We start from the raw sequence: 57,671 nt of genomic DNA on the forward strand, positions 1-57,671 counted from the left end.
TGTTGCCAGTCAACCGGTTTGGCAGTTTGCTGAATAAAGCCCAGCGGACCGCTGCCCATCGAGTCGGAATAAATAAACTCGCTGGCAATGTCCTGGGAATAATACTCGGGGAAATAACCGATGTAGCGACTCTGACTGTCTTGGGCCAGAGATACGGCCCGGCTCCAGGGGAAAAAATCCACTTTTAACTGATAACCCATGGCGGCGAAGGCGGCCCGGGCGACAGCGACAGAAGCTCCCTGTTGAGCCAGTTTCTGACCCGAATAGGGCGGCCACTCAAGGGATGTCAGGCGGATGACGTTATCCTCGCTGGTCGCGGATAACGTTGTCATCAGAAGTAAGATCAGCAATATGCTGCGCATGGAAGTGCCTTTCGGGTCGCTGTTTATGCCTAGCTTAGCCGAGAGCCGGCGGGAAAAAACCCGTTTTACCTGTCTTTTCCGACCGATCGTGATTTTTTACAGTCTCTGTGGTACAAACGTACAAAAATAATAACCACTGCCAAGCAGACATTCTTATGAAAACGCTCCTTCCCCTGATGCTGGCCATGCTGTTATCAGCCTGTGCCGCCACAACCGACATCGTTGTACAACAGCCGGATGTCACACCTACGGTCGCCAGCGGTCAGGCCAGCGCCTGGGCGCTGTCCGTTGATATTACGCCACCACCGGGGATGCCGATGGGCGGCTATTCGGTGATGGCCAACAAAGGTATGGGCTTCCGTACCCGGCTGAAAGCGCGGGTGGTGTATCTTAACGACGGCAACGGCAATGCGACGGCGCTGGTGCAAACCGATTTATCCGGCAGCTCGTTACTGGTTCACCATATGGTGTCAGAGCGGGTTGCGGCACAAACCGGGCTGATGCCAAAAGATATCGTGATCACGGCTTCTCACAGTCATTCGGCGCCGGTCAATTTTTACGATAACGATTTCTATAACAAACACATGTCCAGCGGTCAGTGGCTGGAGCAGGACTTCCTGGCGTTTGTGACCGAGCGCATCAGTGATGGCATTGTGCGCGCCCAGCGGCAACAGAGACCGGCCCGTATCGCTACCGGTAAGCGTGATATCTATGGCTTTAACCGCAATCGTTCGCTTGATTCTTATGTGTTGAATGAGAATGCCGGTGATATCGACCTGGAGGACCCGCAGGCTAAGTTCCGGGCGGTAAATCCGTCTTTGTATATGGTGCGGGTGGACGTTGCCGATGATCAGGGGCGTTTTATGCCACTGGCGGCATTCTCCAGTTTTTCCGTCCATGCCACGGCATTGTCGGTGCCGGTTGAGGTGTACAACGCTGATTTGTTTGCCTATGCCCAGAAAGATCTGGAGTGGGGCATTGCGCGTGAGAACAAAACGCCGTGGCCTGTGGTTCATGCATTAACCACAGGTACCCAGGGGGATATGGCGCCGGCGTTACCGGAGCATGGCGATAACACCTTTGGTCATCATGAGGTGAACTGGAAAAATGCCCGGATTCTGGGGCAGGGAATTGGCCGCGAGGCGATGCGTCTGTTCCGTGAACTGGGGCAACAGCTGACCGCTGATATCAGCCTGACGACCGCGGCGCGGGAAATTAATATCCGCAACCACAATGTCATTGGTGATATTGAGCTGTGTGACGAGGGCGCGGTAGGTAATACCGTGGCGGCTGGTGCTTACGAACGCCGTACTCCCTGGCTGGCTGCCATCCCGTTCTTTAAGGGAGGCAATCTTATGTCTCGTCGCTGGTGGTTCTTTAAAGACGGCTGTCAGGGAAACAAGCGCCATCTGGGTTTTTCGTTCCTGCAGCCGTTAATTGAGCCGAAAGACAGTTTCCCGGATACCGTGTTGTTCCAGATTATCCGTATCAATGATATGGCGGTGCTGCCATTGCCGTTTGAGGTGACCACTGAATCCGGGCGACGTATGTCTGCTGCCGTAAAACAGGCCTTTGCTGCCAGTGATCAGCCGCTGAATTATGCCTGGGTCTCGAGTATCAGTAATGGTTATTTTGGTTACACCACCACGCCGGAAGAATACCGCCGCCAGAATTATGAAGGTGGCCACACTCTGTATGGACAATATTCGACTCCTTATCTGACCGCCCGCCTGGCTGAACTGGCACAGGACATAAATGAGCAGGGCGGGTTACAGGAGTTGTTGCCGCAATGGCGCTATCAGCTGAAAACCAATCATTTTCTGCCGCCGGCCAGTGCAAGCCAGGGGCGACGTCAGTGGCTGCAGCAGGCCAGCCTGCAGCTGGCGCAGGAAGACAACGAAGAAGACTATTACCGGGTGCGCTGGCAGGATGTCGGGGCGGACAAAATCGACTGGCATCAGCCACTGGTGCGGATAGAAATTCAGCAGCAGGGTCAGTGGTATCCGCTGCAGGTCGATGGCGTGCCGGTGAACGACGATGGTTATGATCTGGAAGTCCGTTATCTGGACGAACGGGACCAGGGGATGGGGGAATATGAAAGCCGCTGGTACAACCCATTGCCACAGGGTACCTACCGTTTTGTCATTGAAGCCCGCCATGGCCAGGCGCGGCTGATATCAGAGCCCTTCGGCTCAGCACAACAGATTAGCGCACGGCGCTCATAATAAAGATGCAAAGCTGTACGATGTTACAGCAGGCCCGGTTGTCCTCAGGGGGCGAATCGGGCCTTTTTTACAGGACTGTCATATTCCCCCATTACACTTTGCCGCCCTGTTCAGTAGAATGCTCCGCTCACATTGAAACGGATAATCATTAATCACCATGTTAAAGGCCATTTGGGCAGCCCGCTGGTACGTGTTATTGGGCTTTCTCGTTTTCATCGTCACTCTGGCGGCCACTACCCCTCTACACTTTGTCTGGAAGTATGCTGAGCCATACAGCCGCTCTTTGCCGGTTAACATTCAGCGTGTGTCCGGCACTTTGTGGCACGGTCAGGCACAGTTACAGGCACCTCAGATCGGAGCACTGGAACTCGACTGGCAGCTGAGTCCGCTGGCACTGCTGGCCGCGCAGGCGGATCTGCAGCTGCAGGTGCGTGGTAACGGGCTGGACTTGCAGACCAACGCCGTGCTCACCGCGTCACAGCAACTGACATTAACTAATACCCGCGGTTCTGTGTCGTCTGCCTTGTTGGAACCGATGTTACGCCGCGGCCGTGCCAGCCTGGCGGGGGAGTTTGAGATCAATGCACTCGCAGCCCGTATTCAGCTGGCGGAAAAACGCATTGATGAGCTGGATGGGCAGATTATTTTCAGTGGTGGTGATGTCGGTTTTCCGGTGGATGGCAAACCGATTCAGGCGCAGTTGCCGCTGTTGGTCGGGCAGCTGCAGAATGAACAGGATAAATCGCTGGTGAACATCGAGACCCAGGAAGGTTTGCCGATCGGTCAGGCATTTTTACAGCAGGACGGTTGGGGAGGCGTGGCGATTCGCCGTCGCTTCCTCGATATTCTGGGACAGCGCTGGCCGGCTGAGGCCACCGAAGAAACGGTAATTTTTGAAGTGTCCCAGAAGATTCTATAACCTTGGGCGCTTTACAACGGAGTGACAGAAAGTTGGCGACAGCTGGGCAAATATCAACACCGCAGGCCGTACCTCTGGCCCCCTGGCAAAAATGGCTGCTGGTGGCCGGTAAACTGACATTAACTGTGCTGATTGCGGTTCAGTTGGCGGTATTAGTGTGGATGACTATTGCGCCACAACCGCTGTATCTGAAAGCACCGAGCCAGGGAGGCGTTAAGCTGTCAGAATCAGAAACTGGCGTGCGCGGTACGGCACAATATCACTTATTTGGTGAAGCGAAAGATGAACCCGTGGCGGTGGTTAAGGAAGAGGTGGATGCTCCGGAGACCCGTCTGCGCCTGACGTTGCTGGGGATTAATAAAGCATCGGTGGCGGAAGACTCCAGCGCCATTATTGCACCGCAGAATGGTCGTGGTGACTTTTATAAAGTTGGCGATACCGTGCAGGGGCGTACCAAGCTGGCCGGGGTGCAACATGACAAAGTGGTACTGGACACCAATGGTAAGCTGGAAACTCTGAAATTCGATGAAAAGGTCAGCCGTGGTATCTCCGCCCGTTCGGTGGCCGCGCCTAAACCCCGGGCGAACAAAGGTACGATTCGCCAGCGCTTCAGCAAAGTCCGCTCTGCATCCGAGTTTATGGAAATGGCGAATGAGGAGATGGCGCAGAACCCTGAAGCGGCGCTGAATGAACTGGGGCTGGAATCGGCGGGCGCCGGACAGGGCTATCGGGTTCAGCCCGGTTCTATTCTAACATCGCTGAAACTGGTGCCCGGCGATATTGTGTTATCGGTAAATGGTCAGCGTCTGGGTGATCTGGAAACCGATAAAGCCATCCTGGAGCAGGTGGGTACAAGCGGCAATGCGCGTATTGAAGTGCAGCGTGGTAATAATCGTTTTGTGGTTAACCACAAACTATAAAGAAAGGACATAAGTGTGTTAAAGCGTTTTTCAATCGCTGTGTTAATGCTGGTAGCCGTGTGTAATCCGGCGCTGGCACAGGAAAACTGGCAGATTAACCTTAAGGATGCGGATATCGGTGCATTTATCAGCCAGGTTGCTGATATTACCGGTAAAAGTTTTGTTATCGATCCGCGGGTAAAAGGCAAGGTCAACGTCCTCAGCAGTGGGGCTGTGGATCAGGCCGGTGTCTATGAGCTGTTTTTATCCGTGCTACAGGTACATGGTTATGCGGCCGTCCCGGCCGGTGATGTGGTACTGGTGGTTCAGCAGAACGAAATCAAGCAGCAAGGGCGTGATCTGGAAGCCAAGATCGGTGATGAAAGCCAGGAAATGCTGACCAAAGTCATCGCGATTAAAAACACGCCGGCGCTGGATCTGGTGCCAATCTTACGGCCGCTGGTGGCTAAATACGGTCATCTGGCCGGGGTAAAATCGGCCAATGCGTTAATCATTTCCGATCACTCAACCAATATTCGCCGGATTGAACAGATCATCGAACGACTGGATAAATCCGGCGTTGAAGAGCTGGAAGTGATTCAGCTGAAAGAAGCCTGGGTCGGCAATGTGGTGACCATGTTACAGAACCTTGACCCGGCGAAAGTAGCCCAGGGAAATAGCTCCAACTCAGGTAATACCTCAGGGAGTATTCGGGTGGTTGCCGATGAGCGCAGTAACCGGCTGATTATTAAAGGTGAAAAAAGTGCCCGTGAACGGGTACGTAAATTAATCCAGGAGCTGGATCAGCCATCGTATTTCAGTGGCAGTGCTCAGGTGATCCGGTTGCAATATGCCGATGCGAAAAAACTGGCCGAGCTGCTGAAAGGTCTGCTGTCGGAGGCACCGTCGTCCGGTAAAGATGCCAACCAGGCCAAAGGTAAAGCTGGGATTCACGCCGATGAAGAACTGAACGCACTGGTGGTACGTGCTGAACCTTCGCTGATGAAAGAAGTGAAGGAACTGGTGGCGTCGCTGGATGTGCGCCGGGCACAGGTATTGATTGAATCAGCCATTGTTGAAGTAACCGGCAACGTGAATGATGCTTTGGGGGTCCAATGGGGTGTTGGTGACCTGGATAATCCGGTCGGTGGTACCAATTTCGATAATGCAGGTCCGTCGTTGTCAGCCATCGCCGGCTCCATCGCCACCGGTAATCCGGCGGCGGCGATTGGTTCTGGTTTGACGTTAGGCGCCTATCAGGAAGTGGACGGTGAAGTATCCTTTGGTGCTGTTATTCAGGCGCTGCAGAGTGATACCAACACCAACTTGCTGTCGACGCCCAGTATTATGACGCTGGACAACCAGGAAGCAGAAATTATCGTCGGTCAGAACGTGCCTTTCCGCACCGGTTCGACGGCCTCTAATAACAATACCAACCCGTTTACCACTATTACCCGGGAAGATATTGGTATCACGCTGAAGGTGAAACCTCATATTCATGACGGAGAAGCTATTCGCCTGGAAGTGGAAGCGACGGCAGAATCAGTATCCACCACCAGTGTGAATGGCAGTGCTGACCTGATTACCAATAAACGCTCGCTGAAAACCATGATTTTGTCGGAAAACGAAGAAACCATCGTATTAGGTGGCCTGATTCGTGATGATGTACGTGAAGTGCAGAGCAAGGTGCCGTTGCTGGGGGATATTCCGTTATTAGGCTGGTTATTCCGTTCTACCTCAACCGAGCAGGTGAAGAGTAACCTGATGGTGTTCTTACGCCCGACCATCGTGACTGAGGCGACCAAGGCCAAGCAGCTGACCGAAGAAAAATTTGATGGTATCTGGGAATTCACCCTGTCGGATGAGCTGGCAGTCGACGATGTTGATGCGCGGATGGAAAAATTATTCCGCGGTTTACGCTAAGCGCACAAAGGGCTGGCCTGCTGTTATCAGCGGGCCAGTTGCAGTGGATTTAAACCCGCCTGGCGCATCAGCTCCAGTAAACCAATTAACGGCAGGCCTATCAGGCTGTTTTCGTCCCGTCCTTCCAGCCGTTGAAATAAATTGATCCCCAGCCCTTCCACCATAAAGCTGCCTGCACAGTGCAGCGGCTGTTCCAGGTCGATGTAACGTTCGATATCGCTGAGTGACAGCTGGCGGAAATGCACATTAAAGGGTTCGACCAGGCTATAGCACTCGTGGCTTGCGGCATTCAGTAAACACAATCCGGTAACAAACTGTACTTTCTGGCCACTTGAGCGCTGCAGCTGAGCGATGGCGTTGCTGCGGTTCAGCGGTTTGCCACAGATTTCACCGTTAATAACAGCGGCCTGGTCGCTGCCGATAATCCAGTGTTGTGGGTAATGCCCGGCCAGAGCCCGGGCTTTTAAACGCGCCAGGCGCTCAACGTAGGTGTCCGGGCTTTCGTTTGGCTGCGGTGTTTCGTCGATATCCGGAGACGCGCAGTCAAACGGTATGCGCAGCTTTTGCAGAATGGTCTGGCGATAGACTGAGCTGGACGCCAGTAATAATTTAAAGTCCGACATAAGTCATCCTGATCATAACCATGAGGCAATAAAAAAGGAGCCGAAGCTCCTTTTTTATGGATATTTAACGCAGGATTATTTAGCGAAATTTTCGTTCGCGAAGTCCCAGTTAACCAGTGCCCAGAAGCCATTCAGATAGTCTGGACGAACGTTACGGTAATCAATGTAATACGCGTGTTCCCACAGGTCGACAGTGATCAGTGGTGTTACACCGTCTTCAGTGATCGGAGTCGCTGCATTAGAGGTATTAACGATGTCCAGAGAACCGTCGGCCTTTTTCACCAGCCAGGTCCAGCTGGAACCAAAGTTGTTGACTGCCATGTCGTTGAACTTGGCTTTGAATTCTTCGAAAGAACCAAAAGCGGCATTGATTGCATCAGCAACGGCGCCAGTTGGTTCGCCACCGCCGTTCGGGCTCAGGCTGTTCCAGTAGAAGGTGTGGTTCCAGATTTGTGCTGCGTTGTTGAAAACACCGCCGGAAGACGTTTTGATGATGTCTTCCAGGCTTTTGCCTTCAAATTCAGTACCGCCGATCAGACCGTTCAGCTTAACCACGTAGGTGTTGTGGTGTTTGCCGTGGTGAAATTCCAGAGTTTCCTGAGAGATGTGTGGCTCAAGAGCGGTTTTTTCGTACGGCAGTGCTGGTAATTCAAATGCCATGATGAGTCTCCATTTTTGCTAAGTCGGTCATTGCTGAGTCAGTTGCATTCCCGCCTTCATCGTGGAGCGGGTAATGTTGGTAATCAGTAATCTGGGGACGAAGCTCGGGTATTTCAAGCCGTCCCTGTTGTGCGCTGAAATAATAGCACCGCCGAATCGGCCACGCTACGCATGTAAAATGTGTGGATTTAGTCGCGAGTAGTGCGAAAAACGACTGTTCTGTGGGGGCCGGAGTTCCCCCGGGTGGCGCTCTGCGGTACTATTTCGGGCAAAAATCACCGACCAGTTTTAGCTGGCATGACACAGAGTGTGACCTATGGATAAGCAAAAAGAACCCATTGTTCCGGATATGAAACCGTCACCGGAAGATATCGAATTACGTAAACGTCAAATGGCAGCGCGGCGTCAGGCAGCGCAGCGTGCGGCAGCGGCTAAGGCTCCGGCAGCAGCAACAGCGGCACAACCGGCGAAACAAACTCTGGCAGTGGTGGCACTGGTTGTAGCGCTGGTGATGGCCGGCGCGGCTGCATTTCTGTTTATGCAGCTACAAACTCTGCAACAGCAATTCAATCAGGCTCAGGGAATTATTGCCGATCAGGGAAAAAACCTGCAGAAGCTGAATGATCAGCTATCAGCCACTGGCGAAAACGCCAACTTATCGGTGGATGCTCTGAAGATACTGGTGAAAGAAAACAATTCGGAAATCCGCAAGTTATGGGATGTCTCGAATAAACGTAATAAATCCAGCATCAATACGAATGCCCAGTCGATCAAAAGCCTGAAATCTTCCGTTGCTGCGGTGAAAAAAGCACAAAGTACGGCTGAAAAAGCGCAGAACAGTGCCCTGGCTGCAACGAAAAAAGATATCACTCAAACCGTCGACAACAAGCTGGCGGGCCTGACCAGCCGGGTGAAAACTGTTGAGGCAGCGGCAGCCGATGTCGCCACTGCGCAGTTGGGAATCAGCCAGAACAGCGAAGCGTTACAAGCGCTGGAAGCGAAAGTGGCGAAAATTAAAACCGGTGGCGATGTGGGCGATATGAAGCTGGAAATTGAAGATATTCAGATCCGCCTCGATCGCATTCAGAACGCGCTGGGTGGTGCGCAGTAATGTCGTCTGCGGACGGGTTATGGCACATTACAGCAGGCGCAGCAGATTTTAATCAGCTGCGCCTTGTTGTTTCTGAGGCGCTGGCAACAGACGACGCTGCCAGCGCTGCTTTCCAGCTGGGGTATGCCAGCGCTACCCCGTCGGTGGCGTTCTTTTTTGCTTATCAGCTGGCGGTTCGTCAGCTCGATTCTGAGCTGGCAAATGATCAGTTTGCCGCGTTTGCTGCCTCCGAAAAAGGTGTGCGCAGTTCTCGTGACTTCAGTACCGCGGCGCAACAGCGGGAGGATGGCAGTTGGCGCATTTGTGGCCAAAAATCGCATGTGATGTTACTGCCGCAGCAGGCGCTCGATTTTATTTATGTGCTGGCCAATGATGCGCAGCAGCACCTGTGTTGTTTTAAGGTGGCTGCGTCTGCCGCGGGGGTTGAAGCCATTGAGGCAAACAAGCCCCAGTCATTTGTGGTCGATATTCCTCACACACCAGTAGTGTTTAATAACGTGTCGTGTGAAACCGGTTATGTCCGCGACCGGGCGCACCAGACGTGTTTCAAGCCGTTCCGTTATTGGGAAGACGTGATGGTGGGGCTGGCAATGAGTGGCTGGATGACGCGCCATAGTGGTCATGAGCAGATGGCTGAAGTTGTGGCCTCGCTGCAGCAATGTTATCGCCGGCAACCTGACTACTATTGTGCTGAGGTGTTTGGTTTGCTGGATAAGCTGCTGGCACAGCTGGATGAGGTAGCGGCGTTGCTGCCGGCAGAACAGCGACAGGTATGGCAACGCGACCGCTTGTTATTGCAGCTGGGCTCCGCTGCACGTCAGGCAGCGGCTGCTAAATTCACGGTCTGACGCTGGCTGAAACCGAGACGTTGGAGCGGATATTACGTGCTGCGCCGTCAAAGTCGGCGCCACGATAACGGATTTCTCGGATAACGGTTGGCCCGCTGCTGGCATTGAAACGGGGAGTATTCTGTTCGCTGTCAGGCTGTTTAGTATCGTCTTTTTTGATATTGCGCCCCAGATTGGCCTGGGTCAGGGTTTCTTCTACCCCGGGTGTCTGTGGTTGACCAGCAGCGGTCGCTTCCATCACACCGGTGACCACGTGGGTATCCATTTCTTTATTGAGCAGGCGGGGAATCTGAATGCTCTGGGAGGTGGTGCGGTTGTAGCGTTTGGCGCGGCTGTAGTTGTAGTGGTGTGTGCGGTGGCGGGCTTCCTGGATGGCTGTGAAAATGTCGTCGGAATAATAATCATCGTGTTGTGGCGAAACCGCCAGAACCGCAGAGCTGGCTAATAAACAGGCGCTGAAGAAGAAACTGAATCGCAACATAACCTATCCTGTTATTGAATAATTATGGTCTGACCCGGGCTGTAATCGAGACGTTGGCACGGATCCGGCGTGAAGCACCGCTGAAGTCTTTACCGCTATATTTAATTTCTTCGATATAGGTTTCGGTTTCCGACTGTTCGACCTTTTGTGGACTGCTTTCTTCTTCCTGATCCGGGCTGGCTTCATCCAGTTCGTCGGTTTTGTTGGTTCTGCCCAGGCTGGCCTGGCGTACCGGAGCCTGCACTGCTGTGGCCTGTTCACCGGCGGCTGTGGCGCCAACAGCACCTTCGATCATCTGCTGATCCATTTCGGTGTTTAATAACTTAGGCAGGTCGAAACTGCGGGAGGTGGTGCGGTTATACCAGCGCGCTCCCACGTAGCGATTATCCACCGGGTTGCGCTTAGCGTGTGCGACGGCATCGTCGATTTCCGTCGAATAATAGGCCTCGTTCCCTGGCTGGGAATAGAGCAATGGGCTGGCCGTTACCAGGCAAGCCAGTGCTGAGATGAGAATCAGCTTTTTCCTTTTGCCATCCATACAAATGACCCTATCGCTTTTTGTTATTTTTTGTAATTATGTCATGATAGCAAGGCGTACTTTTTATGTACAATGCTGAAAGCATTTTCACAAGACTAAAAACCGAACGCCATGTCGACTTTCGCCAAAATGCTGCGCTTTGCGGCGCACGGCGTCTGGTTTCCATGGCAGGATGATAATAATGATAAAAAACCTCTATGTAAGTGTGTGTTTACTGGCGATGGCAGCGCTGAACGGCTGTACCGTTCACCAGTCGATCGGCGACAACTTTGGTTCTTATGTGTCCTCCCCCGATGGCCAGGAATTTAAGCCGGTGGGTTATCGCTGGGATTATGAAAACACAGCTTTACTGTATGTTTACCGTCCGGCCAGTGAATGGTCGATGGATGAACTCGAATCTCCCAGCTTTAACGTCAACGGCGAGCGTTTGTTTAATATCAAAGGCGGCGGTTACACCTGGTATGAAATGGAACCGGGTGAACACAATATTGTGATTCGTCGTGGCATTTTTGGTTTCGAAGGCATTGAGTGGTTCGAAATCAAGCGGGTTGCCGAAATCGATCTGGATGCCAAAGCCGGCAAAGTCTATTACCTGCGTTATTCCGAAATTGATCCTCCGGTCATTGATCCGGACCTGGAAGAAATTCCGCTGGGTGATGGTCCGTTACAGCTGGTTGCTCCCAGCCGGGCACTGGCTGAGCTGAATGTGACTCAGATGATTCATCACGGTCGTGGCTTAGTCGCCGCTCAGGAAGTGGTGGCGGATGATGATCTGCAAAAAGTGTTTGAGGCGGACATGGACGGGCAAGACGCACAGCCCGCGGATTCCGGCGCCGGCATCAAGGCACGTCCTCGGACTAAAGAAGAAGAGTGGTGGCCGTTTTAGGTCTGACCGCAATGCGTTACAATACGGCCAGCATTCAAACGCCCGCTTTTCAGTGGGCGTTTTTACAACCGTAGAACCTGAGCCGGTGGCCTGCTGAGTTCAGGGCGAAACCAGAGAGAGCCCCTCCATGACTGTGATCAAGCAAGAAGACCTGATCCAAAGCGTGGCTGACGCGCTGCAGTACATTTCTTATTACCATCCAAAAGATTTTATCGACGCCGTTCACGAAGCCTACCAGCGTGAAGAATCAAAAGCCGCTAAGGATGCCATGGCGCAGATTCTGATCAACTCGCGTATGTGTGCCATGGGCAAACGTCCGATTTGTCAGGATACCGGTATCGTAACCGTGTTCCTGACCATTGGTATGGACGTCAGATTCGAAGGCGATATGAGTGTTGAAGACATGGCCAACGAAGGTGTGCGCCGTGCTTATACTCACCCGGATAATGTATTGCGTGCCTCGGTTCTGGCTGATCCGGATGGCAAACGTGCCAACACCAAAGACAATACCCCGGCTGTTATTCATATGAAACTGGTGCCGGGGAATACGGTTGATGTTCATGTGGCTGCCAAAGGTGGTGGTTCGGAAGCGAAAACCAAGTTTGCCATGCTGAACCCGTCCGATTCTATCGTTGACTGGGTGCTGGAGCAGGTGCCCAAGATGGGCGCTGGCTGGTGTCCGCCAGGCATGCTGGGTATTGGTATCGGTGGTACGGCAGAGAAAGCGATGCAAATCGCGAAAGAGTCACTGCTGGATCCGATTGATATTCACGAATTGCAGGCCCGTGGTGCTGCTAACCGCGCTGAAGAACTGCGTTTAGAGCTGTTCGAAAAAGTGAACAAGCTGGGTATTGGTGCTCAGGGCCTGGGTGGTTTAACCACAGTGCTGGACGTTAAAGTAGCGGACTACCCAACGCATGCGGCGAACAAGCCGGTAGCCATCATTCCGAACTGTGCCGCGACCCGTCACACCCACTTTACTCTGGATGGCAGCGGCCCGGCCAAACTGGCAGCGCCGAAGCTGGAAGACTGGCCGGAAATCAGCTGGGAAGTGGGTGATAACGTCCGCCGCGTCAATCTGAATGAGGTGACTCCGGAAGACGTTAAAGACTGGCAGCCAGGTGAAACCATTTTGCTGTCGGGCAAAATGCTGACGGGTCGCGACGCAGCGCACAAGCGTATGGTCGATATGATCAGTCGTGGTGAAGAACTGCCGGTGGATCTGAAAGGCCGCTTTATTTATTACGTGGGCCCGGTTGATCCGGTACGTGAAGAAGTGGTGGGTCCGGCAGGCCCAACCACCGCCACCCGAATGGATAAATTCACCCGCACTGTACTGGAAGAAACCGGCCTGCTGGGTATGATCGGTAAAGCTGAGCGTGGTCCGCTGGCGATTGAAGCCATTAAGGACAACGAAGCTGTGTATCTGATGGCTGTCGGTGGCGCCGCCTACCTGGTGTCTCAGGCGATCAAAGAAGCCAAAGTGGTTGGTTTCGAAGATCTGGGGATGGAAGCCATTTACGAGTTTGACCTGGAAGATATGCCGGTAACGGTAGCGGTCGACAGTAAAGGTGAATCGGTTCACCAGACTGGTCCGCAGGAATGGTTCCAACGGATTAACGCGACAGAAGTCTGATCCGTTTCTGTTTATCAAAGAGGCCGCAGTTGCGGCCTTTTTTGTGGCTGTTCCAACCGCATGACCACATTTGAGCGTTTATATTACTTTCAGAAAAATAACTGAGACATTTTTGTCATCTCGATGTCGCTTTATTGTCACTTCTATCTTTTAGCCTTCAGGTTCCTGATTTAAGCCTGATTGCTAAAGAGAGAACACTATGGAAACGATGCATAAAAGCAGCCTCTATAAGGCTGTGATGCTGGCACTGACAACCACGGCACTGGTTGCTTGTGGCAGTGATGACGACAATGACAAAAAGTCGGCTGATACGGCAAAAAATCCATCCAGCATCAGCAAAGTTGCTGCTCTGACTGCTAACACCAGTTGTACTAATGGCGGTCATTTAGTGCATTCCGGTATCGATGATAACGGTAATGGTGTGCTGGACGATAATGAAATCGATGACACGGTTGAAGTGTGTGACGGCCAGGATGGTAGTGACGGGAAAGATGCTTATACTCCGCTGGTTTCATTCGCCGAAGTAGCGTTGCCAACCGATGATTCGGCCAAACGTGATCTGCAAACGACAACTTCAGTGACTATTGATGGTGTTGCTCAAACGGTAAGTTACACTCGCTTGATGGCGACGGGCGATAAGGGGAATGGTGAAACCTTTGGCTTGTCTAAAGACGTCAGTGGTGCGGTTATTCAGTTTGAAGACGCCTCTGACTATCTGTGCAATGGCACCAATGATGGTGTGGGTTCAGGCCTGGATTACGTATCTATTCTGCAAAAGCACGACAAATTATGGATGGTTGCTCAATTTGAATGTCAGGTTGGCTCTATGTATAGCGCGGAGCTGGAACAAACAGCTGAAGGTGTGTTGAGCGTTAAGGCAGACAGCCTGAAATTTGTTGATCAATCTAACGACTTCGGTGGTTTTGTTCACTGTGCTGGCCAGACAACACCATGGCAGTCGCACCTGGGATCAGAAGAATATGAACCGGATGCAAACGAGTTTGAAACTGCACTAATTACCGATGGTCAGCCTCTGACAGGTAATAAGTATACCGATGAAACAGCTCTTTACTGGTCTACAACTGCTGAGCGTGCGACAGGATTTAACGCTGCGAAAGAAGCGGGCATTCAGCGTATGAGTCCTTATTTCTACGGCTGGACGCCAGAAGTAACGGTCGAAGATGCAGCGGGCAATACGACGTATACCAAGCATTACGCTATGGGCCGTTTTTCTCACGAGCTGGCTTATGTAATGCCAGATCAGCGCACCGTATATATGTCTGACGATGGTACAAACGTTGGTCTGTTTATGTTTGTTGCTGACGCTGCGATGGATCTTTCTGCCGGTACTTTGTATGCGGCTAAATGGATCCAAACTTCTGATGCTAAAGGTGGTCGTGCAGAAATTGACTGGGTGAACCTGGGTCACACTGATAACGCAACGGTTCGTAATGTCATCAATAAAGACCTGAATTTCAGCGATGTTTTTGACACAGAATCACCAAGTACGGATCACACTTGCCCGACGGCTGGTTTTCATTATTACAAGTATGCAAATGAGTGCCTGAAGGTCGCGGATGTTGATGGTAGCGGTGCTGTTGATGCCGTTGACGAAGTAATTGCCTCTCGCCTGGAAGCTCGTCGCTATGCTGCTATCAAAGGCGCCACGCTTGAATTCCGTAAGGAAGAAGGCATTACCTTTGATGCGGACCACAGCAAACTGTATGTGGCGATGTCTTCAATCGAATATGGTATGGAAAGCTATGCCAAGCGTGGCGATACCAGCAAAACTTATTATGATGATGGCGGTCCCGATGATATTCGTCTGCCTTACAATGCCTGTGGTGCGGTTTATGCCATGGATGTTACGCCTGGCATGAAAGATACCAGTAATACTGCAATTAACAGCCGCATGGTTGTTAGCAACATGAATGCTGTTATTACCGGTACCCCTGATTCAAGCGTTACTGGTAATAGTTGTGATGTGAACGGTATTTCTAACCCCGATAACGTCGCTTACTTACAAGGCTCGGACACTCTTGTGATCGGTGAAGACACAGGTCAGCACGAAAACAACATGGTTTGGGCTTATAACGTGGTAAATGGCGAGCTGACACGTATCGCCACTACCCCGCTGGATGCCGAAACGACTTCTCCGTTCTGGCACGATATTAACGGCTTTGGCTATATGACTCTGGTATCCCAGCATCCGCTGGATGGTGTTGACGGCGTCAGTGAAGCTGATAAGCAGTCCAATGTTGGTGTGATTGGCCCAATGGACCTGTCTGCCCTCAAAAAGTAATAAAGTAAGTATATAAAGGGGGCTCCGGCCCCCTTTTGTTGTTTGAGTGATAGTTATGAAATATTTTCTGGTGATATTGTTTTCCGGTTTTTTATCTGCCTGTTTTAATGATCAGAGCAGTAGTGATCAGCGTGAAATCAATAATGATGAAGCAACAGAAATAAATAAGAACGGCTTCAGAATCGCAGCTGTTGACTTGATCAGTGGAGTCAATAATTCGGAGAGTGCATATATTCCGCCGCAGTGTTACACCAATGTCACACAGGAAAATAAAAAAGTCAGTAATCCCTGTTATTCTTGTCACGTAAATGGTACGCGCCCGAATTATCTCCATGATGATGGTGATCTTCAGATTGAATACGACTTTACGGACTATAGTTCATTTAACCGATACTCCAATTTATTTAAAGACCGAAGTGAAGAGGTATCGGTCATCTCTGACGAATTGATTGATAAATATGTGGAAGAGAGTAACTACTTTGATTTGTCCGGAGAAATTATTTTATCTGAAATACTAAAGGACGTTCCGAAAACCTGGGATGTTAACCAGGATGGTCAGTGGGGTGGATACATTCCGGATGCATATTTTAACTTCGATCTTTATGGTATGGATGTCGATCCACAAGGTTTGCCAACGGGTTGGGTTGTATTTGCTTATTATCCAATGATGGGAGAGTTTTTTCCAACTAATGGCTCAACCGATGATGTATTGATTCGTCTGCCCAATATCTTTCGTCAGGATTCACAGAGTAATTATAGTAAAGATGTTTACCGTTTAAATCTGGCAATTATTGAAGCTATGATTCGTGAACGAGATGTTGCTATTGATGAAACAGATGAAACGCTATATGGCGTTGATCTTGATCGTAACGGAGTCTTGTCAACAGCCACAAGTGTTGTCTATCAGTGGTCTCCGCTGAATAACATCTATATGTCTTACGTCGGAAAAGCGAAACAAGTCTATGAGTATAACCTGGCAGAAATGGCGGCAGGCCTATACCCTAAAGGAACAGAATTTTTGCACAGCGTCAGATACCTGGCAGTCGATGGTAGTCATGTCCGTATGGCTCCACGAATGAAAGAGCTTAGATACTCTCAGAAGATTACCTGGAACAACTATTCTCAACTGAGTAACTCGGTTTCTTCAGAAGTAAAGGAAAGGGATGATTTTCCTGAGCGGCTGAGTCAATACAACTCAAGCAAAAAACATGGTATGGAAAAAGGTTTGTATAATGGGCGAGGCTGGATATATCAGGGATTCATTGAATCTGAAAGTGGTGACTTACGACCTCAGACATATGAAGAAACATTGTTTTGTATGGGCTGCCACACCGGCGTTGGCGTGACCACTGATAGTTCGTTTGCCTATCCTAGAAAATTAGGTCATGAATCATTCCGGAACGGATTTTATCATTGGTTGGAGAAAGGACTTTCTGGTCTTCCGGACCCAATGCGTAACGATGGAAAAGGTGAATACCTGACTTATTTACAACTTAACCCAACCGGAAATGAATTCGGGACTAACAGTGAAGTTAAAAATAAATTTTATTCAAATGGCGAACTGATACCGGAAATGGTTGAAAAGTTAAACTCTGATATTTCAGAGCTGCTTATTCCGAGCCCGGCAAGAGCAAGGGAGTTGAATAAAAGCTATAAAGTTATCGTTGATGAGCAGTCCTACATTTACGGCCGTACCGGACATGTTCTGCCAATTGAAAATATTCACCGGAACATTCCGGTTGGCGAAGGAACCGGTATATCAACGGCTGTTTCAGCCAGCAGGATCTAATTACCTGCTGGAAGTAGCATACCGGCCATGATGCTTAAATCCCCGGCGGCTTTACGCCGGGGACCTCTGCATAAAGCCTAATCAGCTTTTGACTATTTCATAGCAGGGGGTGTAATCCCCCTGTATCTTCATACGGCCATGGCTGACCATCGCTGTCAGTAATTTATCCATACCTGCCAGTATGTCTGGATCGCCATGAATCTGATAAGGACCTTGTTTTTGTACCCGGTGGATGCCACTGGCTTTGACGTTACCGGCGACGATGCCGGAAAACACCCGTCGCAGATTGGCGGCCAGCTTATGCTGTGGCAGTGTTTTGGTCAGCTCGGTTTTCGCCATATTATCGTGTGTCGGGTCAAATGGCCGCTGGAAATCATCGGCAATCGTTAACGACCAGTTAAAGAAAAATGCGTCTTCTATCAGGCTGCGGTATTCCCGCACTTTGTGGGTACCCGTCTTCATCACCTGGGCGACCGCCTTGGCGTCGTCAATAATCAGCTGATAACGTTGCTGCGCCTGAGGACCAAGGGTGTCGCCAATGAAGCGGTCGATATCGCGCAGGTAGGGTTCTGCTTCGGCAGGGCCGGTAATTACAATCGGGAAGGGAATATTCTGATTAGCCGGGTGAGACAACACACCTAATAAATACAGAATTTCTTCCGCGGTACCAGGGCCACCAGGGAAAATCACAATGCCATGGGCCAGGCGAATAAAAGCCTCCAGCCGTTTTTCAATATCCGGCAGGATCACCAGCTCGTTAACGATTGGATTAGGCGCTTCGGTAGCGATGATGCCGGGTTCGGTAATGCCGATGTAACGGCCATCGCAGATATGTTGTTTGGCGTGGCCAATGGTGGCGCCTTTCATCGGTCCTTTCATTGCCCCCGGACCACAGCCGGTACCAACATCCAGGCCACGTAAGCCGAGCTGGTAGCCTACGTCTTTGGTGTACTGGTATTCATGCCGTGGTATAGAGTGGCCGCCCCAGCAAATAACCAGGTCGGATTCGCGGTCGGGCTTCAGTACATCGGCATTGCGTAATAAGTGAAAAATAGCATTGCTGATGTCTTCGCTGTTTTCCAGATCAAAGCGGTGAGCAGCAATGATGGAATCCTGTGCGTATAACACGTCTCTCAGGACGGCAAATAACTGTTCTCTGACACCACGAATAATCTGCTCGTCAACAAACGCACTGGCCGGAGGTGCGGTTAGTTTTAAAACGATACCGCGTTCTTCCTGGGCGACTTCGATATTAAAGTCACGGAATTCATTTTCAAGGTCGAGGTAGTTATCATTCTGGCTGCCTGCACTTAATACTGCATAACAGCAGCGACGCAATAACTCATGGGTTGGCCCGGAAAAATCTTTTAATTGTTGAATTTCGTAGCGTGACAATACCCGAAGATGGGTTTTGGGATGAATAACTTCTACTTTTTTCTGCATAAACAATCCTTCGAATCAGGCCCAGAGTTCCATCGGGCCATAGTGACTGATCACTCGTAAAATATCGGTGCGGGTAATCATGCCGGATAGAATATTGTCGTCGTTAATAACCGGCAGTGCACCAATCTGGTATTCCAGCATTGTACGTGCACACTGGCGTATATCGGCCTGCTCCAGAATACACAGTACCGGATGGCTGGCAAAATCGAGCACCGGTTGTTGCCAGTTAATGCTGGCGGTTAACGCTTGTTGCAATAAATCACGATCGGAAAGCAGGGCGTAAACCGATAAGTCTTCGGCAACCACCGGAATATGATGGTAGCCGGTTTGCTGCATCAGTTCCCAGGCTTGCAACACTGATGCATCACTATGAATATAGCGCACCGGGCGATGCATAATATCACTGACATAGGCAACCGCCTGGGGTTGATGCTCCGCATGCTGCTGGTTGTCATACGCCGACTGACTGCGTGTATAAGCGTCGGCTGCATTCGCAACCGGTGAGATGGCCTGGCTGGGTTGGGTCGGATTGATGCGGGTTTTCTCTGGCCGGACCGGAGTTTCGACACGTCTGCCCATGTCAAACACAATCAGCGACATAACGCACTCCCTGAAAAATGTGCATGTGTTCAAAACTATAACACTAATAAAAAACGGCTGTATCCGTCTGGCTGCATTTTAGTGCCGGGTCGTGCGGCATCTTTGGGCGAAGGAGCTTTTTTGGTGCAGTTCCTGTCAGGCACATTAAAACAACTCCCGGAGTATGGCCTGAATCTGTCGTTAGTATCATTTGGCATATGGCTTGCTGTTGTTTCAGCCACACGATGCAATCACAGGCAGGGCAGAATATGGCGAAGTGGATTCATAGGTTTTTAACAGCTGGAAGTGTACTGCTCGGTACGCTGATACCTTTACCTGCGATGGCTGCAGATCCGGCGCTTATGCAGGTGCTTGAACTGAATCTTAATACGCTCTGGGTCGCGCTGGCTGCGGCGCTGGTGTTTTTTATGCAAGCCGGCTTTGCATTATTAGAAAGCGGTATGTCCCGGGCTAAAAATGCCGTTAATGTGATGATGAAAAATTACATGGATGTATGCCTTGGCAGTTTAATTTATTGGTTGCTGGGTTACGGCATTATGTTTGGTGAAAATTTATCCGGCTTTATTGGCCTGAGCCATTTTGCTTTAACGGATGTGGCCGCCTGGGATTATTCGCTGCTGTTATTCCAGATGATGTTTGCGGCAACAGCGGTAACTATTTGCAGTGGCGCTATGGCTGAGCGCACTAAATACGATGCTTATTTGTTAGCAGCCTGTGGTATCACTGCTTTTATTTATCCGGTGTTTGGCAGCTGGGCCTGGGGAGGTCTTTACGGGGGCCATGGCTGGTTAGCTGAGCTTGGATTTATTGATTTTGCCGGATCGACGGTGGTGCATTCTGTTGGTGCCTGGTGTGCGCTGGCCGGGGTTATTATTCTTGGTCCCCGTACCGGGCGTTTTTCCCGGGAAGATGGCAGTGCACGGGAAATTCCCGGGCATAACTTATCTCTGGTGGCATTGGGTGGTTTTATTTTATGGCTCGGCTGGTTTGGTTTTAACGGCGGCAGTACGCTGGCGGCCAGTGCCGATATCGGCCTGATTCTGCTGAATACTCAGCTGGCCGCGGCAGCGGGTGCTGTGGGAGCCTTGCTGTTCTGTCGTGCAACACGTCAACCGGTGTTATTAACCTCAACGATTAACGGCAGTCTGGCTGGTCTGGTGGGCGTCACCGCAGGCTGCGCCACAATGACCCCGGAATTTGCTGCTTTAACGGGTTTGATTGCGGGCGCGATTGCGGTTTATGGCAGCCGCTGGTTACAGCGCCGCAGACTGGATGATGTGGTTGGTGCTATTCCGGTTCATGGTTTTGCCGGAGCCTGGGGAACATTGGCTGCGGGCGTTTTTGTGCGGGATGATTTGTTCAACTGGGGACAGCTGACGGTTCAGATGGTGGGTGTGTTATCCGCTTTTTTATGGGCTTTCCCTACGGCATTGTTGTTATTTTTCCTGATTGACCGGCTGCTGGGATTGCGTGCTTCAACGCAACACGAACAGCAGGGGCTGGATTATACCGAACATGATGAAGTGGGTTATCCGGAGTTTCATCAGCACGTAACGTTTCATAAAGAATCCTGATACAAGCGAGATAAGTTATGACTGTCGAACGTAAACGCCGGGCCGTTTATACCGTGTTATCGGATGTCGCAGAAGGAGCTGAGCTGTGGCAGGCGATGTGGTGCTGGCAGGACAGGTATGCCCAGAAATCTCAGTTTGAACTGAATGGTTTTTTATCCGACTGTCAGCACCTGCCGGCAATTGCCCGCGACCGGTCGGGGTTATACCGCCGGCTGATCAGCAGCATGATGTTGGCAGAAAGCTCGCTCAAACCCGATCCGTTCGATGAGATGCAGGCCTTTGCCGAAAAAACCTTACCACCAGTACAATCGCCTACCGCTGCTGCCGGGGATGACTGGTCGTTGGTTGTGTCGCACACACTTACCGGAATTTTTGGTGCGTTGCGCAGTGATACCGCCAGTGCGGTGGGACGTTATGCGATGGAACAGGCTAACCGGCACCGGTTACAGCCTGAACTGAATTATGCGTTTACGTTATGGCTTGGCAACCGGCAACCTCTGGAGCTGGCCGGGGTTGCTTTGGCTCCCATCCGTCAGTTGCTGAATTATATCTACATCGCGCTGTGCGAAACCCTTGGGCCGGTGGAGGCTGACAGGGTTTTATCAGCCGCTGTTGGTGCTGTGCCTGCCGAGGGATCGCTGGATGCCAGACGTCTGTTGTAGTGCCGGATCAGCTGGCCAGCTGATCCAGCCGGCTGAGGATGTTGTCGGTGTAGCGCATGACCAGATACGGCACCATTCGCGCCTGTTGATTCCGTGCTGAGCGGGCAATAAATAACCACTGGCTGCGCACCTTATTCAGTTGCTGACGGGCTTGTGCTGAGGCGCTGGCTTCAGGATAGGCCTGCAGTCCTTGCTCGAAGGTTTGCAGCAGTTGTGGTAAGTCGGGGCCATCAACACTTAATGGTGCGCCCATTGAGGAGGCTGCACGTTCGATATAACGTTCCACCACCTGCAGTAATACGCGTTGTTGCTGACGTGACCAGTTGCGGGAAGCACTGATAGTCAGGCCTTCCTGTTGCTGTAATAATTGTCCCAGCTTATCCAGTTCGGTCACCATATCGTTGGCGGCGTTACGCATCAGGGTAACGACCTGCAGTTCGGGGAAGGCATTTTCCTGGATTTCCTGCAGGTTGACGTGCAAATGTTGGTTGAAGCGTTGCCAGTGCTGGGCAATATTGTGTGATTGTGTCAGGTAGCGGGCACTCAGTTGCTGCTGAATTGCCTGGTGTTGCTGTTCGCTCTGGCGGACACCCTGTTGCAGCGTCATTACCAGCTCGCCGTTACCTTCATCGGCCTGTACGTGATAATACTTCAGCAACAAAAGCCTGACCGATGTGCCAAGCTGGAAAACATCATTTTCCAGGCTGAGCGTATCTGCCTGGCTTGGCAGACAAATAAAGCACATGAGAAAAATTGACCGAAGGGTTACCATAAGCGCCCCCTGAAAGTGTTTTAGTTATTATTCTTACTGCGTATATCAGCTAACCATCAAAGCAGCTATTCTGCAACCCGGGTGTGTTATACACGCAGTTGTCATTATTTGGATCGATATGGAACGAGTATACCGTTTAACCATTTCCTGCCCTGACCGGGTGGGCATTGTCGCAAAAGTTGGCCAGTTTTTTTCCGCTCATGGTGGCTGGATCGTGGAAGCAAACCACTATTCGGATCCGGTTAGCGGGCGCTTTTTTATGCGCCACTGTATTCGCGCAGATTCTTTACCCTTTGGTCTGGAACAGCTGAAAACCGAGTTTGCAGCGATTGCTGATGAATTCGATATGGACTGGCAGGTGAATGATTCGGCGGCGCCGAAAAAAGTCATTCTGATGGCCAGCAAAGAAAGCCACTGCCTGGTTGACTTGTTACACCGCTGGCACAGTAAAGAATTACACTGTGATATACCTTGTGTGATCTCGAATCATGATGATCTGCGTTCTCTGGTGGAGTGGCATGGCATTCCGTTTTTCCATGTACCGGTGGATAAAAGCAATAAAGCGGAGCACTTTGCCCGGGTAAATGCCATCGTTGAAGAACATAATGCCGACACCATTGTGTTAGCGCGTTATATGCAGATTATTCCGCCGGAACTGTGTGAGCGTTATCAGGGACAGCTGATTAATATTCATCACAGTTTCCTGCCGTCGTTTGTTGGCGCCAAACCGTATCATCAGGCCGCTGAGCGTGGGGTGAAGCTGATTGGTGCCACTTGTCATTACGTGACTCAGGAGCTGGATGCCGGACCCATTATCGACCAGGATGTGATTCGTATCAGCCACACCAATACGGTGGAAGATATGGTGCGTCTGGGTAAAGACGTTGAAAAAATGGTGCTGGCGCGCGGGGTGCGCAACCATCTGGAAGACCGGGTGTTATTGCACGGCAATAAGACGATCGTGTTCTGAGTGTAGTTTTCTGGAATAGGTTACCTTTTCAGTCGCCGGATCGAAAATACATCCCTGTACCACGATCCTTGCGCGGTCCTTCCGCTGCTTTGAAAAAGCAACCTATCCCGGGAATACGACAACTTATTTCAGGTTTGAAGAGTAAAGGCTGGCTTGTTTTTCGAGGCAAGCAACAGGATGTTGCGTTAGCATCGTGATCACAGGGATGTGGCTTCGATGCGGCGAGAGAAAAACAAGCCAGATTTTGCGAAAACCTATAAAAAACGGGCAATGTCAGCGACATTGCCCGTTTTTTTGTTTACCCGATATGCGGCGAATCAGATCAGCTCAATCGCAATCGCAGTCGCTTCACCACCGCCGATACACAGTGCGGCAACACCTTTTTTACCACCAGTGTTCTTCAGGGCGTTCATCAGAGTGACAACCAGACGTGAACCGGTTGAACCTACCGGGTGGCCCTGAGCACAGGCACCGCCGTAGATGTTTACTTTTTCCGCATCCAGAGCCAGCTCATCAATCGGCATCATGGCAACCATCGCGAACGCTTCGTTGATTTCAAACAGATCAACGTCGTCTTTGTTCCAGCCTGCTTTAGCCAGTACTTTTTCGATGGCACCAACAGGCGCAATGGTGAACTCAGAAGGATGCTGAGACTGAGTGCTGTGTGCCACGATACGCGCCAGCGGCTGCACGCCTTTTTCTTCAGCAGTGCTTTCACGCATCAGTACCAGTGCAGATGCACCGTCGGAGATTGAGGAAGCATTGGCTGCTGTGATGGTACCGTCTTTGGCGAATGCCGGACGCAGCGTCGGAATTTTTTCGATGTTGGCGTTAAACGGCTGTTCATCGTTATCAACAACGGTGTCGCCTTTGCGGCTTTTAACCGTTACCGGTACGATTTCTGCGTTGTTCAGGCCAGCTTCAATCGCGGCTTTGGCGCGGGTCAGGGAGCGGATGGCGTAATCATCCATTTGCTCACGGGTGTAGCCTTTCTGATCAGCCACTTCCTGAGCGAAAGCACCCATCAGTTTGCCGGTTTCAGCATCCTGTAAGCCGTCCAGGAACATGTGATCCTGAGGGGCTGAACCTGCCCCCATACGGTATCCGGAGCGGGCACCTTCCAGTACATATGGCGCGTTGGACATAGATTCCATACCGCCGGCAACGGCGATATCCACACTGCCGGCTTTAATCGCATCATGAACAAACATGGTGGCCTTCATACCGGAACCACACAGCTTGTTGATGGTGGTGGCGCCGGTAGCATCCGGCAGACCTGCTTTACGCATTGCCTGACGGGCCGGGCCTTGTTTCAGGCCAGCCGGAAGAACACAGCCCATAGTGACGTCTTCAACGTCGGCTTTGTCGATACCGGCACGTTTTACCGCTTCTTCAATCGCAATTGCACCCAGATCAGTCGCAGAGACTGAGCTCAGGCTTCCCATAAAACCGCCCATGGGTGTGCGGGCGCCGCCCACGATAACGACAGAATCTTGCTTGGACATGGATTTTCTCCTGGCTTTGACCTCAAGTTGGGCGCACATATTAGTGGATGGTGGTAATAATTCACAGCCCGTTCGGTTTTTTCACAGATCTGATGGGGTGGCGTAAACCGTCCTGATGGATATGCCTAAGGTAAAACCGGCCATTTCCCGCAAACGTCAGTTCCTGATAAATTTCTCCGTAAACCTCCGGACAGCACAAAACCGTGGGCTTATCCGGGGTTATAGGACGAAAGTGGTGTTACGAACAGATACAAAATGACGGGTGTCATCCTGCCGAATCATACTTTCGAGCGATGAGGGTGTTCAGGGGCCACATTATAGTCATCGCATATCTTCGGGATGTCCTATGTCCTGACAGGTGCACCAATAACCATAAAAACACAGAACAGGTAGCAATATGGTGAAGAAATCGCTTCTCAGCCTTGCAATTGCAGCGTCCGTCGCCGGACTGACAGGCTGTCAAATCAGTAGTGTCGAAAATAATAATCAGGTCGACTCGAACCCGGTAACGGCAGGCCAGCCAGGGTCTACTCCGGCCCGTGTGGCGCCGATTTTCTCTGCGGGTAGTAAAAACCTGCCGCTTTTTAATGATTTATTGTTTGCTGATGCCTCTGTGACAGATGGTACTGCCAGCGCGGACGATACTCAGGCCCCGGTGACTACCGCACTTAACTCTATTGATGGTGCGCCAGTTTCAGCCCCGATTGATATTGAATTTAATGCACCCATCGATGCAGATAGTCTGGCCAAACCTTTTACTGCCGTTCTGATTAAGTTGCGTAACTCCTCGAATGATCCCGCAATTGATGCGCTGGATATTGAGAGCATTGCCGCAAACTCTCCGCTTGTTGGTGATCAGCCTAATGTGCTGGCTGATGTCGATCAGCCAGTATTCGGCGAGGATTATACCGTCTCCTTCCTTGGTCTTGATGATGGTAATACACCGACTCTGCGTATTAATTTACTTAAACCACTTGAGGAGCGGACCAAGTATATCGTAGCTCTAACATCTCATATTAAAGCCGGTGGCGAAGCCATTGGGCCTTCTGCAGAATATGAGTTACTTGCCGGGAATGCGGGGTTGCCTTCATCGGCACTAGCGCGGGTTCGCAAAGCGGTGCAGGGCTGGGAAGGTGTGGCTAATGCGTATCTTGCCGGTGCTGCGGCAAAACTTCAGCAGGATGCAGCAACAGCCGCCGAAAACGATATGACAGAGGCCGCTGCTCAAGCAACAGCCGCTGCTCAATTGGCCAGCAGCGCTGATGTTGTGCTGAGTTATGCCTTCACTACCGGTGGTACCACATCCACGCTGAAAATGATTGCAGCGCCTGAAATGTATGTGCGTGCGTTGGCCGCCAAGCCTGATACCGCCAAAAAACTCTATCAGGCGGTTTTGTTGAAACAGAATTTAGGTGATGAGGCGGCAACAGCGGCAGCCTATGTTTCGACCGCTATCGTACCTGCTGCAACTACAGAATCTATTGCACTGGATAACCCTCCAACGGCAGAGCAGATCGCTGCAGTAGAGGCAACCGATACCTTTAAAGCCAGTATCGTAGCCACAGCAAGCTCAGCTACTGTTATTGGTGGCGTAACGGCGGGACTTCATACACCAGGAGCGCAGGCTTATGAGGATATCCCCGGTGCTGCCTTAACCCCAGCACAGGTTTTTGCTGGTACGCCTCTGGCGGTTGACTCAGTTACTCAATACGTTCAGGGCTCATTAGCTCTGCCTGTTGGTCTGAGTGCGCCGGTTAAAACCAATGCACAGGCTCTACAATCTACGGATCCGATGTTGAAGGCTAAGGCGGTGCAGCTGAGCATGGCGTCAGATGCGCCTTGGTCTGCTGATCCTACGCTGAACCCGCCGCTGGATAATAAGAAGTTTGATCCTGCTAAAGGTATTCTTGTGTCAGCGGTTAATCCGGCCACCGGTGAGATTGAAGGCGGTATGACCAACGTAACCTACCGTTACCCTCTGGTGAATCTGGATAAAAAAGAAAATGTACCGGTATTGGTCACATTGCCGGGGGATTATTCTTTACTTGGCGGAGATGATTGCCCTACAGATTATGCCACCGCCGGTTATCCGGTAATCGTCTATCTGCATGGTATTACATCTGATCGTACGTCCAGCTTAGCTATGGCGCAGGCTGCTGCATCTAAAGGTTGCTACGCTACTGTGGCCATGGATTTGCCATTACACGGTGTTGCACCGCTGGCGTCAGATCGTGATGGTAAGTCAATATTAAACTCGTCAATGGTGTTCAACGTTGAGCAAACCAATGCCGACCCAACTAAAGCGCCTTTTGCCAATACGGCTGATGCATTGGATATTGAAGTGGCTGAGCGTCACTACAATATTGCCTCTTCCAGCAATGCCCGCGTTGATATGGTGTTTGGTAATACGGTTGGAGCCTCTCTGGGTAAATCCGGTGAGCTGTTCATCAACCTGGCGAACATGAATCGTCTGCGTGACAACATGCGTCAGGCCGTTGTTGATAATATTCATCTGCTTGCATCGCTGGAAGACATCGCTACGGCACATGGTGTTACTTTTGACACGGATAAGGTTTATGTTGCTGGCCTTTCTCTGGGTGCAATTATCGGTACAACGCTGACTACGGTAGTGAATGATGCCAACGTTCAGGCTCTGAATACTGCTTTGCCTGAAATTAAGGGTACTTTGCTGGCCAGTCCGGGTGCTTCTTTACCGAAAATGCTGGAAAACTCGCCAGCCTTTGCTCCTACCGTTTTGCCTGGTCTGAATCTGGCACAAGACAGTTCATCCCTGCAAAAGTATGAAGGTATGCTGCAGGCGGCACTGAATAGTGTTGACCCGATTGGCTTTGCCGCTGAATTGGGCGAGCAGACTACGCCGGTACTGATGTACAACGTTGTTGGTGGTGGTGACTGTCCGAGCTTCATGCCTTTCGATCAGAATGGTGCGCCGACTGCAAATGTGTCTGAAATGGTGGGTGCAGATTGTTCTGATGGCTCTACTCAGCGTCTGCCAAGCAAAATGGCTCTGGCATTCCAGGGGAAATACCCGGCTGATCATGTGGTGCCTAACTTCGACTATTTTGCCGATGCTGACAACAACCCGTTCGCTCCGATTATGTCAGGCTTGACCTTCGAACTTGGCGATCTGGGCTCCAAAGTGACCACTCCGATTGAAGCAATGGCATCATCTGCGTCTGCTCTGGCCGGTACTAATCCTCTTGCTGAACTTGCCGGCTTGAAGGTGCTGGATGAAACACTGGATATGGATGGTTCTGGTGGTCAGGCAGTTATTCCTTTCGACAAAGCGACTCACGTCACTTTTGCTGCCGCGGATGATACTGATACCTTTACCACTATGATTACCCAGATGCTGACTTTCTTCGGCTCTGATGGTGCAATATTGGATCCGGCCGAAAACGCCGGTGTGAAACCAGCGGAATAACAGGGCGGAGTAATAACAATGACAAACAAAGCCAAAATGAATGTATTTAAAAAAGCCCCTCTGGCGCTGGCATTAGCCGGCACCATGAGCGGCGCTCAGGCCGTTGAATTTAACTTCGGTGATGTTACCGCTCAGTGGGATAACACCATCAGTTATGGTGTTGGCTGGCGCGTAGAAGACCGTGATAAAGGTCAGATCATGACCTCTAATGGCTCTTATATCGGTGAAACAACGTCCGGCTCGTCGTACAACTACGACGACGGTACGCTCAATTACGATAAAGGTGATATTTACACCAATGTTGTGAAGTGGAGCTCCGATCTGGAAATTAACTACGGCGATTTCGGTGGTTTCTTTCGCGCACGTGCTTACTATGACGCGGCTATCATGGATGATGATCCTGAAGTAGCACCGTTCAACGACGCGACAAAAGATGCGGCTGGTAAAGGCGCAGAATTACTGGATGCTTTCGTCTGGATGGATCACTACTTCGGTGATGTGCCGGTTAGCTTCCGAGTAGGTCGTCAGGTAGTGAGCTGGGGTGAGTCCACCTTTATTCAGGGTGGTATTAACAGCATTAACCCTGTGGATGCATCAGCGTTCCGTAAGCCGGGTGCAGAAATCAAAGAAGGTTTATTGCCGGTTAATATGGCCTACACCTCGATTGGTCTGACGGCTGATGTGACGTTAGAAGCTTTCTATCAGCTCGAATGGGAAAAAACACGTACTGATCCATGTGGTACCTTTTTCTCCACGGTTGATTTTGTAGCGGACGGTTGTGGCCCGGTTATCCTGGGTGGTGAATCCACTCAGGAGGAAATCCTGGCGTTACGTGATGCTGAAATTACAGCCGGCGTGCCATTGTCTCAGCGTGTTGCTCCGGTAACTGAGCGTCTGGCTGACGACGAAGCGAAAGACTCTGGTCAGTATGGTCTGGCAGTGCGTTGGTACTCTGAAGCGCTGGGTGATACCGAGTTTGGCTTCTACCATATGAATATCCATAGCCGTGTACCATTTATTAACGGTGTTGTGACCAACCAGGATCGGCTGGGTGTTATCGATGGAACTTTAGGTGGTGGCAGTAACGCACCGGTCAATGCTGATGCAACCTACGATACCTATCGCCCTCTGTACCAGATCGCATACCCCGAAGATATCCAGATTTCCGGTATCTCGTTTGCGACCAGTACTGAAGGTGGTGCATCAATATCCGGTGAAATCAGTTACAAGCCTGATGCGCCGGTTCAGTGGAATGCATTCGAACTGATTCTTGCCGGTAATGGTGCCCCTTGGAGCCGCTTATATCAGCAGCGTGCTGAAGAAATTGGTGGTGATGAAGCGGCTCGTCGATCTCTCTATGGTGAGTTGGCTGAAGGCTTTGATACGTTCGATATCTGGCAGGCCCAGATGACGTATATCAAGTTCTTCGACCGGGTGCTGGGCTCCGACCGTCTGGCGCTGGTGGGTGAAGTGGGTATGACCTACGTCGATGGCTTACCGGATACCGATGACGCGCGTTATGGTCGTTCAGGCGCTTATGGTATTGGTGACAATGCAGGCGTATTCGCTGGGGTTCCTGCGTCTTACGATGCCTGTTCATCTGACTACCTGCCAGATGGCACTACCGCGAACACTTCGAAGAACGTGAACACCGACTACTGTAACGATGAAGGTTATGTCACCGAGTTGTCGGGTGGTATTCGCCTGCGTGCGGCGATGGATTTCAACAACGCATTTGCGGGTGTCAATGTAACGCCTAAGCTGTCTGTAGCGTATGACAAAGGGAATGGTCCTGAGCCGGGTGCTCAGTTTATCAACGATCGTCTGACCACGGGTCTGAGTGTCACCTTTGTGTATCAGAACCAGACGTCGGTTGATATTGGCTACACGAACTTCAGTGGTGGTGATTACAACCAGCTGAAAGATCGCGACAACGTTACGTTATCTGCCAAGTATTCATTCTAAACATAATAAGATCAGGATTTTTGAGGTCTAACAACCATGTTTAAACAACACTATAAGACCTGGGGCGGCGCTATCGCGCTGTCCCTGATGGTATCCGCAGCAAACGCCGCTGTGGCACCTGAAAAAGCCGCCGAACTGGGTAAGTCACTGACTCCTATTGGTGCGGAAATGGCCGGAAATGGCGGTGCCATTCCAGCCTGGAGTGGTGGCATTACTGAACCGCCAGCAGGTTACACGGTTGGTAAAAAACACGTGAATCCTTACAAAGGTGAAAAGCCTGAGTTTGAGATTACTGCAGCGAACTACAAAGAATATGCCGATAAACTGACCGATGGTCAGAAAGCGATGTTTGAAAAATATCCGGAAACCTATCGTATGCCGGTTTACAAAACACATCGCTCTGCGGCTTACCCACAATTTGTTTACGACGCGACCAAGAAAAACGCCACTGCTACCAAAATGATCTCTGGTGGTAACGGTATGGAAAACTATCAGGAAGGTGTTCCTTTCCCGATTCCGGCTGATGGCCTGGAAGTGATCTGGAACCACATTTCACGGTACCGTGGCGGCTCAGTTTCCCGCGTTGTTGGTCAGGCAACTCCGCAGGCGAACGGTGATTACACTCTGGTGCGGTTTAAAGACGAGTTTACTTTCCGTAATAAACTGACGGATTACGATCCGGAAGCGGATAAAAACGTATTGTTCTACTTCAAACAGGACGTTATTTCACCGGCTCGTCTGGCAGGTAACGTATTGCTGGTTCACGAAACACTGGATCAGGTGAAAGAGCCGCGTAAAGCCTGGGTTTATAATGCCGGTCAGCGTCGTGTACGCCGGGCACCGCAGGTTTCCTACGATGGTCCGGGTACTGCGTCAGATGGTCTGCGTACCTCGGATAACCTGGATATGTACAATGGCGCACCGGATCGTTACAACTGGAAACTGGTTGGCAAGCAGGAGCTGTATGTACCGTACAACTCTTACGAGCTGAACAGTGGTGATCTGAAATATGATGACATTGTAAAAGCCGGCCATATTAATCAGGAGCTGACCCGCTATGAACTGCACCGCGTGTGGAAAGTGGAAGCAACGCTGAAAGATGGCATGCGTCATATTTACAGCAAGCGTACTTTCTACATCGATGAAGATACCTGGCAGGCAACTGAGATCGATCACTATGATGGTCGCGGTGAACTGTGGCGTGTTGCGGAAGCACACAACATGATGTTCTACGATACGCTGGTGCCATGGTACGCGGTTGAAACCCTGTACGATCTGAACTCTGGCCGTTACTTAGTGCTGGGTCTGGATAACGAAGAAGATGGTTCTTATGAGTTCGGCTTCGAACGTTCTCAGAAAGACTATACACCTGCTGCTCTGCGTCGCTCAGGCCGTCGTTAAGCGACAGACTGATCAGACGATACAAAAAACGGATGCCCTGGCATCCGTTTTTTTATGGCTGGTTCTGACTGACAGTTAAAAACTCAGTACAGCACTGAGCTGATAGACAGTGGTCGCATCTTTATTAATGTATTCCGCCCGTAACGCAACCGGTTTGGCCAGTTGCAGTTGTGCCCCTAATCCCATAAATACGCCATCGTCATCACCCAGGTCGATACCAAAACGCGCCAGTGCAGACAGACGTGGGTTGATTTCCGGTAATTGTTTAACGGCGACGGTGGATAACCACAAGCCACGGATATCTTCATTGGCGAAGAAATCCTGAGTCTGGGCGTATCCGACTTCTGCGTAGGTGGAAAACTGTGGCAGGTCGTTTTCCAGTTCATAGCCGGCAAACACTGAAAAACCATTGGCATCGACGTCTCCGCCAAAAGGTGAATCCAGGTTGTTGTGAGTCAGACCGGCGCCGATATGTATTTTATCCAGCGATATATTTTGGGCGGGCTGGCGGGGTTGTTCAGCCTGGGCTGACAAGGCCATAAACAGTACGCTGGTGGTTATTAAATGTTTCATCAAAACTCCTTATCAGAAATTAAAGGTGGGTAATTCCAGAGCGGGCTCGCGCAGAGCGGCCAATTGCTCGCGTAAAGATAAGATATGTTGTGACCAGAACTGATGGCCGGTAAACCACGGAAAGGCGGCAGGAAAGGCCGGATCCTGCCAGCGTTGGCTTAACCAGGCGGCGTAACGGGCGATACGTAACGTACGCAGTGATTCGACCAGTGGCAGTTCATCGGCCGGAAAGCGACGGAACATCTCATAACCTTCAGCGATGGCCATTAACTGTTGCTGTTGTTCCTGACGTCCGCCGCTGAGTAACATCCAGATATCCTGCATGGCAGGACCCAGCAGGCAGTCGTCGAAGTCGACCAGAAACAGGGTTTCATCACGCAATAATAAGTTACCCGGATGCAGATCGCCGTGTAGTCGGATGTTCCTGGTTGTTGCCGGATAGTGCTGTTGCAGCTCCGTCACCAGATCAGGCACCAGACTGCGATACACGGCCTGGTAATCGGGTGGCATCAGGCCACTTTGTAACACCTGTTCGGCAGCCTGTTCTAAGTCTGCGGCTCCCTGAATACGGGGGCGGGCCTGAAACGTTTTGCTTTCTCCGATGGTGTGTAATCTGCCCAGCCAGCGGCCGAGTAACTCGAGTTCATCTTCGTCGCTGATTTCCGGTGCCTGGCCGCCTTTGCGTGGAAATACAGCGAACAAAAACTCATCGTATGAAAACAATGTTTGTTGCTGATATTCCAGTGGTGCGACCACCGGAAGTTCCTGCTGTTGTAATTCCAGCAGGAATTCATGTTCTTCCAGTATGCAGGCCCGGCTCCAGCGGCCAGGGCGGTAAAACTTCACAATGACAGGCGGCTGATCTTCAATGCCGACCTGATAAACACGGTTTTCATAGCTGTTCAGTGCGAAGATCCTGGCGTCACAGAAAAAGCCAAGGGATTCTACTGCATCCATTACCCGTTCCGGGGTCAGGTTGCTGTATGGGTGGTTGGACATACAATCAGATTGCCGATGATGGAAATGGCTTCCAGTATGCCTGAAAGCCGGATTTTTCGCTAAAAGCGAAAGTCCGGAGCCGGAGTACGCGCCAGAATCCAGCCACCCACCATCGCAGCACCTTGTTGCTTCAGTGCCTGAGCGGCAGCGTTCAACGTGGCACCTGTGGTCATTACATCATCAATAATCAGGATGTGTTGACCGGTTAACGGCAAACTACCAGGGCGTAGTCCTCGTTGCAGGTTCTTTTGCCGTTGTGAGCGGTTAAGGCGGCGCTGATCGTGCTGGCCGGATTTATGGAGTGCGTGATGCAGTAAGGGAATGTTCAGCTGGCGCGCAAGTTGTTCGGCCAGCAGCCCCGCCGGGTTAAAGCCACGTCTGAAAAGACGCCAGCCGCTGCTGGGGATGTAAGTTAACGCGTCAATTTGGGATACAACGGCAGGGGGCGATTGCAGCATCAGCCGGGCCAGTTGGTGGCCCCAGAGCAACTGACGTTTATCTTTCATTTTCTGAATCCAGATGCTGATCGCCGGGCGATACAGAAACTGGCCGATGGTGTAATCATAAGCCGGCGGACTGGCCTGACAGCGGCCACAGCGCAACGGGGTATCCGACGTGGTATTCAGAGGTTCAGCACACTGGCTGCAGGCGATGTTATTAAAAGGCAGATCCTGATAACAAGCCGGACATAAGAACAGATTCTGGCCAGTTGGCTGCAGGCACAGCTCACACAGATTGTGCTGATTTAACATCTGGTTGAAAATTAACCACTTGTTCGCTTTGTGATCTTTCAAAGTTGACCAGTTACCCATAGTGCTTAGTATCAGTGCCGGATCATAACGATTCAGATCAGAGGTTGAATATGGGGCAGGTGGCTGAAATGCAGACAACAACGCGACACGATTGGACGGTTTCTGAGGTGGAAACATTATTGCAGCAGCCGTTGAATGATCTGTTGTTTCAGGCGCATTCGGTGCATCGTCAGCACTTCGATGCCAACCAGGTTCAGGTCAGCACCTTATTATCGATTAAGACCGGAGCTTGCCCGGAAGACTGCGCTTATTGTCCACAAAGCGCGCGCTACGACACTCAGCTGGAAAAAGAAAAGCTGATGGAAGTGGAAGCGGTGATTGAAAAAGCCAAAGCGGCCAAAGCGGCCGGTTCTGACCGCTTCTGTATGGGCGCAGCCTGGCGTTCTCCGCGTGAAAAAGACATGCCTTATGTGTTAGCCATGGTGAAAGGGGTTAAAGATCTGGGGATGGAAACCTGCATGACACTGGGGATGCTGGACGAAGATAAATCATCACGACTGGCAGAGGCCGGGCTGGACTATTACAACCACAATCTGGATACCTCGCCGGAATATTATGGTGAAATCATCACGACCCGCAGTTACTCCGATCGGCTGGAAACCCTGGACAACGTGCGTAAAGCCGGCATGAAAGTATGTTCTGGCGGTATTCTGGGGATGGGGGAACAACAAAAAGACCGGGCGGGTCTGTTAGTGCAGCTGGCGAACCTGCCACAGCATCCGGACTCCGTGCCTATCAATCAGCTGGTAAAGGTGGCTGGCACGCCGTTAGAGCAGCAGGGTGAGCTGGATCCACTCGATTTTGTTCGCACCATCGCAGCCGCTCGGATTATGATGCCTGAATCTCATGTGCGCCTGAGTGCCGGCCGTGAAGAAATGAGCGAAGAAATGCAGGCGATGTGTTTCTTTGCCGGCGCTAACTCGATCTTTTATGGTGAGTGCTTATTAACTACGCCTAACCCGGCAGCCAACAAAGATCAGGCTTTGTTTCGAAAGCTTGGGATCAATTCCGACCATCGGGTGACGCAGCAGCCAAAAGCGCTGGATGAGTTGCTTAAAACGGCGGCGCAAGAGGATCCTCAAGCGCTGTTTTATGACGCGGCCGTTAGCTGAGCCAGCATTATTGCCCGACTCGCTTTATGAAGATTAGATATAACAGAAGCCAGCATTTAGCTGGCTTCTGTTTTTGCTGTTGTTTAAAATATGAACAATGCCAAAAGTCTATCAGCGCTATTTGCGGAGGCACTTATGAATATCGGTTCAACCACAGGATCAGCATTTACTACTGCCAGTGCGGGTATCAGTCAGGGAACTGAGCAGGTCAGACGAGCCGCTCAGGACGTGGTGGATGCAACAACCGAACGGCCGGTTGAAGGGCCCGACAAACTGGCAGAGGCAGCAACTGATCTGAAGCAGGGAGAGCGTTCGGTTGAAGCGAACGCCAAGGTATTAAAAGCGGCGGACCAGACCCTGGGCTCAATTATTGATGTCGAGGCCTGAGACACTTAACGGGTAAATGCCATGCAGATTTCTGTCAGTACTAACCAGATTACCGCTCCGGCAGCACCCGCCAATGTGGGCGGTGGAGCTGGGTTGGTGGTGGTTGATGGAACAGAAAATATTGATTCTGTATCGTTTGCCCCGGTTGATGCGGTGTCTATCAGCGATGCCGCACGTAAAGCCAGTGAACAGCCGTCGGCAGATAATTCTTCTCAGGCGGATAAATCCGCCGAAAATCCCACCCCGGAAACAGCCGTCCGCCCCCGGCAAGGTGATCGTGCAGGGAGACAGGATGATGTACAGAATGTAGCAGAACAACGCCAGCAGGAAGCGGATCTCGCTCAGATACGGCAGCTGAAAAGTCGTGATGCTGAAGTTAAAGCTCACGAAGCGGCTCATGCAGCGGTGGGTGGACAGCTGGCAGGCAGCCCGTCCTACAGCTTCCAGCGCGGCCCGGACGGTGTGCGTTATGCGGTGGGTGGTGAAGTACCGATTGATGTCAGTAAAGTTTCGGGTGACCCACAAGCGACACTGGAAAAAATGCAACTGGTGCAACGAGCCGCTCTGGCACCGGCTGAACCTTCCAGTCAGGACCGCCGGGTTGCCGCGCTGGCTGCACAGCAGGCTGCGGAAGCCCGGGCAGAACTCAGTAGCGAACGTCGTGTCGGGGCTGGCTCCGCCGAAGATGAACAATCATCGGATTCTTCGTTGTCTTTCCTGGCTGAGCAGCGGAAGGAGCAGGCAGCTGAGCAGAAAGAAGAAAAGGCTGAAAAATCCCGCCAGGAAACGGCTACTTCAGCGGAAATTTTTGCTGAGCAAAATCAGCGCATGCGGCGCATTAACGAATTTTTATTGCAAATCACTGCTCCGCCGGCTGCCAGTGCCGGTGATCTGATCGACGATCTGGTCTGATCCGCGGTCTTCCTGTTCTTCCTTTTACAATTCTCTGTTGAAGCGGCCACGTGGCTATCCTGACTGTTTGTTTCACTTCAGGCAAAGAATGTCATACGTCTCAGGCTTGACAATAGCGGTAGGCGAACGTATGTTTCAAACACTTGTTTGAAAAGATAGTTTCTCCAAACTGATTTGAAGCTATCTCATTAATAACCAAACGGCAGAAAAATGCCGTCAGAACCTATAGGCAAAGAGGTCAGTCGCTATGCCAGAGTATAAAGCTCCCCTACGTGAAATTAAGTTCGTAATGGACGAAGTGTTGGACATGCCTGGTCATTACGCCAGCCTGCCAGCCTACGCTGAAGTTGCTACTCCAGAAATGATCGACGCTATCGTGAACGAAGGCGCAAAATTCTGTGAGAACGTATTGGCTCCTCTGAACCGCGTGGGTGACGAAGAAGGCTGTACCCGCCATGAAGACGGTTCGGTCACTACGCCAACCGGCTTTAAAGAAGCGTACGCTCAGTTCGTTGAAGGCGGCTGGCCAACACTGGCTCACGACGTTGAAGTTGGCGGCCAGGGCCTGCCAGAGTCGCTGAGCACGGTTATGTCTGAGATGGTAGGTACCTCTAACTGGTCCTGGGGTATGTACCCGGGTCTGTCTCACGGTGCAATGAATACCATTTCTACCTGGGGTACTCAGGAACAGAAAGACACCTACCTGACCAAGCTGGTAAGCGGTGAGTGGACCGGTACCATGTGTCTGACCGAGCCACACTGTGGTTCTGACCTGGGCATCCTGAAGACCAAAGCTGAGCCAAACGCTGACGGTTCTTACTCGATTTCCGGTACCAAAATCTTTATCTCTGCCGGTGAACACGACATGGCTGAGAACATTGTGCACATCGTACTGGCACGTCTGCCAGGTGCACCGGAAGGTACCAAAGGTATTTCCCTGTTCATCGTGCCTAAGTTCAACGCTAACGAAGACGGTTCTGTCGGCGATCGCAACGCGGTTGTTTGTGGCTCTATCGAACACAAAATGGGTATCCACGGTAACTCTACCTGTGTGATGAACTTCGACGGTGCCAAAGGTTTCCTGATCGGTCCTGAAAACAAAGGTCTGAACTGTATGTTCACCTTTATGAACACTGCCCGTATCGGTACTGCTCTGCAGGGCGTTACTGCGGCTGAAGGTTCTTTCCAGGGCGCTCTGGCATACGCCAAAGATCGTCTGGCAATGCGCTCTCTGACTGGCCCTAAAGCGCCGGAAAAAGCAGCTGACCCAATCATCGTTCACCCGGACGTACGTAAAATGCTGCTGACTCAGAAAGCATTTGCTGAAGGCGGCCGTGCTCTGGTTTACCTGGCGGCGCTGCAGAACGATATCGTGCACAAAGGCGAGTCTGAAGAAGAGCGTAAAGCAGCAGACGAACTGCTGGGCTTCCTGACACCAATCGCCAAAGCGTTCCTGACTGAAGTGGGTTACGAGTCGACTAACCTGGGTGTTCAGGTATTCGGTGGCCACGGCTTTATTGCTGAGTGGGGTATGGAGCAGCTGGTACGTGACGCTAAGATCTCTACCATCTACGAAGGTACCACCGGTATTCAGGCACTGGATCTGTTAGGCCGTAAAGTACTGATGACTCAGGGCCAGAGCCTGAAGAACTTCACCAAAATGGTTCACACTTTCTGCAAAGAAAACGCAGAGAACGAAGCCATGGCACAGTTCGTGGAGCCGTTGGCTAAGCTGAACAAAGAGTGGGGCGATCTGACCATGAAGATCGGTATGAACGCCATGAAGAACCGTGACGAAGTCGGTTCTGCATCGGTTGATTACCTGATGTACTCTGGTTACGTAACGCTGGCTTACCTGTGGGCACGTATGGCGAAGGCTGCTCAGGAAGCCCTGGCTGCTGGCACCTCGGAAGAAGACTTCTACAAAGCCAAGTTGACCACTGCGCGTTTCTACTTCACTCGTATCCTGCCTCGTACCGCTGGTCACGCGGCAACCATGGTTGCTGGTGCTGACACGCTGATGGATCTGGATGCAGAACACTTTGCTTTCTAAGTTGTTCTGATGCTGAAAACCGCGTCTCACGACAGTGTTGACGCGGTTTTTTGCGTTTTGGTATAGGCAATTTCATTTGAGCCGGTACAATAGCGGCGTTTTGTCCGAAGGCCTGTCGCTGGAGCCAATGACAAAGCGATCTGAAAACACGAGGTGAATCATGGCAGAATACAAGGCACCATTGCGCGATATGCGCTTTGTCCTGAATGAAGTTTTTGAAGCTGACAAACTGTGGAGTTCGTTGGCTGGTTTGCAAGGTGCGGTGGATGTAGAAACCGCAGAAGCGATCCTGGAAGAGTGCGGCAAGATCGCCAGTCAGGTTCTGGCACCACTGAACCGTGAAGGGGATGAGCAGGGCTCCACCTGGAACGACGGTGAAGTGACCGCAGCACCTGGCTTTAAAGATGCGTATCAGACGTATGTCGAAGCGGGTCTGAATGGCCTGGGCGGTAACCCGGATTTCGGTGGCATGGGTATGCCTAAGACTCTGGTTGGTCAGATTGAAGAAATGGTACAGGGTGCCAATATGTCGTTTGGTCTGGCGCCAATGCTGACAGCGGGTGCCTGTTTATCCCTGAATGCTCACGGTTCTCAGGAACTGAAAGAAAAATACCTGCCAAACATGTACTCCGGTGTATGGGCGGGTGCAATGGACCTGACCGAACCACATGCGGGTACGGACTTAGGCATTATCCGCACTAAGGCAGCGCCCAACGCTGATGGTTCTTACGATGTAACCGGTACCAAGATCTTCATCACCTGGGGTGAGCATGATATGGCCGAAAACATCATCCACCTGGTGCTGGCAAAACTGCCGGACGCACCGGCCGGTCCAAAAGGCATTTCGCTGTTCCTGGTACCTAAATTCATGGTGAATGAAGACGGTTCTCTGGGTGAGCGCAACTCCATGGGTTGTGGTTCTATTGAACACAAAATGGGTATCAAAGGTTCCGCTACCTGTGTGATGAACTTTGATGGCGCCAAAGGCTGGTTAGTCGGTGAAGAAAACAAAGGCCTGGCGGCTATGTTCACCATGATGAACTACGAGCGTCTGGGTGTCGGCATTCAGGGCATTGGTGCAGCTGAAGCGTCCTACCAGAATGCGGTTGAATACGCACGTGACCGTATTCAGTCACGCGCGCCTACCGGTGCTCAGGCGAAAGACAAAGCGGCTGATCCGATTATCGTACATCCGGATGTGCGTCGTATGCTGCTGACCTCGCGTGCCTTCACTGAAGGTGGTCGTGCATTCTCGACGTACGTGGCGAAATGGCTGGACATCGCTAAGTTCACCGATAACGAAGACGACCGTAAGCACGCTGATGCGATGCTGGCATTGCTGACTCCGGTTGCTAAAGCTTTCCTGACCGATAATGCGCTGGAATCCGCGATTGCCGGTCAGCAGGTATTTGGTGGCCACGGCTTTATCCGTGAGTGGGGTCAGGAACAATACGTGCGTGATATCCGTATCACCCAGATTTATGAAGGTACCAACGGTATCCAGGCACTGGATCTGATGGGCCGTAAGGTTGTGGGTAACAATGGTGCGTTCTACAAACTGTTTGAACAGGATGTAAACGACTTCATCGCGACTCAGGCTGGTAACGAAGCGATGGCTGAGTTCATCGAGCCTTTAAAAGCGGCGCTGGAAAACCTCAACGATCTGACCCAGTGGGTGATCGACCGCGCGCAGAACAATCCAAACGAGATTGGCGCTGCATCGGTTGAATACCTGGCAGTATTTGGTTACACCGCGCTGGCGTACATGTGGGCTAAAATGTCTGCGGTTGCTCTGAGCAAAGGTGAAGAAGCCTTCTACAAAGCCAAACTGTCAACGGCACGCTTCTACATGAAACGTCTGTTGCCACGTTACATTGGTCTGAGCGCTGCCGTTAAAGGTGGTTCTGAGCCGCTGTTTGAGCTGGAAGAAGAGATGTTCGAAACCGCTTAATTCCGGTTGATCACATCCTGAAAAGCCACCTGCGGGTGGCTTTTTTGTGCCTGTCTGCCGGTGGCGGCTGTTCAAAACAGGCCATTGGCCAAATGGCTAATACCCGATAGCAGACAAATGTTACCTTAGTGTAATAGACTGGTGTCTAAGTTAATAATTGGTTACTCAGTTAGCTATGCCTAAAGACACTGATAAGCGGGTGGAGCGCAGTCGGCGCCTGCTGATGGATTCCTTGCTGGAACTGATGGCAGAAAAGCCTTATGGCAAAATTTCGGTTGCCAATATCTGCAGTCACTCCGGCGTGGCCCGGCCGACGTTTTATCTGCACTTTCATTCCAAGGACGATTTGTTGCGCGGTTATATTGAGCGCATGTTTCTGCAGTTCTATGCCGAAGTGGAGCCGTATCTGACAGCAACTCCGGATGTTGATCCTCTGATTGCCGAAATTATGTTTCGTCAGTGGTCGGATAACGCCCGCTTTGCCCGTTTATTGGTCGAAGCGGATGTTGAGGCGCTGATGTTATCTGAGTTTAAACGTTATGTTGGCAAGATCATGGAAGGGTATATTGCCGCGCACGCCAACCTGATGAAGGATGATGGCCAGGTCAATTACGTGATCGACTTTCTTACCGGTGCGTCGTTTATGGTGATTGTACGCTGGATTAAGGAAGACTTCCCGATTTCAGCCAAAGAGATGGGGGCGCTGTATGCGGATCTGGTGCGCCCGGGGTTATTACAGGTCTTGCTGAAGGGGGCGTTTAATCCGGCGCGTTGAACATTGGCCGGAAAGAGTCCACCCAGAGGTGGACTCCGTTTCATTGTCTGAATGGCTTCAGAGTGTCGCCGCGCGGCGGCTTTTATCCACCCGTTTATTATGAATTTTACGTACTTTGCGTTGTGCTTTATCAAACGCATCACGAACCGCTACGTACATATCTTCATGTTCTGAGTTGTCATGATGATCGTGGGTGATGGCAACGGTTTCGCCCGGCAGGCCAATTTCCAGAGAAACGTGGGCCAGCTTGCCCTTGTTACTGTGGTTATGGGGCATAGCGACAACCGCCCTGACGGCTGTTATATCTTCAAAGGTGCCGGTTAACTTGGCGGCTTTGTCGCGGATTGTTTGTTCAATAGCATCGGAATGTTCGATGTCGCGGAAGCTGATTTCCAAACCTTTCATAGTCGCTCCTTACGTTGACTGCCTATTCAGGATGGCTGATCCAGCTTACTCTGGCCATGCCTCAGGTCAACAATTTATATCAAGACTAAAGTTCCAGTGCTGACACTCTAAGGCAGAAACCCGCGGCGTTTTCTGTCTATACTTTGATCAGGCACACGGAGAAGAGTCGCTTATGCACCCATTGCTTGCTTTTTACAGAGGTCTTGGCACGGATCACCGTGGCAGAACGCTGAGCGGTATTCTGTCATTTTCGGATAGTGAGCTGGAAAGTTGTCATGATTATATCCAGTGGTTGTTTCCGTTGCGCACTGCCAGCCATTACAATCCCGAAGCACCGGTCGTCGATGCTGATGTGGAACAGGTTTTTCGTCAGGATTTCGGGTTACAGCAGGAATTACATCGAGTGGTATTACGTATGCTGCAATTCTATGGTGTGGTATTACGTGAAACACCTCAGGGGTTTGAGCTGTTGGTGCCGCAGGATATTTGCGATTTTCACTGGATGACCCCCGACAATCACAATCATAAACGCCTGTGTCGTATGCTAGGGTCGCTTAAGCTGTTGGGCCTGGAAACCCATGTGGCGGCTTTATGGCAGGGCCTGCAGCGGCTGGCGCAGAGCCACCCGGGCTGTATCTCAGGCGCCACCCTGACGCATTGGCGGCTGGCAGCATTAGGGCTGGATGACAGCCTGTGATAATCTTGCTGTTCGGTAATTAACGGAACTCCCGGATGCAGGTATACGACCTTCCTGTGGTTTTTTTTGATCTTGATGATTCCCTCATCAATAAAGACGCCAACAGTCTGTGGATTAAATGGCGCTTTAAGCATGAGCGCTGGGCGCTGGTCGAGGCATTACAGGCGCTGGCATCGCTTTACCGGGCGTATAAAAAAGGCAAGGTCACTCACGGTCGTTTGTCGGGTTATTACCGCACCCGTACCCGCGGGATGTCGCTGGAGCAATATCAGCGTAAAGTCGCGCACTTTTTTGCTGAGCGGGGCAATTTTCATATTTACCCACAGGCAGCTTCGCTGTTATTCGCCTATCAGCGCCAGGGCAGTGATATTGTCATGATTACCGGCTCGGATGATGTGATTGCTCAGGCCTATGGCAAAGCGCTGGGTATCCGTCACGTTATCAGTAACCGGCTGAACGTGGAGCAGGGGGAAATCACCGGGCTGCAACATCCGATGTGTTACGGTGAAGGCAAGGTGCAACTGGCCGGAGAGTATTTGCGCCAGCGTGGATTAACTTTTGCCGATGCCGCTTTTTATACCGACAGCCACTCGGATGCACCGTTACTGGAACAGGTGGCCCAGCCAGTGGTACTGAATCCGAATAGTGCTTTACGCCAGATGGCGTTGCAGCGTCAGTGGCCCTGTCTCGACTGGCGTGAACAATAGCGCCGCTCCATCCCTTGTTGATCTCTTCTTATCTGGTATAGTTTCGCCATCCAATCCTTTTCCCTGATTATCGGAGTTTGCGGTGTTTTTCCAATATAACCGCCCGTTACAGCAGGGTCAGCATCTGACCCGTCGATGGTGGTAACACAGTAACCCCTTTACTGTGCCTGAGGCCGTGGGTTGCGCTCAGGTTGTTTTCTATCGACGATTCCAAGGTATTTTATGACACCGCAACAATTTGCAGCGCTGGCAGACCAGGGTTACAACCGTATCCCGGTTGCCCGTCAGGTGCTGGCTGATCTTGATACACCGCTGACCACCTTTCTGAAACTGGCCGCTCAGCCTTTTACCTATTTGTTTGAATCGGTGCAGGGGGGCGAAAAGTGGGGACGTTATTCCATTATTGGTCTGCCTTGCCGGGAAATTATTAAAATTTACGACCAGCGGGTTGAATTACACCGGGATGGTCAGCTGGCGGAACACTTCGAGGTTGATGATCCATTAGCATTTGTCAGCGAATACCAGCAACGTTTCCGGGTGCCTATGATGCCGGATCTGCCAAAGTTTGATGGTGGTCTGGTGGGCTATTTTGGATATGACACTATTCGTTATATCGAGCCAAAATTAAAAGCCAGCTGCCCGAAAGACGACCTGAAGACCCCGGATATTCTGCTGATGGTGTCGGAAGAAGTTGTGGTATTCGATAACCTGAGCGGCAAATTACACCTGATTGTGATGGCGAACCCTGCTGTTCACAATGCACTCGAAGTGGCTGAACAGCGAATTGAGCAATTGCGCCAGCAATTACGTAAACCGTATCAGGGCGATATTGGCCAGCCATTGGCAGAGCCAAAACAAGTGGCCGAAAGCGATTTCCGCTCGTTATTTGGCGAGCAGCCATTTATGGATGCGGTGGACAATATTAAAGAATATGTACTGTCCGGCGACATTATGCAGTGTGTGATTTCGCAGCGCATGCAGGTGCCTTACGATGGCGATCCGGTCAATATTTATCGGGCGCTGCGTACTCTGAATCCATCACCTTATATGTATTGTCTGAACCTTGGCGACTTTCATGTCGTGGGGTCGTCACCCGAAATTCTGGCGCGGCTGGAAGACGGTGAAGTCACGGTACGGCCGATTGCTGGTACCCGTTACCGGGGGCAGACAGACGAAGAAGATCAGGCGCTGGAAGCGGAGCTGTTAGGTGATCCGAAAGAAATTGCCGAACATTTAATGCTGATCGATCTGGGTCGTAATGACGTTGGCCGGGTGGCGCAGACCGGCGAGGTAGAAGTGACCGATCAGATGGTGGTGGAACGCTACAGCCATGTGATGCATATCGTTTCCAATGTTAAAGGCAAAGTGAAAGACGGCATCACCGCGATGGATGTATTACGTGCAGTACATCCGGCAGGCACCCTGAGTGGTGCACCGAAAATCCGGGCGATGGAAATTATCGACGAATTTGAATCCACCAAGCGAGGGGTGTATGGCGGTGCCGTTGGTTATTTAAGCTGGAACGGCAATATGGATACTGCGATTGCCATTCGTACTGCAGTGATTAAAGACGGCATGCTGAATATTCAGGCAGGTGCTGGTGTGGTAGCGGACTCTGTACCGCGGCTGGAATGGAAGGAAACCATGAATAAAGGCCGGGCGATGTTTCGTGCGGTTGCTATGGCGGAAGCCGGACTGGACCAGGAATAAGGCAGAGGGGACCACACTATGTTAGTTATGATCGACAACTACGATTCGTTTACCTACAACGTGGTGCAATATTTTGCCGAGCTGGGGGCTGAGGTAAAAGTATTCCGCAACGATGAGGTGACCATCGAACAGATAGAAGCATTAAATCCGGATCACCTGGTCATTTCTCCCGGACCATGCACTCCGAATGAAGCCGGAATTTCGATGGCGGCGATTAAACATTTTGCCGGCAAATTACCCATTCTCGGAATTTGTCTGGGGCATCAGAGTATTGGTCAGGCATTTGGCGGCGATATTGTTCGTGCCGGCCGGGTAATGCACGGCAAAATTTCTCCGATACATCATAAAAACAGCGGCGTGTTTGCTGGTTTGCGTGAAGGCTATAACGCCACGCGTTACCACTCATTGGTAATTGATAAAACAACCTTGCCCGATTGTCTGGAGATAACCGCCTGGACCGAAAATGATGACGGCAGTATGGAAGAAATTATGGGTGTTCGTCATAAAGAACTGGCGATCGAAGGGGTGCAGTTTCATCCGGAATCCATTCTGACCGAACACGGCCATGATTTATTGGCTAATTTTTTAAAGTCGAAAGTTTAATCACAGGGGACATCAAATGGATATTAAACAAGCATTGGCCCGTGTGGTTGAGCGACAGGATTTAACCACAGAAGAAATGATGGATGTGATGCGTCAGATTATGACCGGCCAGTGCGATGATGCACAGATTGGTGGGTTTCTGGTGGCGTTACGTATGAAAAGTGAAAGCATTGATGAAATTGCCGGTGCTGTCAGTGTCATGCGTGAGTTAGCGACCGGAGTCAGCATCCAGGCTGATCATGCGGTGGATATCGTTGGCACCGGTGGTGATGGTGCAAACTTATTTAACGTTTCAACGGCGTCCTCCTTTATTGTTGCGGCAGCCGGTGGCACTGTGGCTAAACACGGTAACCGCGGTGTGTCGTCTAACTCCGGCAGTGCTGACTTATTAGAAGCCGCCGGAGTGAATCTGGAGCTGACCGCCGAGCAGGTTGGGCGCTGTATTGATGAACTGGGTGTCGGTTTTATGTTTGCCCCCTCTCATCACAGTGCCATGAAACATGCGATCGGGCCGCGTAAATCGTTAGCTATGCGTACCATTTTTAATATTCTTGGGCCGATGACCAACCCCGCCGGAGTGGCAAATCAGGTGATTGGTGTGTTTACCAAAAACCTGGTTCGTCCGGTGGCGGAAGTGCTGCAACGTTTGGGGGCTGGCCATATTCTGGTGGTGCACTCCAAAGATGGCCTGGATGAAATCAGCCTGGCGGCAGAAACTTATGCCTGCGAACTGAAGCAGGGTGAAATCCGCGAGTTTATGATCAACCCGGAAGAGTTGGGCCTGAAGTCTCAGGCGTTAACCGGTCTGGATGTAGACAGTGCTGAGGCCAGTCTGGCGCTGATTCGTGATGCTTTAGGCAAACGTGAAACTGCAGCAGGTGAGAAGGCCGCAGATATGCTGGCGTTAAATGCCGGTGTGGCGATTTATGTCGCCGGTCTGGCGCACACCATGAAAGAAGGTGTCAGCATGGCAGAAGACGCGATTTACAGTGGCATGGCGCTGGAGAAAATTAAAGAGCTGGCAAGTTTCTCGAAGTATATTGCTGAAGACGGTCAGGGCTGATTAGCCTGGCAGACCGGAAATGAGCGAAGCCATCTGATTATTTTCAGTCGCGGGATCGAAAGTTCGTCCATGAACCACGATCCTACCGCCGCATCCATGCGGCTGCTGCGAAAATATTCAAATAGCTTCCCTCCACAGAAACCTGTGTAAATTGGGCAGGTTTCGAAAAATATAAAGAAGAGTAATGTGTTGTTTTTCAATAGCAGCAACAGGATGTTGCGTTAGGATCGCCGGCACATGGATGTGCCGTCCGATCCGGCGGCTGAAAAATGACCATTGCTCTTCGAAATACTTTAAAAATTAACTGCCGCAACAGATCAGAATACAATGAATACACCAACCATCTTAAGAAAAATCCTGGCGACAAAAGAACAGGAAATTGCTGAGCGCAGTAAAACTCTGCCGTTAGCGGAAATTAAAGCACAGTCGACAGATCGGGATCCGTCGGAGCTGCGTGGTTTTTATCGCTCAATGAAAGCGAAAGTGGATGCTGGTTTGCCAGCGGTCATTTCCGAGATTAAAAAGGCATCGCCATCGAAAGGCGTGTTGCGTGAAAACTTCGTTCCGGAGCAAATTGCCGAATCCTACGAGAAGGGTGGTGCGGCTTGTTTATCGGTGTTAACCGATCGTGATTATTTTAAAGGCCACGAAGATTATTTAATCGCAGCCCGCAAAGCCTGCTCCTTACCGGTTATTCGCAAAGACTTCCTGATCGACCCATACCATGTGTACGAAGCGCGTTTATTAAATGCCGACTGCATTTTGCTGATCGTATCAGCATTAAGCGATATGCAGCTGCAGGATCTGGCTGGCTTAGCCGAAGAGCTGGGTATGGATGTGCTGGTGGAAGTACACGACGGTGAAGAGCTGCAATCGGCACTGAAACTGTCGACACCGCTGGTAGGCATCAATAACCGTAACCTGCATACGTTTGAGCTGACGTTAGATACCACGCTGGGCTTATTGGATCAGGTGCCTTCTGACCGCCTGTTAGTGACTGAAAGCGGTATTCTGGTGCCGGACGATGTGAAGCTGATGCGTGACAATAACGTACATGCATTTCTGGTGGGTGAAGCCTTTATGCGTGCTGAAGAGCCGGGTGAAGAATTACAGAAATTGTTTTTCTAAATTTCTTATGGTCGCGGACAGGGTCCGCTCCTACAAGATATTTGTACTGTAGGAGCGGACCCTGTCCGCGATAGCCGTCAGAAGATGTTTTTTGCTATTCCTCTTCCTGACACAGCAAAAACTCCAGCAGTGCTTTCTGAGCGTGTAAGCGGTTTTCCGCTTCGTCCCAAACAACGGCGCGTTTGTCGTCCAGTAGGTCTTCGCTGACTTCTTCACCACGGTGTGCGGGTAAGCAGTGCATAAAGACAACGTCGTCGTTAGCCAGATCCAGCAGCGCAGGAGAAACCTGATAGTCCCGGAACTTAGCCAGACGATCGTCCTGCTCGTCTTCCTGACCCATAGAGGCCCATACGTCGGTCACCACCAGGTCGGCGTTTTTAACGGCGTCTTTAGGATCACGCATTACGTTTACACGATCTGCGTTTTCGTTCACCAGGTGTTCGGCAGGTTCAAAACCTTCCGGACACGCGACGTTTAAAGTGAAGCCAAACTGACGGGCAGCGTTGATGTAGGAGTGGCACATATTATTGCCATCACCAATCCAGGCAACGGTTTTGCCTTTGATGCTGCCACGGTGTTCAACGTACGCCTGTACATCGGCCAGCAGCTGACACGGATGGAAATCATCGGTTAAAGCATTAATAACCGGCACCTGAGAAAACGCCGCAAAACGTTCGACGGTTTCGTGATCGAAGGTACGGATCATGACGACGTCGACCATGCGTGACAACACACGGGCGCTGTCTTCGATCGGTTCACCGCGGCCTAACTGAGTGTCGCGTGGCGATAAGAAAATCGCGCTGCCGCCCAGTTGTGCCATGCCGGCTTCAAATGAAACCCGGGTGCGGGTGGATGATTTTTCGAAAATCATGCCCAGCACTTTGTTTTTCAGGGGTTCATAGACCTCACCAGAGCGATGAATTTTTTTCAGCTCAATGGCACGGTTAATAATCCAGTTTAACTCGTCCGGAGAGAGATCCAGCAGGGTTAAGAAATGTCTCACAATAATTCTCTCTTAGGCAGCGGATTAACCTGTTAACCCGCTGTCAGTTGTAGGTTATAAAGTAGCGACCAGAGCAACGACACGCTCAACAATCTGATCTGCTTCGTCTTTGCTCAGGTTTAATGGCGGCAATAAACGAATCACATTGCCAGCGGTTACGTTCAGCAATAATTTCTGTTCGGTAATGGCCTGGGCCATCAACTGAGGACAATCCTGATTCATGACCAGGCCAATCATCAGGCCGCGGCCACGGATCTCTTTTAACTGGCTATTATTGCCAAGTTGTTCGCGGAAACGGTCGCGCAGATAATCGCCCATGGCTGCAGCATTGGCACTGAGGTTGTCACCTTCAATGGTTTCAACCACAGCGGTAGCGGCAGCACAGGCCAGCGGGTTACCGCCGTAGGTGGAACCGTGGTTGCCGGGCTGCAGCACGTCTGCGGCCTGGCCGCGGGCCAGGCAGGCACCAATCGGGACACCGTTACCCAGGCCTTTGGCAGTGGTGACTACGTCCGGTAAAAAATCAAACTGCTGATAGCAGAAGTAGCTGCCGGTACGGCCGTTACCGGTCTGGATTTCATCCAGCATCATCAGCAGCTGACGCTCATCACACAGCGCCCGAACCGCTTTGAGGTAATCGCCTGACGCGGTTGCCAGACCTCCTTCGCCCTGAACCGGTTCGAGCAATACCGCGACAATTTGCGGGTCCGCTTGCACCACGGCTTCAAGCGCCGCGATATCATTGTAGGGTACCCGCACAAAACCGCTGACCAGCGGGCCAAAACCTGCGTGCACTTTAGCATTGCCGGTGGCCGACAACGTGGCCAGGGTACGGCCATGGAACGACTGGCTCATTACCACAATCTTGGCTTCATGAATGCCCTGATCGTGGCCGTATTTACGCGCGATTTTAATCGCTGCTTCGTTGGCTTCGGCACCGGAGTTGGAGAAAAACACATTATCCATGCCCGACACTCGTCGCAGCGCTTCCGCCAGTGCCTGCTGGCGTTCGATGCCGTACAGGTTGGAGGTATGAATCAGCTTGTCAGCCTGTTCGCACAGCGCTTTGGTGACTGCCGGATGGGCATGGCCCAGACCACAAACAGCAATACCGCTGAGTGCATCCAGATACTGCTGACCCTGGTCGTCGACCAGCCAGCTGCCTTTGCCAGAAGCAAAAGTCACCGGCAGGCGCCCGTAGGTGTTCATAATGGCATGCATGGTGTTTGAATCCTTAAAACGCAAAAAGGCAGCTGTTGCTGCCCTCGGAGGTCGAATAATACGAGAGGGTGTGTACTTTGTAAACATAAGTGAAGGAGGTGGGTGGTCGGCTGTCAGTATTGCAGGTCACCGGTGTTTTCCAGCACAAAGTCGGCAAAGGCGCGGTTCGCTTTGCTGAGATAGCCGTCGCGGCGCCAGGCCAGCGCAAGATTTAGGCGCACCGGCTGACTGAAGGGGCGGGCCACCAGACCATCCTGAGGCTGAATAACCATCTCCAGCAGGGTTGATATGCCATAACCGCGCTGGACGATGGCTTTAATCAGGGCAATCAGGTTGGTTTCAAAGCCGATTTGTGGCTGATAACCACCGTCATTGGCCAGCTGATCAACCAGCTTACGATGGAAGTAACCGGGTTTAAATAACACCAGCTGTTGCTGAAAAAACTGTTGATAACTGATGCTGCTTTGTTGCGCCAGTGGATGATCGGCCGCCAGGGTGACCATCATCTGTTCACGCAGGAAGACTTCGGCCTGCAGTTGTGGCCGCAGAAACGCTTCAGCCACTACCGCCAGGTCGATATCACCTTTTTCCAGCAGTTGCTGCAGCTCCCAGACCCCACCTTCAATCACTTCCAGACGCAGGTTGGGATAACGTTCGCGAAACGCCATCAGCAGTGGCGGGAAATAATAAGATCCCAGCATGCCCGGGATGCCGACCCGTACCTCTCCTTTTTCCAGGCCTTTCAGCTCCCGCATTTCGGTCAGCGCGTCATTGCTGGCCTGCAGGATTTTGCGCCCGTGCAGCAACAGGCGTTTACCTTCGTCGGTCAGGCTGATGCGTTTGTCATGGCGGTGAAATAAGGTCAATTCAAGTTGTTGTTCCAGTTTACGCACCGACATACTGAGGGCCGGCTGGGCGATATGCAGCAGCTCACTGGCCCGGGTAAAGCTGCCCAGTTCGGCGATGGTGACAAAATAATGCAGCTGTTTCAGGTTCATCATAAAAATATATGCTTACGCTAATTTCTATATATTTAACTGATTGAATGGCAATTGCTAGTCTGGTGTGGCGATTTTGCGACGTAACCAACCGGACTAACGATGATTGAAGCTGGCAGCCGTGCATACTGGCGGGCAACGATAGCGCTGTTATCAGGCTCTTTATTGGTATTTGCCAACCTGTATATCACGCAACCACTGATGCCGGTGCTGGCAGCCGACTTCCGGCTTAGCAGCGCCGAAGCGAGCTGGGCGCTGAGTCTGAGTACCGCCATGTTAGCCCTGGCGTTGCTGATCTTTGGTCCTTTGTCCGACGCTTTTGGCCGTAAATGGCTGATGGTTATCAGTATGGCCGGCCTGTGCCTGGCGGGGGGACTGGTCAGTCAGGTCGACAGTTACCCACAATTGTTATTGCTGCGCGCCCTGACGGGTCTGTGTGCCGGGGCTTTGCCTGCGATAGCCATGGCGTACATGGGTGAGGAAATGTCGCCAGCAGCGCTGGCAGCGGCGGTTGGTTTATACATCAGTGGTAACAGTCTGGGTGGTATCAGTGGCCGGCTGATTGGTGGCTGGGGCACCAGCTGGCTGGGATGGCCGGATACCTTTGCCCTGATGGCGCTGGTCAGTCTGGTGTTGTGGCTATTGTTTGTTGTGTTGTTACCCGCCAGTCGCCATTTTAAGCCCAGGCCGCTGGCGTTAACGGGGGTGCTGAAAGATTACCGCCGCCATTGTATTAATCCCTGGTTATGGCCAGCCTACCTGCTGGGAGGGCTGAATTTTATGGTGTTTCTGAATCAGTACAGTTACATCACCTTTGTGCTGAGTGATTCACCTTATTCACTCGACAGTCACTGGCTCGGTATGTTGTTTCTGACCTATTTGTCCGGCACCGTCGGTGCCGCTTATTCCGGGCGCTGGGTGAGGCGTTGGTCTTCCCCCGGGGTGATGGCGGTGGCTTGTCTGTTGCTGGTATCAGGAACATTGCTGACGTTAGCCGATAGTTTGGCTGTGATCATCACCGGATTGCTGATCAATGCACTGGCATTTTTTACCGCTCACTCGGCGGCCAGTGGCTGGGTCAGTCGTCATGCCGGAGAAGGACGCGGCAGTGCCAGTGCGCTGTATTTCGTCAGCTATTATCTCGGCGCGAGTCTGGGCGGTAGTTATCTGGGTCTGTTCTGGCAAAATTCCGGCTGGCCGGGAGTGGTATTGGCTTCCTTAGTTGTGTTGCTGGTTACCTTTGTTCTGGCGCTGCGTTTAATGGCGCTCGACAAAAACAATAAACCCGGGAGAACCCGGGCTTATCAGTGTGTTGCAGAGCCACAAACAATTACAGACGGTAGTTAGCCTGGAAGGAAATACCCAGAGCGTTAACGTCGTATTCACCTTTCAGGTTATCGACACCTTTTTGCTGATCGTCCAGGTCGTAGTTGTATTCATCGATCTTGGATTTATCGATAAACAGGTAAGCCACCGCCGCGTCAAAGCTCCAGTTGCTGTTCAGGTTATAGGTTGCACCGGCGGTCAGCCACTGACGGTCGTTGTCCGGTACACGGGCGGTACGGTGCTGATCTTTAACCGGTGATGCGTCGAAGGCGTAACCGGTGCGCAGTGTCCAGTCCTGATTCAGCGCGTATTCTGCCCCAACAGAGTAAGACCATGTGTCGTGCCACTTCTCAACGATATGGCCTACGTAGTTTTCACCTAAACCTGCGATATCATCAATCACGCCTTCACCGGTGGCGATGACGTCAAAGTATTTGAATGAAGACCAGTCTGTCCAGGTTGCACCGGCCAGTACCTGCAAGCGATCGTTATAGCGGTGTGCAAAACTGAAAGTCGCTGAGCGCGGCCCGGTTAACGGTACACGGGAATCCTGTTTGGCAATGCTGCCGGTAGCAGGCGTCAAATCCGCGCGCCACAGGCCTGCCTGGCCCTGATCGTTCAGGATAAAGGTGGCCGCAGCGTTGGTGTCGGCCGGAACGATGGCATTGGCATCGGGTGAATAAGCAACGACGCCTTCGGATTGTTTAAATTCTGATTTACCCTCCAGATCGAAATCAACTTCGGAGCGATAAGCAAAACCGAACGTGGTTGCAGGCGTGATATCCCACATTAAGCCAAAGTTCCAGCCGTAACCGACGTCATCGCCAGCCACTTCAAACTTATTTTCGTAACCACGGTAATCTTCCGGGTTAATCTGAGCACCCTGACCGGCCAGCTGATAAGCCGCTGCTAATGGCACCAGATCCAGCTCCTTACTTAACAGGCCCTTGGCATAAACGATATCGATACCCACACCGAACGATAAGGTTTCACTCAGCTTGTACGAGAAGGTTGGCTGAATATCGATGGCAGACAGCTGAGTTTCGTCAGCGAAACCACCGGCCAGTGAACCTTGTTTGTAGTCTGTTGATGTACCAAACGGAGCAAAAATACCCAGGCCCACGGCCGCTTTGTCATCCAGTTTGTGCACGAAGTAACCAAATGGAATCACTTTATTCGGCATAAAGTCACCACCATCGTTATAGGTGCCGGCTTCACCAAACGGTGCCTGTTGGCTTGGTGCCAGTGTGCTGCTGACGCCAGCCGGGTCGGTGCGAACACCTTCGAAGCTACCTTCCAGATCCAGGTAGGTAAAACCAAAGCTGGCCTGGGAACGGTCCAGGCGGCTCATGCCTGCCGGGTTAAAAAATACCACTGAGGCATCGTTAGCCACGGCAGCGCTACCAGCAAAGGCACGGCCTGCACCGCTGGCAGATTGTTCATTGATTTTAAAGCCGGAGGCCATCGCCTGAGATGCAAGCATCACAGCCGCAGCCAACACTGAGGTCTGCTTCAACATATTGGGAGTTCCTTGCTGAATCTTGTTTTTAGATGGAAGTTGACGATGTAAACAAAAACGTCAGGACGCGGGATTATGGCAAGTTAATTCAGGCCAAAATGTAACAATTTGTGCCGTTTATGTAACTGAAGGAAATTAATCCGTGAAAAACAGGAATATTAGGCTAGCTGGTGGAAAGGTGTGTTACTGCAGAGAGGGGGAAGGCAGAGTACTTCCTCTGCCTTAGCTATAGGGTCTGTCTTCAAGGGGAGCGAGTAACGCGGTTATTCCGCTTCAATACCGACAATAATCCAGCTGGATTGTGCAATGCTGGTGTCGCGCTCCAGGTGCCAGGTATCAAAAATACCGTCTTCGGATTTTTCCAGTTCGTCTTTGCATAAGCCGCGGAACAGAATGCTGATTTCAGCCATGTTGCCCTGTTGGTCCGCGCGCACAATTTCAGCACTGAGGGAAAGAATTTCGGTTTGTGGTGGCACCATTAATTTTTCGCGCTGTTGTTTTAAGCCGGCGAATAATGGGGCGGATACATATTCTTCGATGATATCCAGCTGACCGTCATTCCAGGCCTGCTGCACGGTGCGGTAATGCTGTAATGCGCCTTCAATAAAGGCATCGGCATCAAAACCCTGCGGCAGGTTAAACGGAGTTTGCTGATCTGCAGCGTTGTGGCTTTCCTGTGCGAAGTTATCACGGTTTTGCAGCGTTTGAGCGTAACCGGCGGCGCCCTGAGCCACTGGCTGGCGTTGAGCGCCGGCCATTGAACGGAACACCTTCAGGGCAACAAAGGCTAAAACCGCGAGCAGCAGAATGTCCATGAACTGGATGCCTTCAAACGCGCCGTTGCCCAGCAGATAGGCAAATAAACCACCGGCCAGCAGACCACCTAATAAACCACCCATCATGCCTTTACCGGCATTTTTTTTACCCGAAGCCGGTTGTTGTTGCTGCTGCTTCTGCGGCTCTGATTTTTTAAACGGGGTGGTTTTGTAGCTTTTACCGAAACCGCCACCGCCAAAGCGTTTGGCATGGGCTTCACCGGCAACCGCAAAGATTAAACAAAGGGAGGTCAATAGAGTCAGAAAGGATTTCATGCTTGTGGGCCTGTTGAAAATTTTTGCCCGATTATAGCAGCCAGGCTGTGTGCTACCCGGCTGCAGACGTTACTTTACAGTCGTCAGCTGGCTGACCTGATAGCCCGCCTGTTGCAGTTGTTGCAATAAACCGTTCGGACCAGCCAGATGTAGCGCTCCGACTAAGATCAGTTTGGGCTCCGGGTGCTGCAGCAGCTTTTTAATGCGTGGCATCCAGTTGTTATTACGTTCCACCAACAGGCTTTGGTAAATCCGTGGGTAGTCACGCTGCATCGGTGTGATACCGGTTGCCGTTAACGTGGTTAAGTCTCCCGAACGCCATGATTGGCGCATCTGGGTCATCATCTGCTCCAGCTGTTGCGCATCGTCGATGGTTTGGCGAATCAGGTTGTCTTCATTGCCCTGCGCCATGGTAGCCAGGTAGCGGATCTGGTCATCGACACTTTCCAGCTGGCTGGTGACTTTGCCATCGGCTTTGGCCCGCAGATAAAAATGGTTGTCTACCCCTTCCGCTGTCATGCCATACCGCTTGAGTTCGTGCATCACAATCACCAGGCTGATGAATTGCACAGTCATGGATTGGTACTGTGCCAATGGAATCTGGCGTTGCTGGCAATAGCGCTGCAACCGTTGCCACTCGTTATCTGACAGTTGGTCTTGTAATGTCTGGCCGTTGGGCTGTACAAACGCTTGTTGAAATTTCTGCTGGAATTCTGTGCTGCCCAGTTTGGCAATATCGGTTTCAAATACCAGCCAGTTTACCTGCTCGTATGCGTACTCAAATTCGGCGGGCAGCGGATAATCGCTTGGCATCAGCATATGAAACGTGCCGCCAAGGTACAGGTGCCGGTTATCTTTGCTGACTTTCCACAGGAAGGTTTCCGCCTGCAGCGCAGCGCTGAGCAGTGATAGGAAACAGATAACAGCAAAACGCATAAATATGCCTCGAAACAAAAAATGCCCGAACAGTATGCTGCTCGGGCATTGTAATGTCACTGCTGCTAATGGTTGTTTGCCAAAGCAGCAACAGGATGTTGCGGGCCCGGCGTAGGCACAGGGATGTGCCTTACGGCGGGTGCGGCTGGGAAATAACTATCGGCCGTGAGTTATCGGTTATAAAATCCGCATGCCCGGCTGGGCACCTTCGTCCGGCTCCAGCAGCCAGATGTCTTTACCACCCGGGCCCGCGGCCATCACCATACCTTCAGAGATGCCGAACTTCATTTTTCGTGGTGCCAGGTTGGCGACCATTACCGTCAGGGTGCCGATCAGGTCTTGTGGTGCATAAGCGGAACGAATACCGGAAAATACATTGCGTACATCACCGTTACCAATGTCCAGCGTCAGCTGCAGCAGCTTATCGGCGCCTTCAACGTATTGTGCATTGACGATTTTAGCGACGCGTAAATCAACCTTAGCGAAGTCATCGAACTGGATTTCCGGCGCGATCACTTCGTTGCCGTCTTCACGCAACTCTTTTCCTTTCTGGCCTTTTTTCTTCGCCGGCTTTTCTTTTTTGGCGGTTTTTTTGTCGGCGGCTTTGGTTTCTGCTTTTGCCGGAGTTTCGCCGTTCTCTTTTGCCAGTTCGGTTTTGGTTTCTTCCAGAATGGCTTCTACTTTTTCCATTTCCGCACGGCCTAACATTGGTTTGAATTTATTAATTTCATGGCCCAGCAGGATGTTGCTGCGGGCATTCCAGTCGAGCGATTCCAGATTCAGGAAGGCTTTGGTTTTATCGGCGATTTCCGGCAGTACCGGGGCCAGATAAGTCATCAGCTGGCGGAACAGGTTGATGGCTACCGAGCAGATTTCCAGAACTTCCTGCTCACGACCTTCTTCTTTGTTCATCGCCCAGGGTTGTTTGGCCTGAATGTATTCGTTGGCACGATCCGCCAGCGTCATGATCTCTTTCATGGCTTTGCCGAATTCGCGCTGTTCGTACAGCTCTGCAATGACGTCGCCACGATTAATGAAATCCTGCACCATGTCCTGTTCAACACAGGTGTCGCTCAGTTTGCCACCGGACTTTTTCACAAAGTTAGCGGTACGGCTGGCGATGTTGATCAGTTTATTGACCAGGTCGGTATTTACACGCTGCACAAAGTCTTCCAGGTTGAGGTCGAAGTCGTCGACACTGGCGCCCAGTTTGGCGGCAAAATAATAACGCAGGTAAGTTGGATTCAGGTGATTGAGGAAGGTTCGCGCTTTAATAAAGGTACCGCGTGATTTCGACATTTTAGCGCCGTTGACGGTCACAAAACCGTGAGCATTTACCGCGGTAGGGGTGCGGTATTCAGCGGCACTCAGCATGGCTGGCCAGAACAGGGCATGGAAATTGATGATGTCTTTACCGATGAAGTGGTATACCTCAGCATCGGAGTCTGCTTTCCAGTAATCATCAAAGTTGAGATCGTCGCGACGGTCGCACAGGTTTTTAAAGCTGGCCATATAACCGATAGGCGCGTCCAGCCAGACGTAGAAATATTTGCCGGGTGCGTCCGGAATTTCAAAGCCAAAATACGGAGCGTCGCGGCTGATATCCCATTCCTGCAGGCCGGCGTCCAGCCACTCGGCCAGTTTATTAGCCACTTCGTCCTGTAACGTGCCGGAGCGGGTCCATTCTTTCAGGAAGGCTTCAAAATCCGGCAGTTTGAAGAAATAGTGCTCGGATTCTTTTTCCACCGGTGTCGCACCTGAGATGGTGGAAAACGGGTTTTTCAGTTCCGCCGGGGTGTACGTGGCACCACAGCTTTCGCAGTTATCACCGTATTGGTCAGCAGCGCCACACTTAGGGCATTCACCTTTGACGTAACGATCCGCCAGGAAAAGTTCCTTCTTCGGATCGTACAGCTGAGTGATGTTGCGAACGTTGATGTGTCCCTTCTCTTTACAGGCTTTGTAGATCGCTTCAGAAAACTCGCGGTTTTCATCACTGTGGGTGCTGTAAAAGTTATCAAACGCGATCTGAAAGTCGGCGAAGTCGGTTTCATGTTCTGCTTGTACCCGGGCAATCTGTTCTTCCGGGCTGATGCCTTCTTTCTCGGCACGTAACATGATCGCGGTACCGTGGGCGTCGTCAGCGCATAC

49 protein-coding genes (2 of these 49 only partly in view) are annotated in these 57,671 nt (G+C 51.4%); 29 read left to right on the forward strand and 20 right to left on the reverse strand.

Translation table 11 applies throughout. From position 1 onward, the window contains the following. On the reverse strand, positions 1-362 hold the start of the coding sequence (locus ACFOMG_RS01610) for a substrate-binding periplasmic protein (protein ID WP_376864354.1). The gene continues 373 nt to the left of window position 1, outside the view; only the first 362 of its 735 coding nucleotides appear in the window; it begins with the start codon at positions 360-362; the stop codon falls past the left edge of the window. 155 nt (positions 363-517) lie between these two features. Between ACFOMG_RS01610 and ACFOMG_RS01615 the strand changes: the two genes are divergently transcribed. The 4 genes from ACFOMG_RS01615 (at position 518) to gspD (ending at position 6,328) form a co-directional block, all read left to right on the forward strand. Further along, positions 518-2,587: a neutral/alkaline non-lysosomal ceramidase N-terminal domain-containing protein gene (locus tag ACFOMG_RS01615; RefSeq protein ID WP_376864355.1), complete on the forward strand. Its 2,070-nt coding sequence runs from the start codon at positions 518-520 to the stop codon at positions 2,585-2,587. Positions 2,588-2,744: 157 nt separating this feature from the next. Further along, entirely contained in the window at positions 2,745-3,506 is a 762-nt protein-coding gene (gene gspN / locus ACFOMG_RS01620; RefSeq protein ID WP_376864356.1) for a type II secretion system protein N, read from the forward strand. Between the two features lie 32 nt (positions 3,507-3,538). Beyond that, positions 3,539-4,426: a type II secretion system protein N gene (locus ACFOMG_RS01625; RefSeq protein WP_376864357.1), complete on the forward strand. Its 888-nt coding sequence runs from the start codon at positions 3,539-3,541 to the stop codon at positions 4,424-4,426. Positions 4,427-4,441: 15 nt separating this feature from the next. Beyond that, the gene (gene gspD, locus ACFOMG_RS01630; protein WP_376864358.1) at positions 4,442-6,328 is read left to right on the forward strand and encodes a type II secretion system secretin GspD; all 1,887 of its coding nucleotides are present in this window, start codon (positions 4,442-4,444) and stop codon (positions 6,326-6,328) included. Positions 6,329-6,354: 26 nt separating this feature from the next. Here the strand turns inward: gspD and ACFOMG_RS01635 are convergent, their stop codons facing one another. Beyond that, positions 6,355-6,951, reverse strand: a complete 597-nt coding sequence (locus ACFOMG_RS01635) for a Maf family protein (RefSeq protein ID WP_376864359.1) — start codon at positions 6,949-6,951, stop codon at positions 6,355-6,357. Positions 6,952-7,026: 75 nt separating this feature from the next. Further along, positions 7,027-7,611: a superoxide dismutase [Fe] gene (gene sodB / locus ACFOMG_RS01640; RefSeq protein ID WP_376864360.1), complete on the reverse strand. Its 585-nt coding sequence runs from the start codon at positions 7,609-7,611 to the stop codon at positions 7,027-7,029. A 316-nt stretch (positions 7,612-7,927) separates the two neighbouring features. Here sodB and ACFOMG_RS01645 point away from each other — a divergent pair, with 316 nt between their 5' ends. Together ACFOMG_RS01645 and ACFOMG_RS01650 are read left to right on the forward strand one after the other, a co-directional pair. Continuing rightward, positions 7,928-8,722, forward strand: a complete 795-nt coding sequence (locus ACFOMG_RS01645; protein ID WP_376864361.1) for a hypothetical protein — start codon at positions 7,928-7,930, stop codon at positions 8,720-8,722. After that, positions 8,722-9,570: a hypothetical protein gene (locus ACFOMG_RS01650; RefSeq protein WP_376864362.1), complete on the forward strand. Its 849-nt coding sequence runs from the start codon at positions 8,722-8,724 to the stop codon at positions 9,568-9,570. Before ACFOMG_RS01645 ends, ACFOMG_RS01650 begins: the two co-directional genes overlap by 1 nt. On the opposite strand, the gene ACFOMG_RS01655 is transcribed toward ACFOMG_RS01650, so the two are convergent. After that, entirely contained in the window at positions 9,560-10,051 is a 492-nt protein-coding gene (locus tag ACFOMG_RS01655; RefSeq protein WP_376864363.1) for a hypothetical protein, read from the reverse strand. The two genes, ACFOMG_RS01650 and ACFOMG_RS01655, sit on opposite strands and share 11 nt — an antisense overlap. A 22-nt stretch (positions 10,052-10,073) precedes the next feature. Further along, a complete protein-coding gene (locus ACFOMG_RS01660) occupies positions 10,074-10,589 on the reverse strand; it encodes a hypothetical protein (RefSeq protein WP_376864364.1) in 516 nt (171 codons plus the stop codon). 181 nt (positions 10,590-10,770) lie between these two features. On the opposite strand from ACFOMG_RS01660, the gene ACFOMG_RS01665 reads away from it, so the two are divergent. The 4 genes from ACFOMG_RS01665 (at position 10,771) to ACFOMG_RS01680 (ending at position 17,202) form a co-directional block, all read left to right on the forward strand. Next, a complete protein-coding gene (locus ACFOMG_RS01665) occupies positions 10,771-11,475 on the forward strand; it encodes a DUF2846 domain-containing protein (protein ID WP_376864365.1) in 705 nt (234 codons plus the stop codon). A 127-nt stretch (positions 11,476-11,602) separates the two neighbouring features. After that, entirely contained in the window at positions 11,603-13,111 is a 1,509-nt protein-coding gene (locus tag ACFOMG_RS01670; protein WP_376864366.1) for a fumarate hydratase, read from the forward strand. Between the two features lie 199 nt (positions 13,112-13,310). Further along, positions 13,311-15,413 carry an alkaline phosphatase PhoX gene (locus tag ACFOMG_RS01675; protein WP_376864367.1) on the forward strand — a complete coding sequence of 701 codons (2,103 nt, stop codon included), beginning with the start codon at positions 13,311-13,313 and terminating at the stop codon, positions 15,411-15,413. Positions 15,414-15,468: 55 nt separating this feature from the next. After that, positions 15,469-17,202, forward strand: a complete 1,734-nt coding sequence (locus ACFOMG_RS01680; protein WP_376864368.1) for a hypothetical protein — start codon at positions 15,469-15,471, stop codon at positions 17,200-17,202. Positions 17,203-17,283: 81 nt separating this feature from the next. On the opposite strand, the gene ppnN is transcribed toward ACFOMG_RS01680, so the two are convergent. Both ppnN and ACFOMG_RS01690 read right to left on the reverse strand, forming a co-directional pair. Further along, complete coding sequence (ppnN, locus tag ACFOMG_RS01685; RefSeq protein WP_376864369.1) at positions 17,284-18,645, reverse strand: nucleotide 5'-monophosphate nucleosidase PpnN; 1,362 nt, start codon at positions 18,643-18,645, stop codon at positions 17,284-17,286. A 15-nt stretch (positions 18,646-18,660) separates the two neighbouring features. Beyond that, positions 18,661-19,245, reverse strand: coding sequence for a CBS domain-containing protein (locus tag ACFOMG_RS01690; RefSeq protein WP_376864370.1), 585 nt, complete (start codon positions 19,243-19,245; stop codon positions 18,661-18,663). Positions 19,246-19,586: 341 nt separating this feature from the next. Between ACFOMG_RS01690 and ACFOMG_RS01695 the strand changes: the two genes are divergently transcribed. Both ACFOMG_RS01695 and ACFOMG_RS01700 read left to right on the forward strand, forming a co-directional pair. Next, a complete protein-coding gene (locus ACFOMG_RS01695; protein WP_376864371.1) occupies positions 19,587-20,819 on the forward strand; it encodes an ammonium transporter in 1,233 nt (410 codons plus the stop codon). 17 nt (positions 20,820-20,836) lie between these two features. After that, entirely contained in the window at positions 20,837-21,481 is a 645-nt protein-coding gene (locus ACFOMG_RS01700; protein WP_376864372.1) for a hypothetical protein, read from the forward strand. Between the two features lie 7 nt (positions 21,482-21,488). On the opposite strand, the gene ACFOMG_RS01705 is transcribed toward ACFOMG_RS01700, so the two are convergent. Then, positions 21,489-22,253 (reverse strand): hypothetical protein, encoded by a 765-nt coding sequence (locus tag ACFOMG_RS01705; RefSeq protein WP_376864373.1) that lies wholly within the window; start codon positions 22,251-22,253, stop codon positions 21,489-21,491. Positions 22,254-22,371: 118 nt separating this feature from the next. Here ACFOMG_RS01705 and purU point away from each other — a divergent pair, with 118 nt between their 5' ends. Then, the gene (gene purU, locus ACFOMG_RS01710; protein WP_376864374.1) at positions 22,372-23,223 is read left to right on the forward strand and encodes a formyltetrahydrofolate deformylase; all 852 of its coding nucleotides are present in this window, start codon (positions 22,372-22,374) and stop codon (positions 23,221-23,223) included. 317 nt (positions 23,224-23,540) lie between these two features. On the opposite strand, the gene ACFOMG_RS01715 is transcribed toward purU, so the two are convergent. Beyond that, the gene (locus tag ACFOMG_RS01715; RefSeq protein ID WP_376864375.1) at positions 23,541-24,728 is read right to left on the reverse strand and encodes a thiolase family protein; all 1,188 of its coding nucleotides are present in this window, start codon (positions 24,726-24,728) and stop codon (positions 23,541-23,543) included. Positions 24,729-25,125: 397 nt separating this feature from the next. On the opposite strand from ACFOMG_RS01715, the gene ACFOMG_RS01720 reads away from it, so the two are divergent. The 3 genes from ACFOMG_RS01720 to ACFOMG_RS01730 are packed head-to-tail and all read left to right on the forward strand — an operon-like array spanning position 25,126 to position 31,539. Then, on the forward strand, positions 25,126-28,173 hold the full coding sequence (locus ACFOMG_RS01720; protein ID WP_376864376.1) for a hypothetical protein: 3,048 nt from the start codon (positions 25,126-25,128) through the stop codon (positions 28,171-28,173). 18 nt (positions 28,174-28,191) lie between these two features. Next, positions 28,192-30,138, forward strand: coding sequence for a DUF1302 domain-containing protein (locus tag ACFOMG_RS01725; protein WP_376864377.1), 1,947 nt, complete (start codon positions 28,192-28,194; stop codon positions 30,136-30,138). Between the two features lie 36 nt (positions 30,139-30,174). Further along, positions 30,175-31,539, forward strand: a complete 1,365-nt coding sequence (locus ACFOMG_RS01730; protein WP_376864378.1) for a DUF1329 domain-containing protein — start codon at positions 30,175-30,177, stop codon at positions 31,537-31,539. 75 nt (positions 31,540-31,614) lie between these two features. Here the strand turns inward: ACFOMG_RS01730 and ACFOMG_RS01735 are convergent, their stop codons facing one another. The 3 genes from ACFOMG_RS01735 to ACFOMG_RS01745 are packed head-to-tail and all read right to left on the reverse strand — an operon-like array spanning position 31,615 to position 33,863. Beyond that, positions 31,615-32,112 (reverse strand): outer membrane beta-barrel protein, encoded by a 498-nt coding sequence (locus ACFOMG_RS01735; protein ID WP_376864379.1) that lies wholly within the window; start codon positions 32,110-32,112, stop codon positions 31,615-31,617. A 12-nt stretch (positions 32,113-32,124) separates the two neighbouring features. After that, complete coding sequence (locus ACFOMG_RS01740) at positions 32,125-33,111, reverse strand: serine/threonine protein kinase (RefSeq protein WP_376864380.1); 987 nt, start codon at positions 33,109-33,111, stop codon at positions 32,125-32,127. Between the two features lie 59 nt (positions 33,112-33,170). Next, entirely contained in the window at positions 33,171-33,863 is a 693-nt protein-coding gene (locus tag ACFOMG_RS01745) for a ComF family protein (RefSeq protein ID WP_376864381.1), read from the reverse strand. Between the two features lie 128 nt (positions 33,864-33,991). Between ACFOMG_RS01745 and bioB the strand changes: the two genes are divergently transcribed. The 6 genes from bioB to ACFOMG_RS01775 all read left to right on the forward strand — a co-directional run bounded on the left by bioB (position 33,992) and on the right by ACFOMG_RS01775 (position 41,113). Then, positions 33,992-35,035, forward strand: coding sequence for a biotin synthase BioB (bioB, locus tag ACFOMG_RS01750; RefSeq protein WP_376864382.1), 1,044 nt, complete (start codon positions 33,992-33,994; stop codon positions 35,033-35,035). A gap of 135 nt (positions 35,036-35,170) precedes the next feature. Beyond that, positions 35,171-35,422: a hypothetical protein gene (locus ACFOMG_RS01755; RefSeq protein ID WP_376864383.1), complete on the forward strand. Its 252-nt coding sequence runs from the start codon at positions 35,171-35,173 to the stop codon at positions 35,420-35,422. Positions 35,423-35,443: 21 nt separating this feature from the next. Continuing rightward, a complete protein-coding gene (locus tag ACFOMG_RS01760) occupies positions 35,444-36,334 on the forward strand; it encodes a putative metalloprotease CJM1_0395 family protein (RefSeq protein ID WP_376864384.1) in 891 nt (296 codons plus the stop codon). A 247-nt stretch (positions 36,335-36,581) separates the two neighbouring features. Next, positions 36,582-38,387 (forward strand): acyl-CoA dehydrogenase C-terminal domain-containing protein, encoded by a 1,806-nt coding sequence (locus ACFOMG_RS01765; RefSeq protein ID WP_376864385.1) that lies wholly within the window; start codon positions 36,582-36,584, stop codon positions 38,385-38,387. A 160-nt stretch (positions 38,388-38,547) separates the two neighbouring features. After that, positions 38,548-40,338 carry an acyl-CoA dehydrogenase C-terminal domain-containing protein gene (locus ACFOMG_RS01770; protein WP_376864386.1) on the forward strand — a complete coding sequence of 597 codons (1,791 nt, stop codon included), beginning with the start codon at positions 38,548-38,550 and terminating at the stop codon, positions 40,336-40,338. Between the two features lie 175 nt (positions 40,339-40,513). After that, entirely contained in the window at positions 40,514-41,113 is a 600-nt protein-coding gene (locus tag ACFOMG_RS01775; RefSeq protein WP_376864387.1) for a TetR/AcrR family transcriptional regulator, read from the forward strand. Between the two features lie 57 nt (positions 41,114-41,170). Here ACFOMG_RS01775 and ACFOMG_RS01780 read toward each other — a convergent pair whose 3' ends face one another. Continuing rightward, positions 41,171-41,518, reverse strand: coding sequence for an HPF/RaiA family ribosome-associated protein (locus ACFOMG_RS01780; protein WP_376864388.1), 348 nt, complete (start codon positions 41,516-41,518; stop codon positions 41,171-41,173). Positions 41,519-41,690: 172 nt separating this feature from the next. Between ACFOMG_RS01780 and ACFOMG_RS01785 the strand changes: the two genes are divergently transcribed. The 6 genes from ACFOMG_RS01785 to trpC all read left to right on the forward strand — a co-directional run bounded on the left by ACFOMG_RS01785 (position 41,691) and on the right by trpC (position 47,426). Continuing rightward, on the forward strand, positions 41,691-42,215 hold the full coding sequence (locus ACFOMG_RS01785; RefSeq protein WP_376864389.1) for an opioid growth factor receptor-related protein: 525 nt from the start codon (positions 41,691-41,693) through the stop codon (positions 42,213-42,215). Between the two features lie 35 nt (positions 42,216-42,250). Further along, complete coding sequence (locus ACFOMG_RS01790) at positions 42,251-42,922, forward strand: HAD family hydrolase (RefSeq protein WP_376864390.1); 672 nt, start codon at positions 42,251-42,253, stop codon at positions 42,920-42,922. 222 nt (positions 42,923-43,144) lie between these two features. Beyond that, positions 43,145-44,632, forward strand: a complete 1,488-nt coding sequence (trpE, locus tag ACFOMG_RS01795) for an anthranilate synthase component I (RefSeq protein ID WP_376864391.1) — start codon at positions 43,145-43,147, stop codon at positions 44,630-44,632. A gap of 18 nt (positions 44,633-44,650) precedes the next feature. Further along, the gene (locus tag ACFOMG_RS01800; protein WP_376864392.1) at positions 44,651-45,235 is read left to right on the forward strand and encodes an aminodeoxychorismate/anthranilate synthase component II; all 585 of its coding nucleotides are present in this window, start codon (positions 44,651-44,653) and stop codon (positions 45,233-45,235) included. A 16-nt stretch (positions 45,236-45,251) separates the two neighbouring features. Continuing rightward, positions 45,252-46,298, forward strand: coding sequence for an anthranilate phosphoribosyltransferase (trpD, locus tag ACFOMG_RS01805; protein WP_376864393.1), 1,047 nt, complete (start codon positions 45,252-45,254; stop codon positions 46,296-46,298). Positions 46,299-46,625: 327 nt separating this feature from the next. Next, positions 46,626-47,426, forward strand: coding sequence for an indole-3-glycerol phosphate synthase TrpC (gene trpC, locus ACFOMG_RS01810; RefSeq protein WP_376864394.1), 801 nt, complete (start codon positions 46,626-46,628; stop codon positions 47,424-47,426). 94 nt (positions 47,427-47,520) lie between these two features. On the opposite strand, the gene argF is transcribed toward trpC, so the two are convergent. From argF to ACFOMG_RS01825, 3 genes are all read right to left on the reverse strand, one after another. After that, a complete protein-coding gene (gene argF / locus ACFOMG_RS01815; protein WP_376864795.1) occupies positions 47,521-48,435 on the reverse strand; it encodes an ornithine carbamoyltransferase in 915 nt (304 codons plus the stop codon). 48 nt (positions 48,436-48,483) lie between these two features. After that, positions 48,484-49,650, reverse strand: coding sequence for an aspartate aminotransferase family protein (locus ACFOMG_RS01820; protein WP_376864395.1), 1,167 nt, complete (start codon positions 49,648-49,650; stop codon positions 48,484-48,486). 113 nt (positions 49,651-49,763) lie between these two features. After that, positions 49,764-50,648: a LysR family transcriptional regulator gene (locus tag ACFOMG_RS01825; RefSeq protein ID WP_376864796.1), complete on the reverse strand. Its 885-nt coding sequence runs from the start codon at positions 50,646-50,648 to the stop codon at positions 49,764-49,766. Between the two features lie 102 nt (positions 50,649-50,750). Here ACFOMG_RS01825 and ACFOMG_RS01830 point away from each other — a divergent pair, with 102 nt between their 5' ends. Continuing rightward, positions 50,751-51,995, forward strand: coding sequence for an MFS transporter (locus ACFOMG_RS01830; RefSeq protein WP_376864396.1), 1,245 nt, complete (start codon positions 50,751-50,753; stop codon positions 51,993-51,995). Here the strand turns inward: ACFOMG_RS01830 and ACFOMG_RS01835 are convergent. From ACFOMG_RS01835 to metG, 4 genes are all read right to left on the reverse strand, one after another. After that, the gene (locus ACFOMG_RS01835) at positions 51,979-53,493 is read right to left on the reverse strand and encodes an OmpP1/FadL family transporter (protein ID WP_376864397.1); all 1,515 of its coding nucleotides are present in this window, start codon (positions 53,491-53,493) and stop codon (positions 51,979-51,981) included. The genes ACFOMG_RS01830 and ACFOMG_RS01835 overlap by 17 nt on opposite strands. 263 nt (positions 53,494-53,756) lie before the next feature. Then, on the reverse strand, positions 53,757-54,584 hold the full coding sequence (locus ACFOMG_RS01840; RefSeq protein WP_376864398.1) for a Tim44 domain-containing protein: 828 nt from the start codon (positions 54,582-54,584) through the stop codon (positions 53,757-53,759). A 69-nt stretch (positions 54,585-54,653) separates the two neighbouring features. Continuing rightward, positions 54,654-55,520, reverse strand: coding sequence for a TraB/GumN family protein (locus tag ACFOMG_RS01845; protein ID WP_376864399.1), 867 nt, complete (start codon positions 55,518-55,520; stop codon positions 54,654-54,656). A 177-nt stretch (positions 55,521-55,697) separates the two neighbouring features. After that, positions 55,698-57,671, reverse strand: partial view of a methionine--tRNA ligase gene (metG, locus tag ACFOMG_RS01850; RefSeq protein ID WP_376864400.1) — the 3' portion only. It continues 147 nt past the right edge of the window; only the last 1,974 of its 2,121 coding nucleotides appear in the window; the start codon falls outside the window, past its right edge; the stop codon is at positions 55,698-55,700.

It is taken from the genome of Bacterioplanoides pacificum, from assembly GCF_042648445.1.
Taxonomy (GTDB): Bacteria; Pseudomonadota; Gammaproteobacteria; order Pseudomonadales; family Oceanobacteraceae; genus Bacterioplanoides; species Bacterioplanoides pacificum.

Bases quoted from the DNA above. Each gene is read 5' to 3' on its own strand.
- ACFOMG_RS01615 (WP_376864355.1), top strand. From the start codon at position 518: ATGAAAACGCTCCTTCCCCTGATGCTGGCCATGCTGTTATCAGCCTGT.
- gspN (WP_376864356.1), top strand. From the start codon at position 2,745: ATGTTAAAGGCCATTTGGGCAGCCCGCTGGTACGTGTTATTGGGCTTT.
- ACFOMG_RS01635 (WP_376864359.1), bottom strand. From the start codon at position 6,951: ATGTCGGACTTTAAATTATTACTGGCGTCCAGCTCAGTCTATCGCCAG.
- sodB (WP_376864360.1), bottom strand. From the start codon at position 7,611: ATGGCATTTGAATTACCAGCACTGCCGTACGAAAAAACCGCTCTTGAG.
- ACFOMG_RS01645 (WP_376864361.1), top strand. From the start codon at position 7,928: ATGGATAAGCAAAAAGAACCCATTGTTCCGGATATGAAACCGTCACCG.
- ACFOMG_RS01650 (WP_376864362.1), top strand. From the start codon at position 8,722: ATGTCGTCTGCGGACGGGTTATGGCACATTACAGCAGGCGCAGCAGAT.
- ACFOMG_RS01655 (WP_376864363.1), bottom strand. From the start codon at position 10,051: ATGTTGCGATTCAGTTTCTTCTTCAGCGCCTGTTTATTAGCCAGCTCT.
- ACFOMG_RS01660 (WP_376864364.1), bottom strand. From the start codon at position 10,589: ATGGATGGCAAAAGGAAAAAGCTGATTCTCATCTCAGCACTGGCTTGC.
- ACFOMG_RS01665 (WP_376864365.1), top strand. From the start codon at position 10,771: ATGATAAAAAACCTCTATGTAAGTGTGTGTTTACTGGCGATGGCAGCG.
- ACFOMG_RS01670 (WP_376864366.1), top strand. From the start codon at position 11,603: ATGACTGTGATCAAGCAAGAAGACCTGATCCAAAGCGTGGCTGACGCG.
- ACFOMG_RS01675 (WP_376864367.1), top strand. From the start codon at position 13,311: ATGGAAACGATGCATAAAAGCAGCCTCTATAAGGCTGTGATGCTGGCA.
- ACFOMG_RS01680 (WP_376864368.1), top strand. From the start codon at position 15,469: ATGAAATATTTTCTGGTGATATTGTTTTCCGGTTTTTTATCTGCCTGT.
- ppnN (WP_376864369.1), bottom strand. From the start codon at position 18,645: ATGCAGAAAAAAGTAGAAGTTATTCATCCCAAAACCCATCTTCGGGTA.
- ACFOMG_RS01690 (WP_376864370.1), bottom strand. From the start codon at position 19,245: ATGTCGCTGATTGTGTTTGACATGGGCAGACGTGTCGAAACTCCGGTC.
- ACFOMG_RS01695 (WP_376864371.1), top strand. From the start codon at position 19,587: ATGCAGGTGCTTGAACTGAATCTTAATACGCTCTGGGTCGCGCTGGCT.
- ACFOMG_RS01700 (WP_376864372.1), top strand. From the start codon at position 20,837: ATGACTGTCGAACGTAAACGCCGGGCCGTTTATACCGTGTTATCGGAT.
- ACFOMG_RS01705 (WP_376864373.1), bottom strand. From the start codon at position 22,253: ATGGTAACCCTTCGGTCAATTTTTCTCATGTGCTTTATTTGTCTGCCA.
- purU (WP_376864374.1), top strand. From the start codon at position 22,372: ATGGAACGAGTATACCGTTTAACCATTTCCTGCCCTGACCGGGTGGGC.
- ACFOMG_RS01715 (WP_376864375.1), bottom strand. From the start codon at position 24,728: ATGTCCAAGCAAGATTCTGTCGTTATCGTGGGCGGCGCCCGCACACCC.
- ACFOMG_RS01720 (WP_376864376.1), top strand. From the start codon at position 25,126: ATGGTGAAGAAATCGCTTCTCAGCCTTGCAATTGCAGCGTCCGTCGCC.
- ACFOMG_RS01725 (WP_376864377.1), top strand. From the start codon at position 28,192: ATGACAAACAAAGCCAAAATGAATGTATTTAAAAAAGCCCCTCTGGCG.
- ACFOMG_RS01730 (WP_376864378.1), top strand. From the start codon at position 30,175: ATGTTTAAACAACACTATAAGACCTGGGGCGGCGCTATCGCGCTGTCC.
- ACFOMG_RS01735 (WP_376864379.1), bottom strand. From the start codon at position 32,112: ATGAAACATTTAATAACCACCAGCGTACTGTTTATGGCCTTGTCAGCC.
- ACFOMG_RS01740 (WP_376864380.1), bottom strand. From the start codon at position 33,111: ATGTCCAACCACCCATACAGCAACCTGACCCCGGAACGGGTAATGGAT.
- ACFOMG_RS01745 (WP_376864381.1), bottom strand. From the start codon at position 33,863: ATGTTAAATCAGCACAATCTGTGTGAGCTGTGCCTGCAGCCAACTGGC.
- bioB (WP_376864382.1), top strand. From the start codon at position 33,992: ATGCAGACAACAACGCGACACGATTGGACGGTTTCTGAGGTGGAAACA.
- ACFOMG_RS01755 (WP_376864383.1), top strand. From the start codon at position 35,171: ATGAATATCGGTTCAACCACAGGATCAGCATTTACTACTGCCAGTGCG.
- ACFOMG_RS01760 (WP_376864384.1), top strand. From the start codon at position 35,444: ATGCAGATTTCTGTCAGTACTAACCAGATTACCGCTCCGGCAGCACCC.
- ACFOMG_RS01765 (WP_376864385.1), top strand. From the start codon at position 36,582: ATGCCAGAGTATAAAGCTCCCCTACGTGAAATTAAGTTCGTAATGGAC.
- ACFOMG_RS01770 (WP_376864386.1), top strand. From the start codon at position 38,548: ATGGCAGAATACAAGGCACCATTGCGCGATATGCGCTTTGTCCTGAAT.
- ACFOMG_RS01775 (WP_376864387.1), top strand. From the start codon at position 40,514: ATGCCTAAAGACACTGATAAGCGGGTGGAGCGCAGTCGGCGCCTGCTG.
- ACFOMG_RS01780 (WP_376864388.1), bottom strand. From the start codon at position 41,518: ATGAAAGGTTTGGAAATCAGCTTCCGCGACATCGAACATTCCGATGCT.
- ACFOMG_RS01785 (WP_376864389.1), top strand. From the start codon at position 41,691: ATGCACCCATTGCTTGCTTTTTACAGAGGTCTTGGCACGGATCACCGT.
- ACFOMG_RS01790 (WP_376864390.1), top strand. From the start codon at position 42,251: ATGCAGGTATACGACCTTCCTGTGGTTTTTTTTGATCTTGATGATTCC.
- trpE (WP_376864391.1), top strand. From the start codon at position 43,145: ATGACACCGCAACAATTTGCAGCGCTGGCAGACCAGGGTTACAACCGT.
- ACFOMG_RS01800 (WP_376864392.1), top strand. From the start codon at position 44,651: ATGTTAGTTATGATCGACAACTACGATTCGTTTACCTACAACGTGGTG.
- trpD (WP_376864393.1), top strand. From the start codon at position 45,252: ATGGATATTAAACAAGCATTGGCCCGTGTGGTTGAGCGACAGGATTTA.
- trpC (WP_376864394.1), top strand. From the start codon at position 46,626: ATGAATACACCAACCATCTTAAGAAAAATCCTGGCGACAAAAGAACAG.
- ACFOMG_RS01820 (WP_376864395.1), bottom strand. From the start codon at position 49,650: ATGCATGCCATTATGAACACCTACGGGCGCCTGCCGGTGACTTTTGCT.
- ACFOMG_RS01825 (WP_376864796.1), bottom strand. From the start codon at position 50,648: ATGAACCTGAAACAGCTGCATTATTTTGTCACCATCGCCGAACTGGGC.
- ACFOMG_RS01830 (WP_376864396.1), top strand. From the start codon at position 50,751: ATGATTGAAGCTGGCAGCCGTGCATACTGGCGGGCAACGATAGCGCTG.
- ACFOMG_RS01835 (WP_376864397.1), bottom strand. From the start codon at position 53,493: ATGTTGAAGCAGACCTCAGTGTTGGCTGCGGCTGTGATGCTTGCATCT.
- ACFOMG_RS01840 (WP_376864398.1), bottom strand. From the start codon at position 54,584: ATGAAATCCTTTCTGACTCTATTGACCTCCCTTTGTTTAATCTTTGCG.
- ACFOMG_RS01845 (WP_376864399.1), bottom strand. From the start codon at position 55,520: ATGCGTTTTGCTGTTATCTGTTTCCTATCACTGCTCAGCGCTGCGCTG.